General features: G+C 45.5%; 34 protein-coding genes and 1 riboswitch (1 of these 35 running past the window's edge). Of the genes, 24 read left to right on the top strand and 10 right to left on the bottom strand.

Annotated elements, in window-relative coordinates:
* A protein-coding gene (locus tag QVD32_RS01285) for an adenylate kinase (RefSeq protein WP_021890977.1) crosses the window boundary here: on the top strand, nt 1-15 show its 3' portion. It extends 558 nt beyond the left edge of the window; only the last 15 of its 573 coding nucleotides appear in the window; its start codon lies beyond the left edge, outside the window; the stop codon is at nt 13-15.
* Nucleotides 16-203: 188 nt separating this feature from the next.
* Nucleotides 204-839 (top strand): hypothetical protein, encoded by a 636-nt coding sequence (locus QVD32_RS01280; protein WP_021890976.1) that lies wholly within the window; start codon nt 204-206, stop codon nt 837-839.
* Between the two features lie 88 nt (nt 840-927).
* On the opposite strand, the gene QVD32_RS01275 is transcribed toward QVD32_RS01280, so the two are convergent.
* Nucleotides 928-2,964, bottom strand: a complete 2,037-nt coding sequence (locus QVD32_RS01275) for a leucine-rich repeat domain-containing protein (RefSeq protein ID WP_021890975.1) — start codon at nt 2,962-2,964, stop codon at nt 928-930.
* Nucleotides 2,965-3,276: 312 nt separating this feature from the next.
* On the opposite strand from QVD32_RS01275, the gene obgE reads away from it, so the two are divergent.
* On the top strand, nt 3,277-4,410 hold the full coding sequence (gene obgE / locus QVD32_RS01270; RefSeq protein ID WP_021890974.1) for a GTPase ObgE: 1,134 nt from the start codon (nt 3,277-3,279) through the stop codon (nt 4,408-4,410).
* Nucleotides 4,410-5,216, top strand: a complete 807-nt coding sequence (gene pgeF, locus QVD32_RS01265) for a peptidoglycan editing factor PgeF (protein ID WP_021890973.1) — start codon at nt 4,410-4,412, stop codon at nt 5,214-5,216. The genes obgE and pgeF overlap by 1 nt, the downstream gene beginning before the upstream one ends.
* Before the next feature lie 105 nt (nt 5,217-5,321).
* Here pgeF and QVD32_RS01260 read toward each other — a convergent pair whose 3' ends face one another.
* Both QVD32_RS01260 and QVD32_RS01255 read right to left on the bottom strand, forming a co-directional pair.
* Complete coding sequence (locus tag QVD32_RS01260; protein ID WP_021890972.1) at nt 5,322-7,046, bottom strand: DNA/RNA non-specific endonuclease; 1,725 nt, start codon at nt 7,044-7,046, stop codon at nt 5,322-5,324.
* Nucleotides 7,047-7,221: 175 nt separating this feature from the next.
* Nucleotides 7,222-8,109, bottom strand: coding sequence for an AraC family transcriptional regulator (locus QVD32_RS01255; protein WP_040295978.1), 888 nt, complete (start codon nt 8,107-8,109; stop codon nt 7,222-7,224).
* A gap of 133 nt (nt 8,110-8,242) precedes the next feature.
* Here QVD32_RS01255 and QVD32_RS01250 point away from each other — a divergent pair, with 133 nt between their 5' ends.
* Genes QVD32_RS01250 through rhaD form a run of 4 tightly spaced genes read left to right on the top strand, consistent with a single transcriptional unit; the run spans nt 8,243 to nt 12,859 of the window.
* Nucleotides 8,243-9,724, top strand: a complete 1,482-nt coding sequence (locus QVD32_RS01250; protein WP_021890971.1) for a rhamnulokinase — start codon at nt 8,243-8,245, stop codon at nt 9,722-9,724.
* A 17-nt stretch (nt 9,725-9,741) separates the two neighbouring features.
* Complete coding sequence (locus QVD32_RS01245; RefSeq protein ID WP_008861419.1) at nt 9,742-11,001, top strand: L-rhamnose isomerase; 1,260 nt, start codon at nt 9,742-9,744, stop codon at nt 10,999-11,001.
* A gap of 6 nt (nt 11,002-11,007) precedes the next feature.
* Nucleotides 11,008-12,045 carry an L-rhamnose/proton symporter RhaT gene (rhaT, locus tag QVD32_RS01240; RefSeq protein ID WP_021890970.1) on the top strand — a complete coding sequence of 346 codons (1,038 nt, stop codon included), beginning with the start codon at nt 11,008-11,010 and terminating at the stop codon, nt 12,043-12,045.
* Between the two features lie 13 nt (nt 12,046-12,058).
* Nucleotides 12,059-12,859: a rhamnulose-1-phosphate aldolase gene (gene rhaD, locus QVD32_RS01235; RefSeq protein WP_008861417.1), complete on the top strand. Its 801-nt coding sequence runs from the start codon at nt 12,059-12,061 to the stop codon at nt 12,857-12,859.
* A gap of 512 nt (nt 12,860-13,371) precedes the next feature.
* Here rhaD and QVD32_RS01230 read toward each other — a convergent pair.
* Nucleotides 13,372-13,848, bottom strand: a complete 477-nt coding sequence (locus tag QVD32_RS01230; protein WP_008861416.1) for a DUF3575 domain-containing protein — start codon at nt 13,846-13,848, stop codon at nt 13,372-13,374.
* Nucleotides 13,849-14,191: 343 nt separating this feature from the next.
* Here QVD32_RS01230 and QVD32_RS13250 point away from each other — a divergent pair, with 343 nt between their 5' ends.
* From QVD32_RS13250 to QVD32_RS01205, 6 genes are all read left to right on the top strand, one after another.
* The gene (locus QVD32_RS13250) at nt 14,192-14,308 is read left to right on the top strand and encodes a DUF3575 domain-containing protein (protein WP_083855842.1); all 117 of its coding nucleotides are present in this window, start codon (nt 14,192-14,194) and stop codon (nt 14,306-14,308) included.
* Nucleotides 14,309-14,313: 5 nt separating this feature from the next.
* Nucleotides 14,314-15,645 carry a hypothetical protein gene (locus QVD32_RS01225; RefSeq protein ID WP_287710027.1) on the top strand — a complete coding sequence of 444 codons (1,332 nt, stop codon included), beginning with the start codon at nt 14,314-14,316 and terminating at the stop codon, nt 15,643-15,645.
* 25 nt (nt 15,646-15,670) lie between these two features.
* Nucleotides 15,671-17,407, top strand: coding sequence for a hypothetical protein (locus QVD32_RS01220; RefSeq protein ID WP_118687400.1), 1,737 nt, complete (start codon nt 15,671-15,673; stop codon nt 17,405-17,407).
* A 98-nt stretch (nt 17,408-17,505) separates the two neighbouring features.
* Nucleotides 17,506-18,468: a FimB/Mfa2 family fimbrial subunit gene (locus tag QVD32_RS01215; RefSeq protein WP_147401603.1), complete on the top strand. Its 963-nt coding sequence runs from the start codon at nt 17,506-17,508 to the stop codon at nt 18,466-18,468.
* Nucleotides 18,455-19,501, top strand: a complete 1,047-nt coding sequence (locus tag QVD32_RS01210) for a hypothetical protein (RefSeq protein ID WP_118687398.1) — start codon at nt 18,455-18,457, stop codon at nt 19,499-19,501. The genes QVD32_RS01215 and QVD32_RS01210 overlap by 14 nt, the downstream gene beginning before the upstream one ends.
* Before the next feature lie 17 nt (nt 19,502-19,518).
* Nucleotides 19,519-33,204 (top strand): right-handed parallel beta-helix repeat-containing protein, encoded by a 13,686-nt coding sequence (locus QVD32_RS01205; RefSeq protein WP_118687397.1) that lies wholly within the window; start codon nt 19,519-19,521, stop codon nt 33,202-33,204.
* 154 nt (nt 33,205-33,358) lie between these two features.
* On the opposite strand, the gene QVD32_RS01200 is transcribed toward QVD32_RS01205, so the two are convergent.
* The gene (locus QVD32_RS01200; RefSeq protein WP_040295879.1) at nt 33,359-34,123 is read right to left on the bottom strand and encodes a DeoR/GlpR family DNA-binding transcription regulator; all 765 of its coding nucleotides are present in this window, start codon (nt 34,121-34,123) and stop codon (nt 33,359-33,361) included.
* Nucleotides 34,124-34,352: 229 nt separating this feature from the next.
* Between QVD32_RS01200 and QVD32_RS01195 the strand changes: the two genes are divergently transcribed.
* From QVD32_RS01195 to QVD32_RS01150, 10 genes are all read left to right on the top strand, one after another.
* The gene (locus QVD32_RS01195) at nt 34,353-35,921 is read left to right on the top strand and encodes a glycerol-3-phosphate dehydrogenase/oxidase (protein ID WP_021890964.1); all 1,569 of its coding nucleotides are present in this window, start codon (nt 34,353-34,355) and stop codon (nt 35,919-35,921) included.
* A gap of 22 nt (nt 35,922-35,943) precedes the next feature.
* Nucleotides 35,944-37,269, top strand: a complete 1,326-nt coding sequence (gene glpT / locus QVD32_RS01190; protein WP_008861408.1) for a glycerol-3-phosphate transporter — start codon at nt 35,944-35,946, stop codon at nt 37,267-37,269.
* Nucleotides 37,270-37,367: 98 nt separating this feature from the next.
* Nucleotides 37,368-40,625, top strand: coding sequence for a SusC/RagA family TonB-linked outer membrane protein (locus tag QVD32_RS01185; RefSeq protein WP_046410022.1), 3,258 nt, complete (start codon nt 37,368-37,370; stop codon nt 40,623-40,625).
* 20 nt (nt 40,626-40,645) lie between these two features.
* Nucleotides 40,646-42,397 (top strand): RagB/SusD family nutrient uptake outer membrane protein, encoded by a 1,752-nt coding sequence (locus QVD32_RS01180; RefSeq protein WP_195242094.1) that lies wholly within the window; start codon nt 40,646-40,648, stop codon nt 42,395-42,397.
* Between the two features lie 87 nt (nt 42,398-42,484).
* Nucleotides 42,485-44,272 (top strand): T9SS type A sorting domain-containing protein, encoded by a 1,788-nt coding sequence (locus QVD32_RS01175; RefSeq protein WP_021891875.1) that lies wholly within the window; start codon nt 42,485-42,487, stop codon nt 44,270-44,272.
* 110 nt (nt 44,273-44,382) lie between these two features.
* Nucleotides 44,383-46,860, top strand: a complete 2,478-nt coding sequence (locus QVD32_RS01170) for a phosphodiester glycosidase family protein (RefSeq protein ID WP_118687393.1) — start codon at nt 44,383-44,385, stop codon at nt 46,858-46,860.
* Complete coding sequence (locus QVD32_RS01165) at nt 46,845-49,436, top strand: endonuclease/exonuclease/phosphatase family protein (protein WP_021891872.1); 2,592 nt, start codon at nt 46,845-46,847, stop codon at nt 49,434-49,436. Before QVD32_RS01170 ends, QVD32_RS01165 begins: the two co-directional genes overlap by 16 nt.
* A gap of 12 nt (nt 49,437-49,448) precedes the next feature.
* Entirely contained in the window at nt 49,449-50,453 is a 1,005-nt protein-coding gene (locus QVD32_RS01160) for a phosphodiester glycosidase family protein (RefSeq protein WP_021891871.1), read from the top strand.
* A 143-nt stretch (nt 50,454-50,596) separates the two neighbouring features.
* Nucleotides 50,597-51,310, top strand: a complete 714-nt coding sequence (locus QVD32_RS01155; protein ID WP_021891870.1) for a YjjG family noncanonical pyrimidine nucleotidase — start codon at nt 50,597-50,599, stop codon at nt 51,308-51,310.
* 64 nt (nt 51,311-51,374) lie between these two features.
* Nucleotides 51,375-53,072 (top strand): hypothetical protein, encoded by a 1,698-nt coding sequence (locus QVD32_RS01150; protein WP_287710021.1) that lies wholly within the window; start codon nt 51,375-51,377, stop codon nt 53,070-53,072.
* Between the two features lie 7 nt (nt 53,073-53,079).
* Here QVD32_RS01150 and QVD32_RS01145 read toward each other — a convergent pair whose 3' ends face one another.
* Genes QVD32_RS01145 through QVD32_RS01125 form a run of 5 tightly spaced genes read right to left on the bottom strand, consistent with a single transcriptional unit; the run spans nt 53,080 to nt 57,345 of the window.
* A complete protein-coding gene (locus QVD32_RS01145) occupies nt 53,080-53,700 on the bottom strand; it encodes a sugar O-acetyltransferase (protein WP_021891868.1) in 621 nt (206 codons plus the stop codon).
* Between the two features lie 6 nt (nt 53,701-53,706).
* On the bottom strand, nt 53,707-54,309 hold the full coding sequence (locus tag QVD32_RS01140) for an IMPACT family protein (RefSeq protein ID WP_008861398.1): 603 nt from the start codon (nt 54,307-54,309) through the stop codon (nt 53,707-53,709).
* A gap of 57 nt (nt 54,310-54,366) precedes the next feature.
* The gene (gene cydB, locus QVD32_RS01135) at nt 54,367-55,518 is read right to left on the bottom strand and encodes a cytochrome d ubiquinol oxidase subunit II (RefSeq protein WP_021891867.1); all 1,152 of its coding nucleotides are present in this window, start codon (nt 55,516-55,518) and stop codon (nt 54,367-54,369) included.
* A gap of 6 nt (nt 55,519-55,524) precedes the next feature.
* On the bottom strand, nt 55,525-57,078 hold the full coding sequence (locus QVD32_RS01130; protein WP_021891866.1) for a cytochrome ubiquinol oxidase subunit I: 1,554 nt from the start codon (nt 57,076-57,078) through the stop codon (nt 55,525-55,527).
* A 6-nt stretch (nt 57,079-57,084) separates the two neighbouring features.
* On the bottom strand, nt 57,085-57,345 hold the full coding sequence (locus QVD32_RS01125) for a DUF4492 domain-containing protein (RefSeq protein ID WP_021891865.1): 261 nt from the start codon (nt 57,343-57,345) through the stop codon (nt 57,085-57,087).
* A 176-nt stretch (nt 57,346-57,521) separates the two neighbouring features.
* A riboswitch (cobalamin riboswitch) is annotated at nt 57,522-57,671 on the top strand. This riboswitch is flagged as partial in the annotation.

Raw genomic sequence — 57,671 nt, 5'->3', positions numbered from 1 at the left:
ATATCGGAATTATAATTTCTTTTTGGAAAGAGATATGTACGAGGGAGAGCGTAACTACGTTTACTCCCTCTCGTCATTTAAAAGATATGGAAAAAGAGAAAATAAAGCTGGTTTTAGAATCTTATTCGTTGGGTTATGATAGTGGAAACAATGAGCTTTGAAGAGATTATAAGGGTGTATGGTATGATAGAATCCATTCTTCTATGGAGGAACGTATAAAAGATAGAGTAGACTGTAATAAGATACGTCGTTATTTTATTAGAAATAAAAGAGCAGAGAATGTTTGGTTTACACAATTAATATATAAAATTGATGATTTTACAACATTTTGTGTTATTCCATACTCTCATGGGTGGAAGGAGTTTCAAAAAATGGGAAATCATCCTTATGTACAGGTTTATTTACTTTATAGGAATAGTAAAGGATATATGTTGTTGACACGGGGTGGAGTTTTGGATAATGAATATGCATTTTTTACATCGCATTTATTTGACCGTTATCGAGAGCGAGAATTGTATGATGTGTCGTTGGATAAAAAAGAAGTAATAAAAGAATTTTTTAAAAATAACGGGAATATATGTAGTATTCCTTTCCCTACGGAGAAGTTAACGAATAATCACTTAGGAATTACAGAAAAAGGTATACTCTTTGGAGAAAGAATTTCGGATACTATCATGCTCTATAAAACGTATATACGGAAAGATCAATTGCAAGAAATGCAGTTTGAAGCAGCGATGCAGGTCGAAGAAGGTTTGGGAATATTATTGAAATATAGAGATCAAATAGAGAAATTTATATATCAGAATCCTCATTTATTACAGCGTATAAATTATTATTGAGAATTTGTATAGAAACTAGTATAAAAGGAATGGTGTAATAAAATAAAGGAGCGATTTGAATATCGCTCCTTTATTTTATAATGCTGTTTTATTTTACGATTTTGAAAGTTTTTATCGTGTCGCCCGATACGATACGAATAATATAGAGTCCGTTAGATTCGACATGAAGAGTCGCTGTTCCTTGTGCATGACTAATGCTGTTGATAAGGTTTCCAGTAGCATTAAACAGTTCGACCGTACAATCGGTTAAGTTTCCTAATACGATATTGAGCGTACCGTTGTTATTTGTAACAAAGCAGTCGTTACTTTCTATCTGGTCTACGCCGCTTTCGATTTTACCGACGAAGTGAAGGACGATTTTCTGATTCAAAGAACCTTCGGCATTTTTTACTATTCCGGCCGGTATGGTGACGTAATAGTCTACACCGTCTTCCATAGGAATGGGTTGTGGACCTTCCTGATATTCGTCGGCAGGGAATACATTTACTTTTTTACCACTGGCGAATGCCATCCAACCGCCTGCGTTTTCTACCGGTTCTCCGTATAGCTCTTGTCCTTTAACTACTTTTACCGAAGGAAATTGTTCTACAAGAGAGGCATTCTCGGGGAAAGTGATTTCAATAGTCCCGATCGATTCCATTTCGGCGTCGTTGGCCGGGTTGGTACTTTCTTGTAGGAAAATACCTGTATTTGATTCGATGATATTGTCGAATTGGTATCCCCACTCAGAGGATTCGTAGGCCGATTTAAATCCTTTCGGAACATAGACTTTCACTTGTGAGGCATCGATACCATTGAAAGGGTGGTCATAACCTTCGTAATAGTTCAGTGTGGCCGGTTCCGCTCCTAAACAATGTATTTCGGTAAGCGCAGTGCACCCATTGAAGGCATACGACTCAATGGTGCGAATCCCAGAGGGAATCGTTAACGATTGAAGTTTTGTGGATTGAGCGAATGTACCCTCATATACGTTTGTCATGTTTTCTGGGAGAACAACTGTTGTCAGCTGGGTTTTTGCAAAAGCTTGATTACCGAATAATACCAAAGATTCGGGAAAATTGATTTCGGCAAGAGAAGATTCGGAGAATGCATTGTCATCAAAAGCTCGCATCCCTTCGGGTACGATTACTTTTTGAAGAGTGGTATGAGCGAATGCTCCTTCTCCTACACCCAAGCAACCGTCGGCAATCGTGTATTCTGTGGCTGTCGCATTCAGAGGATACGCCAAGAGGATATTTCCTTCTGCCGAATACAAAACTCCGTTTATGGCTTGACAAGCGGTATTGCCGGTTTCTACTTCAAAAGCTGTGACACCGACATTCGAGAAAGCGGCATTTCCTATTTCGGTTACCCCAACAGGAATTCTTACAGACGAGAGCATTACATCGTTGAGGAAGGCATATTGTCCGATTGTTTTAAGACTCGCCGGAAGATTGATTTCCGTGAGCTTTGCACATTCACGGAAAGCTCCTTCGTTCAGCGTTTCAACCCCTTCGCCCAATGTTACTTTGGATAAGTTCGGACAGAGTTGGAAGGCGTTGTTGCCGATTGTTTTACAACTTCCCGGAATCGTTATTTCGGCCATACCGGCTTTGTAAAAAGCACCGTTGCCAATAGATGTAAAATCGCTGGCGAAAGTAATGCTCGTCAATCCTTCGTCGCTGGCAAAACAGCTTTGAGGAATTTCGGTTACTCCGGCGGGAATGGCAAGGCTTTTCAGTTTACGGTTCGATGCCAAAGAGTATTCTCCTAATTTTGTAATGTTTTCCGACAAAACGATTTCTTCCAAATCATCGTTGTAATAGATGGCGTTGTTTTTTAGCTCGGTAACGGTATTGGGAAGTTCTATTTTCAGAATGCCCGATGTCCACCGAAAAGCGTACTCCTCGACCGAAGTGACGGTATAGTTTTTCCCGGCATTTTCGACCGTGGAAGGAATAATTACTTCGGTAAGTTTTACCTCTCCGGGTTCATAATTTTCGTTTAATCCCGAGACACCTACCGAATTTTCTCCGGTTACGGTGTACTTAATTCTGTTCACTTCGAAAGTAGTGGCTTCTTCTGCTTTTGAAGCGAACCCGCAAAATGCCGCTATTGCGACAAAAAGAGTAACAATTTTCTTCATAATAATTCAAATTATCTAATAAGTATGCCGCAAAGATAATAATATTAATACAATCTGAAACTATTTCCGAACCCGGATAGTGAAAAAGTCCAAAAATAGAAATATTTATTATTCTTATAGAGCCGCGTATTATCGATGTTAACTATTTTATAATCTGTAAAAATCGATTCTCGCTATATTTCATTCCGTTTGGCTTGGGATTTTATAATTTCACTTATTATAGCTATTTTTGCAATATGTGTCCACTTAGGGTTGTTTGCATAATAACTATTTTTGTATCGTTTAATCCAAAAGAAAAATAATAAATCAATTATGGCAGAGTCGAATTTTGTAGACTACGTGAAAATACTTTGTCGTTCGGGTAAGGGCGGAGCCGGTGCTATGCATTTGTACCGGGCCAAATATGTGCCTAAGGGCGGTCCTGACGGCGGTGACGGCGGTCGGGGAGGAAATGTTTATTTACGAGCTAACCGTAATTTGTGGACTTTGTTGCATCTGAAATACTCTCGTCACGTACTTGCCGGTAACGGTTCACCCGGCGGGGCGAACAGAAGTTTCGGTAAAGACGGTGAAGATAAGACCATAGAGGTTCCTTGTGGTACGGCGGTTTTCGATGCCAATACGGGTGAGTTTTTGTGTGAGGTTACACAAGACGGTGAGGAAGTAGTTCTTTTGAAAGGCGGCCGTGGCGGTTTGGGAAACTGGCATTTCAAATCGGCGACCAATCAGACCCCAAGATATGCCCAGCCCGGAGAACCGGCCGTGGAGCGCACTGTTATTTTGGAGTTGAAATTGCTTGCCGATATAGGATTGGTAGGATTTCCCAATGCGGGTAAATCGACATTGTTATCTACGATTTCGGCGGCTCGTCCTAAAATAGCCGATTATCCTTTTACTACTCTCGAACCGAATTTGGGTATCGTATCCTATCGAGATAATCGGTCGTTTGTCATGGCCGATATACCCGGAATTATAGAGGGAGCGAGCGAAGGAAAGGGGCTTGGATTGCGTTTCCTCAGGCATGTGGAACGCAATGCCGTATTGTTGTTTATGGTTCCAGCGGATACCGATAGTATTCGCAAAGAGTATGATATTTTGCTTCGCGAACTTACCGCTTTCAATCCCGATTTGCAGGATAAACAGCGGGTGCTTGCCGTGACCAAGTGCGATATGCTCGACGACGAGTTGATCGAGGCGATGAAGGACGATTTGCCCGATGTGCCTGTCGTATTTATCTCATCGGTGACGGGACAGGGTATTACCGAGTTGAAAGATGTGTTGTGGCGTGAGTTGAACGATGAGGAAAACCGGGTGATGACACTGACCCATCGTAATCTCGATGAGCGCCATCGGGTCGAGGAGGAAGATAACTTTGATACGGGTTTGGAACGTGACGAAAGTGGCGACGAGCCGGGCGACGATAATTTCGAGGAAGAAGACTGGTAATGGTTTTACACGAGAATAAGGATTGCAGGTGGTATTCGTTTCCTTCGTTCGATGCACTGCCGGGAGTCGTTACGTTCGTTACGACACGTAACGGAGTCGTTCACGGTGATGTGTATTCTACGGATAATATGGGTGAATACACCGGGGATAATCCCGATAGGGTTATCGCAAATCGACAGAGGCTCTGTCGCTCGTTAGGTATCGATACGTTGATTTCTCCGCGCCAAATTCACGGAACGAAAGTTCTGTCTATAACCGACGAGTTCATTCGGTTGTCTAAGCCAGAACAAACAGCTTGTTTAGACGGTGTCGATGCCGTGATGACCGATTGTCCGAGCGTAGCGATAGCTGTGTCGACGGCCGATTGTGTCCCCGTTTTGCTTTACGATGCCGTTCATAGGGCTTGTGCTGCTGTTCATGCCGGGTGGCGAGGCATGGCCGGACATATCGTTCAACGGTCGATCGATGAGATGGTTAATATGTATGGTACGGTTCCGTCTGATCTGTATGTTGCGGTGGGGCCGTCGATTGGCCCCGACAATTTCGAAGTGGGCGATGAGGTGGTACAAACGTTTGACTCGGAGGGTTTCGATGTAAATCGTATAGCGCATCATTATCCGTCGGGTCGTTTTCATATCGATTTGTGGGCGGCTGCTGTGGAGGAGTTGACGGTTTGTGGCGTCGATTTGTCCCGTATCGAAGTTGCGGGTATTTGTACACGAGCCCATGATTGGGAGTTTTTTTCGGCTCGCAGCTTGGGATTTCATTCCGGGCGTTTTTTGACGGGTATATATATTTGTCCATAAAAAAGGTTCTTGGAGAGAAAATCCAAGAACCTTGTCGACCGTGTTCATTTCGTTTAGACGGTCCGTTCCCCTTTTTTTGTGCTGTCAGTCTCAGCCGGGGTTATTTCAGAGAACCCAATCGGACGGCGTACATTGTTTTTTTACTTCTTTTGGTACGGAGGGGAAGAAGGTGAACCCGGTTTGTTGTTCTATATATTCTACCGATTTGCAATATTCTGTACTGAATGTTTGGGGGTAGTCGTTGCGATGTTCCAACCAGAAACCTATGGCTTTCAGCTCGTCGGAGCCACATTGACCGACGGCTTTTCCCGAGTTCCCGGAACGAGTGCGCAATACCACTTTAAAATAGTGGGTAGGTACGGGACAGATTTTAGAAGCGGGATCGGCGTTGTTTCCATAATATCCGTCGTAAGTAGTCGTATATCCATTCCCAAAGTAACAACCGGTCACTACGTATAAAGTGTCTTGGCACATATTTTCCCGAATTTTCCCTTCGAGAGAAGCCCAAATCCCGCCGTTGAAATCTCCGTTTTGGGGTGTCATATTCGAGGCATAGAATGTTTGGCTGTTCAGTTCGTCGGTTGCCGTACGGTCGGCCGAAGGTATTTGATGCCCGCGTGAATAGTCTTTATAATAGCAGAATGTTTCGCCATAAACTTTGGCCTGATATAACATTTCGATGAGAGGGTCTGCCGCCCAAGCCTCGGTTCTTCCGCTGTTTCCCCGATAACATGAATGGAGCGGGTATGCAACCCACAAAGCGGCGTGTTTCTCTTTATCGAACAGCATAGTATAGTTCCGCACCCTGTGACTGCCGAGCGTGCCGTAGTGAGTGACGACGTAGTCATCGTTTTCGTATGCAGGCAATTCTGCCAACGGATAAACGGTGTTATCGAAAACGATGATTTGCTCCGAGGGTTCTCCGTCGGTCAATCTTATGTCGTCTATGCGCATTTGTGTGGCGCCTGTGGCGGTGAACCTGATACTAAGTGTGCCGGAACTGTTTTGAAGGGAAAACATGCTTGTCGTCAAAGCCCAACTGTTCGTCAGATTTCTGGAATAGTCTATTTCTACCCATGAAGTCCCGTTTCCTATTTCGACCTTCAAGTCGTCGTAATCGAATGTCTTGTTTTCAGAACTACCGAATTGCAGGATAAAATTTTTTTCCTGAGCGATGTTAATGTTGTTTATGGAGACGAAGCTGCCGGCTTTGTTGAAGTAGATGTTGTTTTTCCCCGATGCGTAAGGGCGGTAGTCGGCAGGTGGGGCGTAATCCGATGTCCAGTCGCTTCTGACCGATACGCTCATTTGGTCGTATGTTTCGGCTCCGCTACCGGTTCCGTTCGCATTTTTCCAGCCGTCGAATTGGTCGAGGTAAGGCCAGTATGTGTTTTTGACTGCGATCTCTTTGTCGAAATCGTTGTTATATATAATGGTCCGGTCGGGAGTGACGACAGCCGCGGCTCTCGATATGGACACTTCTTTGGAAATCGTTTTTTCTCCATTTGCGGGAATCGTCGAAATCGTGAGTTTACAAGTCTTTCCTTCGGGAGCTTCGGTAATGGATATGGAGGTATCTTCGCTTGTTCCTTCGGTTCTGTTTATTTTCAGTCCCGAATTATCCACTGTTGCTTTCCAATTCGTATTTGTACTGACGGTTATGATATTCTTCGACGCGTCGGTTTCGTCGAAAGTGAGTGTATGGGGCGAAACGTTTAAATAGATTTCATCGGGAGTCGTTCCGGGAAGTACGGGTTCTTCCTGTTTTCCTTCTTCACAAGAATAGAGAGCCGTAAGGATCAACAAGGCATAGGCGAATGTCTTTTTCATAGATAAAAATATTATTTATGATTCGGAAACAAAAGTAACTTGGAAGAGGAGATGCAAAAGAGCAATGCGTCAAATTTTGAAGTCAAAGCGTCAAAATCATATAGGTAAAATGATAATGAACAATTTCTTATTATTTACCCGAATGTCTGTTGTTGAATGTGTAAAAATCTTATAATCAGAATCTTTGTCGTCGAAATTCCGATGGGGTCACACCTTCCTTTTTGCGGAAAAAGGTCGAGAATTGTCCCACGCATTCGAAATTCAGTTCAAATGCGATTTCTGCAATGGAGAGATTGGACGAGGACAGTAATTCTTTGGCACGAGCCAGTTTCAGTTGTTGCTGATATTGTCCGGGAGAAATTCCGCTATACCGTTTAAATTCCCGGCGAAATAGAGAATATCCTACACCTAATCGGGCTGCAATGGTTTCGGGAGACAAGTTCCCGGTTTGTTCTTCCTTCATCATGATTCTGGCTCTGTTGATGATGTCGATCATGTGATCGTCGTTAAACGAGCGATTCAAATCTTTGTAGTACACACTTCCTAACAAATGTAAGACGATACTCGATACGATTTGTTGAAATCCTGCTTTCTCGCGTTCGGCCTTGTCCATGATTTCGTGATAAAGGTCTATGATTTTATCGTCTGTTCCTATTTTGAACAGACAGTGCGACGGGGTGAAGAAGCCGCTTTTTACCCGGTTGTCGATGTGGAATCCTCTGAACCCTACCCAATGTTCGTCCCAGCCGGTTCGGGCGTCGGGGTAATATTTGTGCCATTCTCCCGGGAAGAGCAACAGCATGGTTCCGGCTTCTATGTGTGTCTTCGGACAGGACCGGCTGGAAAAATAGCCTTCTCCTCTCGTAATGTAAACCAATTGATATTCGTTGAGGGTGCGTTTGCCTTCGTTCTTGAAATTGTAGTTATCCGGGTGTTTCGACAACGGGTAGGCATGATTAGGCGAAACATATTGGTAACCTACCGTCGTAATGACGATACCCCATTCTTCGTCCCGAGCATTTACTCTCAGATATTTTAAAGCATCCGATTTTTTCTCTTCCATATTCATAGTAGCCCAAATATAGGATTTCTTTTCGGAATATCAAAATAGAAAGTTTTTGTATCAAAAACATCAGTCGAATCTATTTCTCCGATTCTATTTTTGCTTCGTAAATTATAAAATATCTTGTTTTTACATGAAAGACACTGCATGTATAGCCATAGATTTGGGAGCTACGAGCGGTCGTGTCATTTTGGCAAAAATGAAACACGGAGGGTTGGAGATGGAAATTCTCAACCGATTTCCCAATGTGATTAAAGAGATTGACGGACGTTGTTACTGGGATATTTATTCTCTGTTCAATTCTATCAAAGAAGGTCTGAACATGGCGGCTTCCCGACAGATTGCAATCGATTCTATCGGAGTCGACACATGGGGCGTCGATTTTGTCTGTGTTCGGCCCGACGGTTCGTTCGTTTCGTTGCCCCGTGCATATCGCGACCCTTATACCGAGGGCGTTCCCGAACAATATTTCCGACATATTCCCCGGGAAGAGGTCTATCGTTTGACCGGTATACAGTTTATGAATTTCAATTCGCTGTTCCAACTTTATGCGATGCGTCTCGAAGGTAGTATCGATATAGACGGAGTACGCAGCATTTTGTTTATGCCGGATGCCATCTCTTATCTGCTCACCGGAAAAGAGGTGTGTGAATATACTATATTGTCGACCTCCCAATTGATGAATCCCGAAACTTGCCGGATAGAAGAACGGTTGTTGGAACCTTTGCATATTCCGGTAGAAAAATTTCCTCCGGTCGTTATGCCGGGCCGGATAATCGGGAACTTGCGGGCCGATGTAGCGGCCGAAATCGGATTGTCGGCTATTCCCGTTGTAGCTGTCGCCGGTCACGATACGGCATCGGCGGTGGCAGCCGTGCCGGCATCGGGAAGGAATTTCGCTTATCTCAGCTCCGGCACTTGGTCGTTGATGGGCATAGAATCGGAAAAGCCGATTGTCACCGACGAGGCTTATCGAATGAATTTCACGAACGAGGGCGGTATCGACGGGACTACCCGTTTTCTGAAAAATATCACCGGATTGTGGCTTTTAGAACAGTGCCTAAAAGTGTGGAAAAACAAATCGGGTGTGACTTATTCCTATCCGCAAATCGTGGAAATGGCACAGTCCGTTGCCACGAACGAGAGTTATGTCGATCCCGATGATGCGACTTTTTCCAATCCCGTTTCCATGCCGGAGGCTATTGCGGATTATTGCAAGTCTCATCACATGGCCGTACCGCGAACGCATGCCGAGTATGTGCGGTGCATATTCGAGAGTCTTGCTTTGAAGTATCGCTTTGTTTTGACCCGCTTGCAGACGGTGGCATCTTTTCCCATCGAATGTCTGCATATTATCGGCGGCGGTTCGCAAAACGATTTGTTGAACCGTTTTACGGCAAATGCTATCGGACTTCCTGTGATTGCCGGGCCTTCCGAGGCGACGGCTTTGGGTAATGTGTTGGTACAGTTGCGGGCTTTGGGCGTGGTAGCTGATCGGGATTCCATGCGTCGATTGGCAGCCGGAGCGGTCTCGTTACAGCGTTATGAACCGTGCGATACCGAACTGTGGAACGAGAAATACGTGATTTTCAAGAAGAAATGTAATTTATTATAAATAGAAAGGAGAATATCATGAAGAATGAACAAGCCGTGAAGGCGGCTTTCGAGTATGCCGCCGAACGTTATGCCGCCATAGGCGTAGACGTGAACGAAGTGTTGAAAAAAATGCAGGGAATATCTTTGTCGCTGCATTGCTGGCAGACCGACGATGTTTCAGGATTTGAAAATCCCGACGGCGAATTGACCGGCGGAATACAGGCTACGGGAAATTATCCCGGTAAAGCTCGCAATATCGACGAAGTGCGTGCCGATTTGCTTAAAGTGAAATCTTTGTTGCCCGGTTCGCATCGCATCAATCTGCACGAGGTGTATGGCGATTTCGGCGGTAAGAAGGTCGATCGTGACGAGGTTACTCCCGATCACTTTACCAGTTGGATGCAATGGGCCAAAGAGAACGGATTGAAGCTCGATTTTAATTCCACTTCGTTTTCCCACCCCAAAAGCGGCATGCTCACACTTGCCAATCCCGACGATTCGATTCGTGAATTTTGGGTAGAACATACTCGTCGTTGCCGGTGGATTGCCGACGAGATGGGAAAATATCAGAACGATCCTTGTATCATGAATCTTTGGATTCACGACGGTTCCAAAGATACGACCGTCAACAGGCTCTATTATCGCCAGTTGTTGGAACAGTCTCTCGACCGTATTTTCGCTACCGAGTACCGGCACATGAAAGATTGTATCGAAGCCAAACTTTTCGGTATCGGAGCCGAGAGTTATACCGTGGGGTCGTATGATTTTTATTTGGGTTACGGCGTGAAGCACAATAAGATCGTGACTCTCGATACCGGTCACTTCCATTTGACCGAAAGTATCGCCGACAAGATTTCCTCGTTGCTGTTGTTTACGCCCGAAATCATGTTGCATGTGAGCCGTCCCATTCGTTGGGATTCCGACCACGTGACGATTATGAACGACGACACGCTCGACTTGGCTCATGAAGTGGTTCGTTGCGATGCCCTTTCGAGAGTACACATCGGTCTCGATTATTTCGATGCTTCTATCAATCGTATCGGGGCTTATGTCATCGGGTCGCGGGCTACACAGAAATGTTTCTTGCAAGCGTTGCTCGAACCGCTTGCCCTGTTGCGCAAATATGAGGCCGAAGGGCGTTTCTTCGAACGTCTCGCTTTGCTCGAAGAGTGCAAGAGCCTGCCGTGGAATGCTGTTTGGGATTACTTCTGCCTGACGAACGATGTGCCCGTGGGTGAAGATTATATCGCCGACATCGAGGCTTATGAGAAAAATGTGACTTCCAAACGCCAGTAACGAGCCATGGATATTCTCATAGGATTATTGATTATTGCCGTGGGGAGTTTCGGCCAGTCGAGCTCTTATGTGCCTATCAAGAAAGTGAAATCTTGGAGCTGGGAGAGTTTCTGGCTCGTGCAGGGGATTTTCGCATGGTTGGTGTTCCCCTTGTTGGGTGCGTTTCTGGCGGTTCCGACGGGTCATAGTCTCGGGGAACTCTACTCCGAGGGTATTCCGTTCATGTCTGTCTTGTACGGTGTGCTGTGGGGAGTGGGCGGATTGACTTTCGGGTTGAGTATGCGCTATCTCGGTGTCGCCCTCGGACAGTCTATTTCGCTGGGTACTTGTGCGGCTTTCGGTACATTGCTTCCGGCTTTGTTTGCGGGAACGAATCTGTTTCGCGGCGAAGGTCTCGTCTTGTTGGCCGGGGTGTGTATTACGTTGGCCGGTATTGCGGTGATCGGTTATGCGGGTAGTTTGAAGGCTCGGAATATGAGCGATGAGGAGAAGCAGAAAGCTATACGCGATTTCGCTTTTACCAAAGGGATTTCGGTCGCCTTGCTCGCCGGTATGATGAGTGCCTGTTTCAGTCTCGGACTCGAAGCCGGAGCCGAAGTGCAGCAGACGGCATTGGCGTTGGGTGCGTCCGACTTGTTCGCCCTTAACCCGGTGATCCTGTTGGTTACATTAGGCGGTTTTTGCACCAATGCGGCGTATTGCCTGTGGCAGAATATCAAGAATCGTACCGGCAGGGAGTATTTCTCGGTATCGGTATCGACAGGAGTCAATAACTTATTGTTTTGCGCTTTGGCGGGTTTGCTTTGGTATTCTCAATTCTTCGGGTTGGGCATGGGAAAAAGTTTCTTCACCGGTTCGCCGGTCATGCTGGCTTTCTCGTGGAGCATATTGATGTCGCTGAATGTTATTTTCAGCAACGTGTGGGGAATTTTGTTGAAAGAGTGGAATGGGGTAGGACGGCGGACCGTAACCGTATTGATCGCTGGGTTGCTGATTCTTATCTTCTCGACGGTTTTCCCCAATTTGGTAAACAGTAATTTATAATGAAATAAAAGAGATGAAACTGATTAAAAACGATAAACTCGAATGCCAGATCGCCGATGTTGCCGAAGTGGCCGGCTATTTGTGGCAACGAGGGTGGGCCGAACGAAACGGCGGAAATATTTCGGTGAACGTTACGGATTTATTGACCGATGAAGAGAAGGCATTGCCTGCCATTTCCGAGCGATACCCGTTACCCAAAGTGATGAATGCATTGAAAGGGAATTTCTTTTTGGTGACAGGTACGAACCGGCGTATGCGTTATGTCGCTTCGCACCCGATGGAAAATATGGCGGTGATCCGTATTTCCGATACGGGAGATTGGTATGAAATTATCGCCGATAATCCGGTACGGCCTACGTCGGAACTTCCTTCGCATCTCTCGATGCACGACTATTTGAAAGGCCGTGGCATCGACAATAAGGTCGTGTTGCATACTCACCCCACCGATTTGGTGGCGATGACCCATAACCGAGCGTTCTTACAGCCCGATGTACTGGGAAAACTGTTGTGGTCCATGATTCCCGAAACGCGGGTTATCGTACCCAAAGGTTTGGGTATCGTGCCTTATAAGTTGCCCGGTTCGCTCGAACTGGCCGATGCCACTATCCGGTTGCTCGATCGTTACGATGTGGTTATGTGGGAGAAGCATGGAGCATTGGCTGTCGGTGGCGATGTGATCGAGTGTTTCGATATGATCGATACGCTGTCTAAATCGGCGCAGATTTATTTGCAGGCTCGTGCGATGGGATTCGAGCCCGAAGGTCTGACCGACGAACAATCCGAGGAGCTTCGCAAAGCGTTCCGTTTAGTGTGAAAATTTGATTTTATATCATCGGGGAAAGGCTCCTTTGTGTGGGTGTTTCCAACTCCTCCCCTATGTTTTGTTTGACAACAAAACATAGGGGAGGAGTCACGTAGTGACGGAGGGGTTGAATGTCATCAAAAATCTACTCAGCAGTTTTTTACCCCCTCTCCTTAGCAACTATCGTTTCTTCGGTGTTTCCCCTATGTTGCTCTGCAATTCCCCGTAATGCTACGGGACACGGCAGGGGAGAAGGTTGATACCTTTGAATACAAGAACAGGGTGGCGCGTCCCCCTTTCCTCTTATCCCGCAAATTTTCTACTGAATCTAAAAATGAGGGATATATCGAGACCACTCGATATATCCCTTTTGGTTAAGATCCCTCTGTTTTTGTAGGCAAATTTTTTTTATTTTTAGAATATGTGAAGATCCCTATTTAACCCAATAAATGTAGATTGTATAATGATATTTGAATGGTTAAATAATATTTCTAAATGTAAATAAATAGATATATTTATTAGGTTTAAACCAACGTATTATACTTGTATCCTACACCGATACTTCCCTCGATACTCCACCGAGGTGTTAAAATCCATTGATAACCGTAAGATAACCCGGCTCCGTAAGTGTTGCCTTGATAACGATATTTTTTAACATCGGGAAAAATTCCGAAAGGAAGCGGAACTTGTCCGGCATTGAAATGGGTGTATAATACATGAAGCCCGAAGAAATGCCCGTTGAACTTTTGACAGAGCCAATAACGCACTTCGGGTTGTACGCGGATATGCTTCCATTTTCGGTTATCCCTGAAAGTGAATGGATTATAGTAGATATGAGTATTCAACGTCCAACGATCGTCCAATCCTATTTCCGCTCCCAACGTCGGTGTGGCGGTAGCCCAACCGAGGAGATTACTCTTTACCGCTATCTTTTGCGCCGTACCGGTCAAACAAATAGCCGATAATAATATTATTATAATTATATTTAGGATTCTCTTCATCTATTTGTCTAATTATGTGAGGATTAGTACAAAATATATTTTTTATAACTCAAATCGTTTTATTCGCCCCATATATTTTTTATCAATTATAATAACCTTCTAATTTTTAGGCAATAACAGATTTTGCATCATTTGTTATTGCCCCGCTTCCCCATTACTACCATTTGAAATACGGTGACAAAGTTACAATATTTTAGAATTATTACAATACAAATACGATGACTATATTTTATTTTAACAGATTGATTTTTATATTATTAATAAAAACTTTGAAATTTATTTGTATTGTAAGCCTTTACAAACAATAAAATTCATCGGGGAAAACACGCTAAAAATATAGCCGATTTATACGTTCGATTATTACCAGTGTCGTACTTGCGGGCGTAAAATAGGCGACGGCCATAAAGGCTATCTTGCTCCTACCGAAGCCGCGATTTCTATAATCTATATACTGAAATGAAAGCGATGAAAAGATATATAGTGTTTCTACCGGTTTTTGTCTGGGCTATATTTTTTGCCGGGGCCGAAGTGAAGGTCGAGAATGCTTCGATACACCGTTCGGGAGATAGTATTCGGGTAAGTTTCAAAATTTTGGTTCCGTCGGGTACGATTGCTTCCGATTATGTACAAAGGCTTATTCCCGTTATCGAGAACGGCGTGGATTCTTTGGCTCTCGACGAAATAGAAATTATAGGCAAGCGTAAACAAAAGTTACGCCGCCGGGAAGCCGTGCTTTCGGGGAAAACGTATGAAGTTCCTTTTTATCAGACCGTCGATGGCGGCGAGTTGCAATACGATTGCGTGCTGCCTTATGAAAAATGGATGGGTAGAGCCCCTGTCGATCTCAGCCTGTTATGTGAGCGCGAGGGGTGTTGCAAGGTCGAACCTTTGCCGGGCATCTTCCTTTGTTCCGATGTGAAACTGCGTCCTCCTTATGTTCCTTCGGTACAGCCGGTGGCATTGATACCGAGTGTGGCGGAACGGTTGGCCGAGGTCGAAAAGGTTTTGTTCCCGATGGCAGAGTACGAACCCTATTCCGATTCGATGACCGTATGGAGGGATCGGGGAGCATTGAAAGTCTATTTCCCTCTCGATAAGTCCGACTTACGTCGCGATTACCGAAACAACGATGTGACGCTCGGTAGAATCGTCGATATATTGAGGCAGATCTATGCCGACGACCGTTCCGATGTCGGGAAGATATTGATTGTCGGGTTTGCTTCGCCCGAGGGTCCTCTCGGCCGGAATACCCGTTTGGCAGGCGCTCGCGCCGAGGTCTTGAAAGAGTATGTAAACAGTTATCTCGAATTGCCGGATAGCCTCTACGAGGTAGCCAACGGGGGCGAGGCATGGGGCGAATTGCGCGATCGGGTGGAAGAAAGCACATTCGATTGCCGGGACGAGATGCTCGATATTATCGACCATACGGCCGATCTCGGCCGTCGGGAGTGGTTGTTGCGCCGGCTGGACGGTGGAGAGCCTTTCAAGGACCTGTTGCGCTCGGTATTCTCCGACCAACGTAATTCGGGATACATGAGGGTTTATTATACTTCGGAACCGGATTATAACGCTATAAAGATCAACCGGGCACAAGGTATGATTGCCGAGGGCGATTTCGACGAGGCTGTCTCTTTGCTTCGACCCATACGGGAAGACAAACGCTGTTTGAACACTCTCGCGACAGCCTATTATCGTTTAGGCGATAAAGCGACGGCATTGGACTTGTTCAAGCAGGCAGCCGCTATGGGAGACAAAGTAGCTATTCAAAACTTGGAAAATATAGAAAACGATTATTAATCTTTTAACAAAAACAATTACGAAGATGAAAACAATGAAAACAAAATGGGCAAAAGCCGGGACTATGTTCCTTGCCGCTGCCGCAGTTCTGTCGTCTTGTTCCAACGAAGAGGTTATTCCGGGAGGAGAGACTCCTGTGGGGGAAAGAGATGCTGTCAAGACGAGTTTCTCGTTCGCTATTCCTTCGCCGGTGTCCCGTGCTACCAGCGACGATGTTCAAGGCAACAACAATTTCTTGGGTATAGAAAGTTTGAGGTTAATGCCTTTTTCAAATTTGAGCGACGATTATGTAGGAGCTAATTCGGTGTTGGCCGGTGCTACCCAGTTGACAGGTTCTGAGATCACGAATGGCGAGGCCGAGAATTTTGTAAAAACGTTTACCGACGTAACTATTCCTTCCGGCGACATCGCTTTCCTTTTTTACGGTAAAGCCAAGCATGACGCGGCTTACAAAGGTGTCTTGGAGATGACACCCGATGCTTCGGTTACCTCTTTGACGCCTGCCGACATAGCGTTTACTTTGAAGAATATTACCGAAGGTACTTATACCGGTGGTTCCTATTCTACCGCAGCCGCTTTGATAGAGGCGTGGAAAACGAATGTTACGGATGCATTAGCTACTTATGTCGGTAGTTTGACAGAGGGTGAGGAGAAGAATAAGGCAACAGAGTTGCAGAATGGTTACTTTTCGTTCAATAGCGCTTCTTTGGAAAATCTGAAATTGGCTTTACAGTATCTTTCGAACGGGTTGGGCGAATTATATACGAATTACTCTACGTCAGCAGCCAATACGGCAAAGACATCGGTCGATAATATGGCGACAGAGTTGGCAAAAGATGCTTACAAAGATTTCCCCGCCAATCTTCCGAAAGGAGCATATAAATTGAATAACGGTATCATCTTGTTCGATGAGAACGGCCCCGGCGGTTCGGGTATTGTTACGAGCGGTTCTTCGAAGGCATACAGCTATCCTTCTTCTTTGTATTATTGGACCAATGCCTATCCGGTAGCTTATTCGACTCTTCCGACATTTACTAATTGGAATAATGGTGTTTATAGCGGAGCTCGTACGCCGATTACGGTAGCGACGACGAAGATTGCTTTGAACAAAACGATCAATTACGGTGTGGCACGTCTCGATGTGAAAGCTGCATTCAAATCGGCCGATGGTACAGTTCCGGCCGGTAAAAATACTAAGGTGACTTTGACCAACCATAATTTTGTTGTAAAGGGTATATTGATTGGCGGTCTGCCCGATAAACTGGATTGGGAAATGCATCCTTCTGCTTCCGATACTTATTCCAAGATTGTATATGACAACAGAATGAATACCAATGATTACGAATTGACGAATGCCGCTACTCCCGATTTTGCTGGTATGACTCCATTTATATACAGCTTATTGCCTGAGACGGCCGATTGTTCTACCGGTAATGCAGAAGATTTGGGACATACACCCAATATTGCTTTGGAGGTCTTGAATGACGGTCCTCAATTCTACGGTTTAGACGGCAATTTGGTTCCCGAAGGCGGAACGTTCTACTTGGTAGGAAAGCTGACTTATAAGAAGGACAACAGTAAGAGTGAAGTCGTTCGCGTATTCCAGCAGGATTACAATACGACGGCGAACTTGTCTATCAATTCGTTGGCAAAAGCCTACAATACGGTTCCCGACCTGATTAACCCGCGTTTGGAATTGGCATTGGCTGTCGATATAGACTGGAAAGCCGGTTTGGTTATCGATGTACCTATCGGCGATTGATTTCGAAAAAAATAGTTAAACTGTAAAATTTGTCTCCGGTGAATCGGGAGCGTTTCGATTCGCCGGAGATATTTCCTCAAAAAATAAATATCGAGAAAATGAAAACAGGTGATTGGCAAAGATGGGTTGTCGGAGGAATCTTTTTCGCATTGCTGCCGTTATCGAGCGGTTGCATCGACGACAACATGTCCGATTGCAACAATTTCACCGTCAGATATAGAATAGAACTGTCTACCCATACACAGGCATTTTCGGGTAGAATGGAGAATCTCAATATGCATTTTTATGACGGTAACAAATCGCTCGCTTATCATGAGTATGTAGAGCGGGAACGAATGCCGTCGAACAATATCTACGCTATTACCCTGCCTGCAAACGATTATCACCATTTTGCCATTGCCAATATTTCGCAGGCGAGTTGTGTGAAATGTTCCGACCTCGGTGTCGCGTCCGATCGTTATAAATTGTCTTATGAGTCGGCGGCCGATACGGTATCTTCGCATGTTTCGGAACTGTATGTCGGGAGGGAACGATTTACGATAGCGGACAGAAATCAGTTTATCGAGGTCGTTTTGACGCCTTGTATTTCCAAGACGAGGTTACACCTCAGTTATGGAACCGATCCCGTCGTCCCGGTAAAACGGGTAGAGGGATATGTCAATGAAACCGCAACCGGTTTTTTGTGTAACGACAGTCTTTATGAGTACGACCGCCCTGTTGTCGTACAGATGAATGAAGCGGGGAAAGATGAAAACGGACTGGCGCTTTTCGAAGCTGTTTCGTTTCCGTCGAGGAATGAGGCGAGTGCAGGAGCGAAGTCTTTGAACCGTAACCTATCGGAGGGAAATGCTATCTGGAATACCGATGTTTACGTTACCATAGGAGATAAAATAACACGAAATACGATCAATCTGACCGAGCCGCTTCCCGCCGGAGAGTGTATAGAAATATACGGTGTGGTGAGGGACGACGGCAGTATAGATATCGGTCACAATGTGCAGGCGACCGTGGCGGTGACTATCGACTGGAAACCGGGAGGAGATATCGATGTGGATATATAATATTCCCGAATGCGGGCAGATTGTCGAATATAGGTTTAATCGAATAGGAGCTTTGATGTTGAAACAGAGATATGCGATAATGGCACTTTTGTTCGCTACATGGTTGCTCGGCGGCTGTGCAGGCGAGAACTCGTTGCAGCCCGGCAGTCCGTCGGAACCGCAGGAGACGGCGAGCGTGACGTTGAGTATATACACCGGCCGGGAAATTTCGAGAGCGGTGGGGCTTCCGGGAGACCCCGGGACATCGCCGGAGATGCCGGATGCCATCGAAAATATCAACCTGTTCATGTATGTAGAGCCTAAAAACGGCGCTGCCGCTTACATGGAACATTATTATATAGAGCTGCCCGAAAGCACGGCCTATTATGAGTTTCAAGCCATAGACGTGCCGAAGTGCACCGCCTCGTTTTATGCTATCGTCAATGCCGGCAGTCACTACGAATGGGATGCCCTGTCGACGGAAGACGAGGTGATGGCGTTGACGACGATCGCCACGCCTTCGCGCGATTTATATGCCGGTACTTTGCTCGACCTCGAATTGGTTCAAATGAAGCATTCGGGAGTTATCGATGCCGGGCTGGTGGCTTCTAAGGTCGATATTATGTACAATATAGGGACGGCTATATCCAATTACAACGCCAAGCCTGCCGGGCAGAAAGAACATGGGGACTGCACGTCGGCGAAAGTCGTTTCATTGAAGTTGAAAAATGTACCCAAAGAGGGAAAATTCTTTGCCGTGAGGTCGAATGACCCCGTTGTCGATCACGTGGTCAGCCTTACCGGTAATTCGGGACCGGGTCAATCGGCATGGATTAACGGGCGATACGACTGTTATCTCTACGATAGCGGTACGCTCGATATAGAGCTGGTCGTGCAGAGCGTATATGCAGACGCTTATGTAAAGACGACTACTTATAACATACACGTCGATACCCCCGAGGATTTGGCGGTTGCGCCGTATTATTTGCTGCGGTTCGATGTGGTGGGATTTACGCAAACGGAATATAATTATCGATGGACAGCTTCGATATAGAAAAGGAATTATAGGTTATGTTGAACGGAAGAAATAGAGAAATTATTGATTTTGCAGGCCGTGTTTCCGATGTGTCGAAACGCATGGGATATTCGGCGGGATTGCTGCTATTGTTTCTGTTGTCGCTGACGAGCTTACCGGTAGAGGCTCAGTCGAATATCCAGCCGGCTCAACCGGCCTTCAATTTGCGACGCATATATGTTTCCCCCGAAGGAGCCGGTACGTTCGACGGTTCTTCGTGGGCGAATGCCGCTAAGGGTTCCGATTTGCAAATGATTCTTCGTTCTACCGATACATGGAATACTATTAACTCTACATTGCAGATATGGGTTGCGGCGGGTACTTATGTCCCGACCGAACCGCTCCTTCCCGGCGATGAACAGAGTGCCTCGTTCGTCTTGAAAGGAAATCAGGTCGTTGTTTACGGCGGTTTTCGCGGACAAGTGTTCGACGATTTAGGAGCTTTGGTCTATGAGGGGGAGAACAGTCTCGAAGAGAGAGAATACGGCAATGTCTATTCGGGCGACCGGCAGGAGCCGTGGGCGTTGAAGAACCAGACTATTTTATCGGGCGACCGGTTGAGAAACGATGTAGTCGGTACGGATAACATGTTCTCTTCGCTCGACCCGACCCAGAATACTACCCGGACAGACAATCTCCATACGGTAGTTACTTTCGATCCGTCGAGTGTGGGCGTGATGCTCGACGGAATAACCATTGCCGGAGGGGCTGCCGATGGAGGCGGCAATTCGGGGCGCGGCGGAGGTGTATCGCTCGACGGTATCGGTTGCGGCATACAGCGATGCCTGTTCTATTTTAATTTTGCCTCGAAAGGAGGAGCCGTTTATATGCATAAGAATAGCGGTTCGGACTCCCAGCCGTGTTTTGTCTATAACTCGGTGTTGGTATCCAATTCGGCATTCCGTCGCGACGGGTTCGGATATGGAGGCGGCATCTACTCCGAGGCAGGAGTCGTTTTCGACAATGTCGTTTATAATAATAACGGGGGCGGTATTTGTGTATACGATGAGACTTCGATTGTCAATAATACGATTGTCAACAACCAGTTGTATGGTATAGGCCGTCCGGCCGATACCGATGTGGCGGGTTCTTCGATCAGCGTATCCAACTCGGTTATATGGAGTATCGATCCGTTGAACCATGCTGGATTGAAGGGATTCGAGGCTCTTGTCGACCATGTCTCGAATTGTGCGATCGTCGATTGGGACGAAACGAAAGGCAGCAATAATATTTCGTTGTTGCCCTATAACGACCATACGGGCTCTGTGCCCAATTTTATCAATCCTACGACTCAGGTAGGAGCTATATTGGAACCGGTGTATGCCGATTTGGGTGTCTCGTTTTTGTTACGTCAAAATTCTGTGCTGCTGTCGAAAGCCGAGAGCTCTTGGATGACGACGTTGAACACGTATTACGGGACCGATGTTTCTTACGACATTGCCGGGAAGCCGAGGATCGTCAGTAAGACGCTGGATATAGGCGCTTATCAATATCAGCCGGTTTCGGGCAGAAATATATTGTATGTTCGTCAGCTTTCGCCCGACGAACCGCCTCTTGCCGACGGAGAAGTCCGGGACGGAAGTACATGGCGTTTGGCTGTACAGGACGTGCAGATGGCGATCGATCAACTATATGCCCGGAATGTAGTGGGAGAGGTGTGGGTTGCCGGTGGAACGTATTACCCTACGGCGGCATTTACCGATGAGTCGGGTATAAGGGGCCGTACGGAAAGGCATCGTTCTTTCATCATGCGTAGCGGTATCTCGGTTTACGGAGGATTCCGGGGACAAACCGGCGACGAAGGGATAAACAACAGCACAACTCGTCCCCGCGACCCGGACCATCTCGATGTTCAGTGGGCGTTTGTCAATCGTACGATATTCAGCGGAGATGTCGATCGGAATGACGATTCACAGAAAGGTTGGCGTTGGAATGCCGGAGAGAAGAAATGGGAGCAATATTACGGGCGCAACTCCTACCATGTGGTATGGTTCGCTTCCGAGGGATTTAACGAAAGAACCACGAAGTACGAAGCCGTTACGGCAAAGCCGCTTCCTGTGGAGACGACTCTCGACGGTGTCGTGGTTACGGGCGGTTGCGCCGACTATGGCGAGCGCGGGGAATCGACCCGTATGGGAGGTGGAATCTATTTGACCGAGAACGGAGTCGTGTCGAATTGTATCGTTTATCAAAACTTTGCCTTGACTCGCGGTGGCGGGGTGATGATGAATAACGGCGGAATGTTGGTGAACAGCATGGTCTTTCGCAATGCTTCGCCCGGAGTGCAGGTGCGCAACGGATTGGGCGGCGGCGTGTACATATTGGGGAACGGAACCGTTTTCAGAACGGTAATAACCAACAATACGGCTCGCGTGGGCGGCGGTGTGTATGTTGATGAGGCGGAGTATAACAATCCTGCATACGAAGAGTCGTTAGACGATATGTACCGGGGCGTCTTGGTGAACACGCTCGTTTCCAACAATACCTCTTCGGCCGATGCGGGAGCGGTCTATTTCGATAAGTTGGGAGGGCTTTCTTCCTCTACGGTGGTTAAGAACTATTGTTCGGCGGTGGCTTCCGACCAAGAAGGAAATTCGGGCGGTATGATCGTCGATGGATATGGCATAGTCTATAATTCGGTTCTTTGGGGAAATGCGACCCTCGAACATACTCGGCAATTTTACGGGAAAAACGGAAAGACGGCCGAATCGAATGTGCCGGCTTCGATACAGGTTTATAATACGGCGTTGCAAAATCTTTCCAATACGATTTGGGGCGTGAATACCGTGACTCAAAAAACGTATGCCTTGTCCGATCAAAATTCAAAAGGACGTTCTTCTATCGCTTATGATTCCAGTTTCCCCGATTTTACCAATGTGAGAGTCGGCAATGTCGACGTTATCAACGATGAGGCCGGCGTGTACCAGACGACAGCCGCCGATGTCGAGGGCACTCAAACGCTCGACAATGCGTTGCGAACTATTTATGATGTACAACGTTGGGTTCCGTCCGAAATTTCTGCCCTACAAAGAAAAGGAGGCAGCCAATCCGAGGCTCCGTATGTCAGGTATGCTCCGGTGAAAACACAGTTTTATGTCGCGATGACCGATATTCTCAGCAAAGCGTTCGTCGAGCCTCGTGTCTTAGGAGCTTTCGCTTCCGATCGTCCGTCTTTGCAATATAGCGTCATAGAAGATAACGGTGTAAAGAAACTGGTTATTTTTGTCGACCCGTCGGTCGATACGGACCTTTCGGGCGAGTCTTGGGAATCTCCGATTATATCGGGGAACTCGGCCATCGAATATTTGGCGGAACTCCCGGATACCGAATATCCCGGTTGTCCTCGTGAGATATGGGTGAAGGAGGGGACGATAAATCCGGTATGGAAAGCTATCGGCAGTGATCGTCGCACTTCGTCGGTCGTTTTGCGGGGAGGTGTTTCCTTGTATGGAGGCTTCAATTCCAAATTGGTAGGTACGAAAGGCTCTACGGTTCCCGGACAGACGTTTGTCCCGGCGGGGAGCGATGTCGCCGAACCGATGCGTAATCCGGTAGATTTTCGTACGGTGTTTGACGGTACGTTGGCCGGTGGGAACCTTTATCATGTGGTAACTATGTCTGACGACGGAGAAGCCATTCTCGACGGATTTCATATCGTCAACGGAGATGCATCGACCGGTTCTTCGGCTATCAAGACCGGGGGTGGTGTGCTGCACGAATATGGCACATTGTATATCCGAAATTGCATGATCGAGAATAATGTTGCAACGAACGGAGCCGGAATCGTTATGTTGGGTACGACGGAGAAATTGGTAATGGCCAATACGGTGGTGAATAATAATACCAATACGGGATTGGCGAGCGAATCCTTTTATTCGGCGATAACCCTTGAAAATGATGCTCGTCTCAATCACTGCACGATTATACATAACAATGCCCCGGGCATTTGTGCGGTGAACGGATCGTTGAGACTTTATAACTCGGTTTTGTGGGGAAATACTTCGACCGGGACTATCGCTCCCGAAGACGTACAAATTACAGGGGCGGCCACTATGCTCGATATTCGTAACAATGCTATCCAGAATGCTCCGGAAGAATGGAATCTGTGGAGTGAGAACATGCAGTTAAGCGTCGTTCAGGGCGATCCGTTGTATCCGGCTTTTGTCAATCCGACCCGAAATGTCGGCGCAGTTTCGTCTGGATACGATACGCCGTTGGGCGGTCCCGCACGATTCGAGCCGACTTGCGAATCACCGTTGGTGATTGCCGGAGACGAAAGTATAGTTGATGATCCTGATTTGGTTCTTGATGCCGATATTACGGGGCATAATTTCGCTGTGGGTGGAGCCCCCGATATAGGAGCTTATGAGGCTACATGTCTGAATCCTGTCGGTTCGGTTCTTTACGTGCGTAGCGGGCCTACCGGTACGGCCTCTTCTCCTCAAACCTCTTATTTCGGTACGGGAGACGGTTCTTCGTGGGCGAACGCTATCAATGGAAATGCGTGGTATGGATTCGACGACGGTCTGCCTTATGATCAAATCGAATACGACAGCCGCGATGCTACCGACTATATTACCGGTTTGCAGTATGCTGTCAACGAGGCATACAAGGCATCGTTGAAAAAGGACGGAAGCGGTCGGATCGCTTATGAGACATTGAATTATACAGATTATACATACAATCAAACGAACGGTCGTAGCGCATCGGTACAAATACCTGTTGGTGTCGATACGACGGCTTTGGTCGAAGTGTGGGTAGCCGAGGGCGAATATACCAGCCGTCGGGGATTCTTTATGCGGGATGCTGTGCAAGTGTACGGCGGATTTCCCAAGACCGGTACACCCGGGAAATACGAGCGCAATCCCCGCGTCTACAATACGATTATACAGACGATGACAACCGCCGAGGCGAATGCTGTTACTTCGCTCGATGGGTATGCTCCTTATTTCGATATGGATGCCGGTGGATCGACGAGTCAGTTCTATGAATTGAACAGTCGATACGATAATGCGAATAAAGTTCGTAGGGTACTTACCCAGCCTTTCCCGTATTATGAGGACGGAGGTCGTTTGGAAGCGGGTTCGCAGGGACAGGCTTCGACCGAGACTAATAATGTGGCGTTGAATCCATTTGTTATCGAGACGATATGGGACGGATTTATAATACAAAACGGTCGAACTCGAATACGTCACGGAAAAGATGGCGGTGCAGGGGTAGCCTTGCGGAAAAACGGACGGCTCGAAAACTGTATTATCCGAAACAATTATAATGTAGCATCCCGTAGTCGCGGCGGAGGTGCATTTTGTAACAACGGAACATTTTCCAATTGTTCGTTTTTCAATAACGATATGCCGGCATTGGGGAGCGATTACGGAGAACAATACGGCGGTGGTGTTTACATGCGTTACGGTACGTTGTACAATTGCGTGTTTGCCGGTAATTCCGTATCTGGCGGTAATTCCAACGGTCAGGCCGTTTATATTGAAGTAGCCGATTTTTATAACAATACGATTGCCGACAACTCCGGTAGCGGTGCAGCCATTTATTGTGGTTATTGGTTTGCCGATGGTGCGGCCAATATTTACAATACCATTATTTATAATAATTCGGGCTCGTCTCAGGTACAGGCTCATAGCAATGTAGTGTTGAGAACTTCGCATTGTTGTTATCCCTCGGGTTCTATATCGGGAGTCTCTGGCGCTAACTTGACGCAAGACAACATTATCAATCAAGTTCCGCAATTCGTGGATCGTTCGTCGGGAAATAAAGAAAATAACGACTATCGTTTACAGGGCACTTCACCCTGTATCAATGCCGGGAATAATAGTCCCGAAGGGATTACATTACCCGAAACCGATATGGACTATACCGACCGTTTCAAAGACTGTTCTATCGATATAGGGGCATACGAAATAGACCAAAGCGAGCCGATTATGCCCGCTATCAAGACTATCGACGGAGAACAGGTGGGAGTCATTTATGTGACGAAGGCGGCTAACGGTACGGTAGACGGTTCGTCGTGGGCGAATGCCGCTTGCGAAGCGAAATTACAAAAAGCTCTCAACTGGGCAGGTTATATTATTCACAATAAGGAGACGTACGCATCGGGTCGATATAGAAATATTACTCGCATTCAAGTGAGGGTTGCGAAAGGCACTTATTATCCTACCGATGTCGTTCTTCCCGATCAGCCTCGTACCGCTTCGTTTATTATTCCGGCAGGGATAGAGGTGTATGGAGGGTTTGCGGGAATCTCTGACGATGAGACCGTGGAAGGACGTAATATGCGTTTGAACAGAACTTTTTTCAACGGTATGATCGGCAGTTCGACAGAAGAAAGCGCCTATCGTGTCGTAACGTTCGGCATGAAGCAGCATAAAGACAACGCCACGATGCCTGCCGAGGGCGCAGCTTATTACGATGATCCCAACCCCGAAATAGCTTTGCTCAACGGTGTTTATATCGTTTATGGAAATGCCAATCACCCGTCTGACGAAGAGTGGCAGTCGGGTGGCGGTGTTAAGGTTACGTCGAACGGATTGTTGCAGAATTGTGCCGTTTTCAACTGTGCTGCTTCCGATAAGGGCGGAGGAGTTTACTTAGCTCCGGGCGGCCGGATTACCGGTTCGATAGTTTATAATAACGTGGGAGCCAATGGCGGAGGTATTTATGCCGACGACTCTTCGATGGTCGTAAATTGTACGGTGGTCGATAACACGACTGTGAACAATGGCTCCGGTGGTGGTATATCGATAGGCGTGAAGCCGATTATCATCAATTCTGTATTCTGGATGAACGATTCCGGTAACGGAAAAAATATATACGGAAACATGTCCCAGCAGGTCGATACGACCTTTACGGGCGTGCGGTATCAAAACTATATCTTTAATCATTGTGCGGTCGAAGGTATCAAAGTCGTGGGTTTCGGAAACATGGCGTTGACGAGTACGAATGAGAATACATCGACCATAGTGGGCTTGAATGCTCCCGGTTTTACCGACCCCGATAACCTCGATTTTACTTTGAAACGTGTATCGGCGTTGATTCGTGCCGGTATCGGAGCCGAGCAGCCGGGCTCTCCGCTCATGGAGGCATTGCATGTTTCTCGACTCGATTTGCTCGGAACGAATCGTTTTTATAAAGAGGATTCTTCTTTGAGGGATTATTTCGAGATAGGAGCTTTTGCTTATGACGGGATATTTGTTATCGACCCTGCGGGAGATACCGAAGCCGAAAAGGGGGCAGACGGAATCTACCGGTTGTATGTGTCGCAAACGGCACAGGGGTTGGCGAACGGCCGCAGTTGGCGAAACGCTTTGGGCGATATACAGCAAGCTCTCGATTATTTCGGGAATGAGGCCAATTTCGAACACGATCCGAATAAGGATACTCGCCGGTGCGAGATATGGGTCTCGAAGGGAACGTATAACCCGAAAACTTCGGTGAAAGAGGATAATTGGGGAACTTCTTTTATTCTTAACAGATATTCATCGATATACGGAGGATTCCGGGGCAGTAACTTGCCTTATTACGAGAGTTGGATAGAATCGTTTAAAGTGGAACCCTCGAAGCGTGTCGATGCCACCGGTGTATGGAACAAAGGAGACTATTCCTATACATTGGGCGGTGATGGAGAGATTACCTTTTATCCAGAGGTAAAGGCATTGGAGGACGAACCCTCTTCGTGGTTCTTGCATTTCACGACCGATGAGAAGTCACCGTCATCTCCTGTTGTGACGGTCAATGGCTTCCAACTCCCTCATGAGCTGGAATTGCCGGTCATCGCTACCGACAGCACTACCGAGTATATTTACGATTTGCGATATCTGGCTATCGGAAATACCGATTGGGCGACAGCTCCGGTCATCGAGGCTGTTCGCGTCTCGGGATTACCGGCCGGTGTAAAGTTGTATAGCGCTACGATCGATAATCGCAAGAATTCCACGACGGTATCGACGGAAATTCTCGATACCGATATTCTTCATCAGACTTCTACGGGTGTTCCTTATGATGCCTCGGTGAGCTTGAATAATCTTTCGCAAGCGGAAAAATTGAATACATATTCTTCCAATGTCTCCGATTATTATGCTGCCGGAAATTCGGCAGGAGCATACGGTATGCATTATTGTCCAAGTCCTAATAGGGCATCTATTACAGTTTCGGGGAACGATGGTGTCGTATTAACAAACGAGAGGTACAGGAGGTATTTTTGGCAAGAGTATACTTATTATAATGACCAATTGGGAGCCTACTTCCGTTTTCCACAGGCGGTGAAATACGAAAGAACAAACCCGAGTAATCGGTATTTGCATGCAACGATACGTTTTACCGATTTGAGTAAAGGGAACGAGGACGGCAGGTTGCGTATACAGTTATATTCGACAGCCGGTGTAAGAAAGTCTTTGCTTATAAATGGAAGAGTTAGTAATGGAGAGTACAAACTGACGGTGGATTTAAAGACCGGATTGGTATATGACGGCACTTCCTCCGTAGAGATTACTGATGAGGAAAATACATTGTCCAATGGCGATATGCTTTCGCTCGTCTCTGTTCATCCTTATTCCGGTGGAAAAGCTGCATATACCGTGGAAATTAGCGATATAACGATAGACAATAAGAATCAGTCGGAGAATACGGTTTCGGAGTTGGATATTAATATCGTTACGGAAGAAGAAACTCAGGCTATGCCTTCATCGGACCAGTATTACGAAGGGGAGGCATTTTTGAGCGAGCGACCTCGTCAAGATTGGAACGGGAACGGCTTGCTCGAAGATTTCGAGTACGCTAATGAAACGATTCTTTCGGGCGATATAGGCGGCGGTTCCGGTAATTCGCATGTGGCTTATTATGAAGACTCGGAGGCTACTCGCAGGGTTGTACTCGATGGAATAAAGATGGTAAAAGGTAACTCGTCGTGTACCGATCATGGAGGCGGGGCTTTATGTGCTTTGGCTCCGATTGCTTTGCGCAATTGCCAATTGTTGCTCAATACGGCCGATTTCGGGGGAGGAGCCGTGTATGCCAGCGATATAGAGATTTATGGTTCTATATTGGGCGGGAACGAGGCTCCCGGTAAATCGGGAGGTGCGGTCTATCTGCGGGAAGGCGGGAAGTCGCTCATCGTCAATACGGTGATTTACAACAATACGGCATCGACGGGCTCGGCCTATTATGCCGAATCCGGTTCGACATCGCAGTTAATCAACAATACGATCGTGCGTAATGCCCATGCCGAGAATGTGTCGGGCGATGTAACATCGGGTAGTACCGTTTATTCGGCTTCGACAGCCGGGAATAATCTTACCAATACGGTTATCTGGGGGAATGACGATGCCGAACGTATCAATGCAGACCATTGGGAAATTATTACTTCGGCAGCCGATGTCGATGAAGATGCAGGAAATTTCGAGGTCTTTCTGGATCGGGCAAATGAAGCGGTTATGGGGCCTCGGTTCGGATTTCCCAGCGATTATGCCGGAGCGGGAAATTATTTCGCTTCTGCCGATTTCTCTCTGCCTTCGCTCTCGACGCTGGTTAACCGGGGTACGAATGGTGGTACACGTCGACTGAATACGGTTATCGAAATGAATCCCGACGGCTCGGTGAAGAGTACGACAATTACGACGGAACCTGTCGTACTCGATGGTTCCGGCAAAGGATATTATGCCGTGCAGGAAGTGTCGGGCCGCGAGAATGTGCCGGATACGCTGAACAGTAAATGGCGTATTACCAAAGAACCCGATACATATCACATTATTAAGAAAGACGGTGTAGATATGATCGATGTGAAAGAGTGGAAGGAGGGGACGATCGATATAGGGGCTTATGAATATGAAACGGTATCGTTGACTCCTTTCGGCGGTAATATACTGTATGTGAAGAGTTCCGAAGCAGTTTCGGATAAAGAAAACAACGGAGAAACGTGGGAAAGGGCTACGTCTAACATTCATCAGGCTATTCAGGTACTGTTGCTCAGCCCCAATAAAAAAGATAAATATATCAAGATTGCTTCGGGCGACTATGTGCCGTTCCTGCAAGACGGGACAAGCGGTTATTCGTTCGTTTTGGAGAAACCCGATGTGGGAAATCTGGAATACTCGACCAAGAGTTTGACATTGAGGGGCGGATATCCCAACAACATCACGGGGACCGATGTCGCTATGGATAATTTGCGTGATCCTATATTGTACCCGACTTATATCAGAGGAAATCGAAGCGATTCGAAACACCTCGTTTATATAGACGAGTCGATGGATACGGCCGGAGAAAACGGGGCGTTGGCTCCTGTAAACATAGAGGGCTTTACTTTTGTCGGTGGAAATGCAGCCGATGCGACAGGCGAGGGTTCGACCGGTGCGGCCGTGTATGCAGCCAATGGCAGTACGACGATTCGGAACAGCGTGTTTGTCGATAATACGGCTGCCGGAGAAAAAGGTGCGGCTGTGTATCTGAATAAAGGCAATATATATAATACCGTGCTTCATTCCAACAAGGCTTGGGGGCTTGCTTTGAACGGGACGGGCAACATTGTCAGCAACACGATAGCCAATAACTCCAAAGGCGGATTGTACGCACGTGGAGCGCTTGTCGCCGAACCTTTGCAGATCTATAACAATATATTTTGGAGGAATTATACTTCGGCTGTTCCTACTGTCGGAGATTTGAACAACCAGATAGATGTGCAGAATGCGACCCTGTACAGCAATGCCGTTCAGGTGGACGATGCGACGGCAGAGCAGCCGAATGCCGAGTATGTTTATTGGAATAGTTCCGCAGGTGTCGTATTGGGCGATAAGGCTGCCAATATCAATAAAACATTAAGTTCCGACAATGAGGATATGTCGTACGGTCCCCGTTTCGAAGCTCCCGATGAAGCGACTCCGTTGGACAAAAAGTATAACATACGTCCGGGGCGTAAACTGATCAATACGGGGTATCGATACATGACAGGCGACTCATATAATAAAGCGGAAAACGATAAATGGTACACCGATTTATTTGCGTATTATTCGTTTGGTTCGGTAGAAGAGCCTGTGGCTCCCGGCGATTCGCTGGCGAGAGTCATGTTCGTGGATGCCGGAGGCAATCGTCGTATAGCCGGTAACAGCATAGATATAGGTGCTTATGAGTACCAACGGTTGTTCTATCCTAATTTATATGTGAAGCCTAACGGATTCGGATTGGGTTCCAGTTGGGACGATGCTATGGGCGATTTACAGGAAGCCATTTATTCGGCGTACTATTCGGGAGACCCGGAAGAGAGCGGAACTTATGGTACGGTGTGGGTAGCCGGCGGAGACTACGTTTTGCCTACGACTTTACAGTGGATGGCAAATGTGAAAGTTTATGGCGGATTCCGGGGAACCAACGAAACGAAGCTGACTCAACGTCCCGGTTTGTTGGAAAAGAATGCACCGGAAAGTATCCTTTCGGTAGAGGCGGAAGGGGTTCCTGTCGTGCGTTCGGACAATGACCGTGCCGCCGGGACGATTGTGGAGAATTGGGCGGAACTGAATGGCTTTCATATTACGGGAAGCAAAAACAGCCCGGCGGTGATCGTCGCCGACTCGTTCGCCATCGTCAATAGTGTTATATATAATAATGTGAACCCCGACGGTGCTGTGGTGGAAACGGACGGGTTGCTCTACAATGTTTTGGTACATGACAATACGGTGAAAGAAGGCAGCGCCGCTGTCGCATTGGACGAGCATGCGGCAGCCATTCATGTGACAGCCCCCGGCGAGGGAGCACAAATCGGCGGTACGGGAAAGATAATCAATACGATAAACGGAGAGGTGACCTCGGTGTCGGGGAATGCTTATAGTCCGCTTTATGTCGGGGATTATATTACCGATGATACACATTTGCGTTATCAGCTATCCGACCAGAAAGATGCAGTCTTGTTTGGAATAGGAGCTTTACAGGAAACAGGTGTAGACCATGAAGGAAATCCGGTGACGACTATCGGTGGATATACAGTGCCTAAGATCAGGAATGGTAAGGAATATACCGATATTATCGATCTGTCTACCGATTGCGATGTGCTGGGTAATGTGCGGCTGTTTACCGATAAGTTTCATGGGGAAGGTGAAGTAATTCGCCCGGATTACGGTTGTTTCGAAACTTGGAATACGACTCCGCAGAAGGTTGTCAACGTGAGCGATAATTATTATCCTCATGCGGGAAGCGTCGTCTATGTCGGCAAGGAAAGTGAAGTGCGGCTGACCGATGCCCTTACGAAAGATTTCGCACCGTCCTATTTGTTGCTTCACCATGCTGCGGGTTTGCGGACAGGAGAGCATGCTGTATCGCTTTATAATCTGGCCATAGAGCGTGATTTGAAACCGCTTATTAATGATACGACAGCTTCTTGGGATATGGTGAGTCTGCCATTCTCTCTTGAAGTCGGGAACGGTACGATGTTGAACGGCGTTACGATAGACGGTTTACCGGTAGAGGCTATACAGGCCGGAGATGAATCGGGGGACGACAAGAACCGTTTATATTTATACGAGTATGACGGGGCTAAGCGAGCCGAAGATTTGTATAGCGTAGTTGCTCCTCAGAATAGTAAATATTGGGCGTTTGAAAATAACCAGATGGGCGCGAATGTCGGTTATCTCATGGCGACTCCTTCTGCTTCGGATGCGGTGACTGTGCGTTTCTCGAAATCTTCATCGGCATTGCCTGTTTATGAAGAATCGGCAGAAGAAGGGAAAAGTATTTTGTTGAAACAGCATAATTTGAAGACTTTGGTCGGTGGCCGTCCTCATTTTACGTATAAAGAGAATATGGGTTGGAATCTTTTCGGTGTGCCTTATTTGTGCTCTTATACTACCGAAAGAATGAGTATCGACCATATACTCTATACTTATGACCCGGAGGCCAGCCGTTTTGTTTCGATAAATTCGTGGGAAGGAAACACGATTGCTCCTTTCTCGGCGGTATTCACGCAGACTGCTACGGTGAAGGAATCGGAGGAACTTCTGTTTGCCAAGCCTGTTATCCCGTTGAATACGTTGCCGGCTCCTCACGGTGTACAGTTGAAAATTTCGGGGAGTAATTTATCGGCGGGTTGCGACTATGTATCGGTTGTTGCCGATAATGTGTACGGAGAACCCATGAATTTCGACATGGGAAACGATGCGTTGAAAATGATGAGTTTCGACCCGAGGATTCCGCAGATTTATGTCTACAATGAAAAGGGAGTCCGATTTGCTCATACTCAAACTGCCGATATCGAAGGGGAAACTCCGGTGGGTATCTATACCGGCGAATCGGGAATTTATGAAATATCGTTGACCGAAGATTCGGAATATGATCGTTATGATGCTGTGGTTCTTACCGATAGATCGACGGGGCGGAAAGTGGACTTGAAACATGCGCCGTATAGTTTTACGGTAGATGATCGAGCGATGGAAACGGGACGTTTCTCTCTATCCTTTAAAACTTTTTCCGATGAAATGCAGCAGCCTACATTCTATTCTCCGGGAAAACGACAATTGCGAATCGTTAATTTACAAGGTGGCGAAAGTATAGGTATTTACGATACGCTCGGGCGTCAGAGAGCGAGCCGCAAAGCCTATGGGGAAAGTGAGGAATTTGAACTCGAATCGGGAGTTTATATGATACGTATCGAAGGAAGCAGTTTAATTAAGGGGAAAGTGGTAGTGAAATAGCTTTTGAGTTGGCGACACTTATCGTTGGTGAAAGACCTGCTTGCGTCGTGTGAAGCAGGTCTTTTCTTTGTTAATATGGAATTTAAGATTCGGAGATAAACAAAAGGGGCGGGAATAACATTCCCGCCCCTTTTGTTCCCTTTCGATTTGAGGTTTATGCAATGATTAGTTCTATTCCTGCTTCCTCTATGCTTTTCGCTACCGATGGCGAAATACCCGAGTCGGTGATGATGACATCGACTTGGTCGAGTGTGCAGATTTTCCCGAATCCTCTTTTCCCGAATTTGGAAGAGTCGGCAAGGACGATCGTTCGTAGCGAGGCTGCGATCATACGTTGGTTGAGCCGGGCTTCGTCTATGTTCGAGGTCGTCAGCCCGAAATCGAGGTCTATACCGTCTACTCCCATAAATAGTTTGGAACAAGTAAGATTGTCGAATGCCTGTGCAGCTAAATCGCCGATGACCGAGAAAGAACTTTTTCGCAATGTTCCGCCGAGCTGGATCACATGAATGTGCTCGAAACGGTTGAGCAAAGTAGAGACATTGAGCGAAGCCGTGACGACTGTCAGGTTTAGATCGTCTGTAATTTCTTCGGCGAATGCATACACTGTGCTTCCCGAGGCGACGATAATCGAGTCGTTCGGATCGAGTAGACGAATGGCTGTATGGGCGATACGCCGTTTGGCATCGCTGTTTATTCGCTCTTTAATATGTATATTGATATCTGCCGTGTGAGGGTTTACCGGACTGGCGCTTCCATGTGTACGAAATAGCAATTTCTTTTCTTCCAGTAATTTCAAGTCTTTTCGTATCGTTACAGGTGTCACGTCCAATTCGCGGGCGATATCTAAAACTTTCACGAATCCTTGCGCATTGAGCTTGTCAAGAATGTGTTTGTGTCTTTCGGCTATACTAAGCATAATAATATTATAATATTTGTTCCATACAAATGTAAAATTTATTTGAATAATGCACAAATAATATTGAGAATTTATTTTGAAAACGAAATGAAATATTATTGAAAAGAAAACGAAACGAAAAATTTTTACATTTTTTCTTGGTTTATACTTGCTTTTTTATTTTCTTTGTCACATAAAAAGAAAGTAATCGCAAGATTTAATAAGAAATCAAAAATCGAAAGATAAGAAAATGAAACGTGAAGGCTTGATAAAACAGATGGCCGAAGAAAAGAGACCATGGGATTTATTGATAATAGGTGGCGGTGCTACGGGCTTGGGCGTGGCGGTGGATGCTTCGAGCCGGGGATACCGTGTCCTATTGGTAGAACAACACGATTTTGCAAAAGCGACTTCGAGTCGAAGCACGAAGCTGGTACATGGAGGGGTTCGTTATTTGCAACAAGGCGATGTATCTATGGTTGTGGAAGCGTTGCATGAGCGTGGTCGCTTATGGCGCAATGCCCCCCATTTGGTAAAGGATATGCGTTTCATTATCGGCAACTATCGTTGGTGGGAACGTCCTTTTTATACCATCGGGTTGTGTTGTTACGATTTGTTGGCCGGGCGATTGGGCTTGGGGAGGTCTTTGCCTTTGTCCAAGAAACAGACCTTGAAGGAGCTGCCGGGACTGCTGCACGATCATTTGCGTGGAGGCGTGGTTTACCACGACGGGCAATTCGACGATTCGAGAATGGCGATTACATTGATGCAGAGTGCTCATGACCACGGTGCGATATGCATCAATTATATGAAAGTAACGTCTTTGATTAAGAATGATTCCGGGAAGATTTGCGGGGCGGCTTTGGAAGATACTCTCGAAGGCGGAACGTATGAAGTAAATGTAAAAGGGGTAGTGAACGCTACCGGTGTTTATGTGGACGATATCATGCAAATGGATAAGCCGGAGAGTCGCAAGAAAGTACGTCCCAGTCAGGGAGTGCATATTGTAGTCGATGCCGCTTTCTTGGGAGGAAATTCGGCTTTGATGATACCGAAGACAAGGGATGGACGAGTATTGTTCGGTGTACCGTGGCATGGAAAGGCCGTATTGGGAACTACCGATACGCCATTGAATGAAAATTCATTAGAACCGAAGCCTCTGGACGAGGAGATAGATTTTATTCTCGATCAGGCGGGGCAGTACCTGACTCGTAAACCGAAACGCAGCGATGTATTGTCTGTGTTCGCCGGATTGCGGCCGTTGGCAGCTCCTACGCATAGCGATTCCAAAAAGACCAAAGAAATTTCACGGAATCATAAAATATATGTTTCCGATTCGGGAATGCTTACGATAACCGGAGGGAAATGGACCACTTATCGTCAAATGGCCGAAGAAGCGGTGAATAAAGTAGCTGCTTTGATCGGTTTGGAACCGAGGGCTTGTGTGACTCGTAAAATGCAATTACATGGTTACCGGGAAGAAGTGGACCGTTCGGTTTGGGATTACGTGTACGGTAGCGATGCCGACCAAATCGCAGCATTGATAGAAAACGATGCCTCGTTGGGAGAGTTGCTTCATATCGGATATACTTTCCGGGTAGCTCATGTTATTTGGGCTGTGCGGGAGGAGATGGCTCAAACGGTGGAAGATGTATTGGCACGACGTGTTCGAGCGCTCTTTATGGATGCTCGGGCTGCTATGGAAATGGCTCCTCGTGTAGCGGCTATTATGGCTCGTGAAATGGGAAAAGATAAAAATTGGGAAACGGAACAAGTTAAAAATTTTACCAATCTGGCAAAAAATTATATTTTAGCCTGATTTTTTAGAGAGAGGATATTGTATGTTGAAGTTATTCCAACCGGCTCCGGTTATCGATCCGCTTCCCAAAGAACGGGTGGACAAGGAGTATAAGAAGTTAAGATTACAGGTCTTTCTCGGTATATTTATCGGGTATGCAGGTTATTATCTGGTACGTAAAAATTTTTCGATTGCCATGCCTGCACTCGAACAGATGGGTTTCGATAAGGCCGATTTAGGTTGGGCTTTGTCTGCCGTTTCGATAGCTTATGGTATCAGTAAGTTCGTGATGGGTACAGTTTCCGACCATAGCAATGCTCGTGTGTTCATACCTTTGGGATTGATAGCTTCGGCAGTGATTATGACTGTTATGGGTCTTATCCCGTGGACGGTCAGTTCGCTTTCTATCATGCTTATGTTCTGCATCTTATTTGTAAATGGTTGGGTGCAAGGTATGGGTTGGCCTCCGTGTGGCCGGGTGATGGTTCACTGGTTTTCTGTCCGGGAACGAGGCGTAAAGATGTCTATATGGAATATCGCTCATAATGTCGGTGGAGCTCTTATGGCTCCTTTGGCGGTTTTCGGTATTACCATTTTCGGAGTCTGGGGCGGAGCTTTCTATTTCCCGGCTATGGTTGCCGTAATCATTGCGGTAATTGCCTATTTACTGGTGCGTGATACGCCTCAATCCTGTGGATTACCGCCTATCGAACTGTATAAGCCGGAAGAGTGTACTCAGGCATATTCCGCCGAACAGGAAAAGGAACTCTCTACCAAAGAAATTCTGTTCGGACATGTTTTCAATAATAAGCTTTTGTGGATTATCGCTTTTGCCAATGCGTTTATCTATTTTGTACGTTATGGTGTGTTAGATTGGGCGCCGATGTATCTCGAACAGGTGAAGCACATGGATTTGGCGAATAGCAGTTGGTCGTATTTTGCGTTCGAAATAGCCGGTATTTTCGGAACTATACTTTGTGGTTGGCTTTCCGATAAAGTTTTTAAAGGCCGTCGTGGTCCGGTGACTATTATTTATATGTTGCTGGTTATGCTGGCGGTTTATATTTATTGGAATAGTGCTTCGGCGATGGTAACCAACGTAGCTATGGCTGCGATAGGATTTCTCATTTACGGTCCGGTAATGTTGATAGGAGTCTCGGCTTTGGATTTGGTTCCTAAAAAAGCGGCTGGTACGGCTGCCGGTTTCACGGGGTTGTTCGGCTATTTGCTGGGATCGGCCGTGTTTGCCAATATCGGTATGGGATATATTTTCGAGCATTTCGGTTGGGACGGAGGCTTTATTCTGTTGCTATCCGCTTGTGCCGTAACTGTTGTGTTAATGTTGTTTTGTAAGGAGAATCGTTTGTAAATAGTTAAAAGATAGCTTGTTAAAGGAATGAATTTTTCATTCCTTATAATAATATATAGAAACTTCTAATTTAATAAGAACCATAAATCAAAAAAATTATGAATTTACTAACGAACACACTGCACAGGAGATGGTCTTGTTTACTCTTGATTATCGCCTTTATGTCTGGTTTCCAGATGTTCGCACAGTCCGTGGGAGCCAGCAATCAGTTGACTGGTAGGGTCTTAGATGAATATGACCAACCGATTATCGGGGCTGTTGTTAAAGTTTCGGGTACCTCTATCGGTCGTTCGACCGATGCCGACGGTGCTTTTACTATGAAAGACATACCTGCTAATGCAACGTTGGAGGTTTCGTATGTCGGTTATGAAAAACAAAGTATTCCTGTAAATGGAAAAAACTTTGTTCTGGTTAAATTAAAAGAAGCCAATCAATTACTGAATGAAGTGGTTGTAGTGGGGTATGGTACGCAGAAAAAAGTCAATTTGACCGGAGCTGTGGGAACCATCAGTGCCAAAGAAATCAATGCTCGTCCGGTAAGTAACGTTGCCATGGCGTTGCAGGGAGCCGATCCTTCGATGAATTTGAAGATGTCTTCCGGTCGTTCCAGCGGTGGATATGATTTGAATATTCGTGGTGAATCGTCTATATCGACATCAAACACACCACTGATTATGGTCGATGGAGTAGTGACCGAGTTGAATATGGTCAATCCCAACGATATCGAGTCGGTATCTATTTTGAAAGATGCTTCGGCTGCTTCTATTTACGGTGCGACGGCTTCGAAGGGTGTGATTTTGATTACCACTAAGACCGGCTCCGATTCTGCTGGAAAGGCTAGTGTGAATTTTAACGGACGTTTCGGTTGGTCGCAAAATACGACTTCGACCGATTATATGACTACGGGCTACGATCAGGTAAGTTTGGTCGATAAGGCTTATTATTCGCAATATGCGACCAATTTTACCAACTATACCGAAGAGGAAATGCAAATGCTGTATGAGCGTCGCAATGACAAGACTGAGCATCCCGATCGTCCGTGGATCGTTTTGCAGGACGACGGATCATATCGCTATTATGCCAATTTCGACTGGTACAACTATCTGTTCCGTAAAACTCGTCCCCAACAGGAATATAATCTTTCGGTAACCGGTGGAAACGATAAAGTGAAGTATTATGTGAGCGGTCGTTACAACCGTGAAGAGGGTATTTTAAATATCAATCCCGATACTTATGACACTTATTCTACAAGAGCGAAACTCGATGTGAAGATTAAACCGTGGTTGCGCTATTCGACCAATGTGAATTTCTTTTCATCTTCTTATAAGTACAGCGGATTGCCGGCCATAGACAATACGTTGATGGAGGTGGATAAAACCTTGATGTCATCATGGCCTGCCAAGACTCCCGAAGGTAAGGCTATTTATGCCGAGACGCATGCCAATACTACCATTAATGGAACCCCTCCCTATTTGGTTGACAATCGCGCGCGCCATGCTAACAATCAAAAGTATATAATTATAGGAAACCGTTTTGATATTGATATTTTTAAGGATTTGGTGTTGACGGTAGATTATAGTTATAAGTATCGTGGGCGATTGAATAAAGTTCGGAACCATAATTTGCACTATTCCAATAAGCAGGGTGAGGAAAAAACAATTGTTACCGGTAACTTCAAGGATTATTACAGGGAGAACCATTACGAGGATAACGAGCACAATTTGAATGTGTATGGAACCTATACCCACACGTGGAACAAGGCGCATAATTTTACGGCTTTGGCCGGTTATCAATATCGTGGAGCCCGCAATACCTATTTAAGTTTGCAACAGTTGGCACTATTGAGCGAGAATTTGTCGAGCTTTGCCAATGCGACGGGTGATATAACCCGTAGTCAGACAATTTCGGAATGGCGTAACAGCGGCTTTTTCGGTCGGGTGAACTACGATTATAAGAGTCGTTATCTGTTGGAAGTGAGTGCCCGTTACGATGGCACTTCCCGTTTCCGTAGCGATCACCGTTGGGTGTTCGTACCTTCTGCTTCCGCCGGTTGGCGTATCAGTGAAGAGAATTTTTGGGAACCTATCAGAGACGTAGTGGATAATACGAAAATACGTCTTTCTTACGGTAAATTGGGTAATCAGAATACCGGCGATACTTATGCCTATTTGGAGGAAATAGTGACGGGACAAACCCTTAATTATACGCTTGATGGAACTTCTAAATTACAATATTCCAAACCTTCCGATCCAAAGACCAGTTATCTTACATGGGAGACGATCGCTACGTGGAATATAGGTTTGGATATGTCGTTCCTCAATAACCGATTGACTTTCACAGGCGACTATTTTATTCGTAATACCGAAGGTATGTTGGCCGATTCGTATGAGTTGCCCGGAGTATTCGGAGCTAAGACACCGGACGAAAATTGTGCGGATTTACGTACTAACGGTTGGGAACTTTATTTAGGCTGGAACGATTCGTTCGCTTTGATGGGCAAACGCTTTAATTATACGGTATCGGCTACTTTGGGCGATAACAAGACGGTATTTACCAAATTCAATAATCCTGAGAAAAATTTGTCTAACCATTATGAAGGTAAAGTATTGGGTGAAATTTGGGGATATCGGGTAGACGGTTTGTTTGCTTCGGACGAGGAGGCCGCCGAATATACATCGAAAATCAATCAAGATGCTGTAAATGAACGTATTTTGACCGATAAGGTAGATCCTTATTATCGCGCAGGAGATTTGAAATTCCGTGATTTGGACGGGGACAATGTTATTTCTAAGGGTGATGATACGGCGTATGATGCAGGCGATAGAGAGATTATCGGTAACGAGACACCTCGTTATATGTATAGCTTCCGTTTGGGAGCCGACTGGAACGGTTTCGATTTAGGTATCTTCTTTCAGGGGGTAGGTAAGAGAGATTGGTATCCCAATTATCTTTCTACCGGTTTCTGGGGACCTTATTCCCGGGCATTCACGAGTTTTATTCCCGAGAACTTTATGGATCAATGCTGGTCCGAAGAGAATCGTGACGGATATTTTCCCCGTTTCCGTGGTTACCAGACTTTTGCTGGCAGTCAATTAGGAGTGAATAATGACCGCTATTTGCAAGATGCATCGTATATCCGGTTAAAGAATCTCACAGTGGGTTATACATTGCCGGTTTTGAAAAAGGTCTTTACCAAATTGCGTGTCTATTTTACCGGTGAAAATCTTTGGTACTGGTCGCCGATGTTGAAACATACCAAATACATCGATCCCGAAGCTGCCGGAGGAAACGGCAATACCGGTATGGCTTACAACTATTCGAGAAATTTCTCGGTGGGTGTGGATATTACATTTTAACGATTAAAAACAGAACGACAATGAAAAAGTATTTATATATATTCTGTACGTTGACCGGAGCTGCTTTGATGGGTTGTACCGATTTGGACTTGATTCCAGAGGATACGATGGCTCCCGAAAATTATTTTTCCAGCGAAGAGGAGCTACGTCAATACACCAATGCCTATTATGGCATGCTTCCCGGCGCCGATGATTTGAATGACATCTGTGCTGACGATGTCATCAAAAATATCTTGGATAACGAGATTTTGGGTAACCGTTATCCATCTACCGAGAAAGCTTGGGATTGGGACGATTTGCGTGTGATCAATTATTATTTTGAGAATAGCGGGGCTTGTAAAGACCAAAATGCACGTAGACATTATGACGGTTTTTCATACTTTATGCGTGCTTACTTCTATTTCACGAAATTACAACGTTACGGCGATGTGCCTTATTACGACGAAGTAATCGGATCGAAAGATGAAGAACTGTTGTATAAACCCCGTGATTCTCGTAAATATGTGATGCAGAAGGTTGTGGAAGATTTGGATAGTGCTATATACATGTTGCCCGAGACGAAGACTCCGTATGAAGTGAACAAATGGACGGCTTTGGCATTGAAATCCCGCGCTACATTGTTCGAAGGAACGTTCCGTAAATATCACAATTTGGGCGATTGGGAAGAAATGCTGCAACAATCGGCAGCCGCTTCGTTGGAATTGATTCAAAAAGGAGGATTCTCGCTTTATAAGACAGGTTCTACTCCATATCGCGATTTGTTCGCTCGTCTCGATGCTCCTGCCGAGGAAATCATCTTGGGTCGTCGTTACAGTACAGAGCTTTCTATCTTGCATAATTCTCAGTGCAATTCGATGGCAGGTAATCAACGGGTGTCATTCACCAAACGTTTCGTAGATCATTATTTGATGGCCGACGGTTCTCGTTATACCGATAAGCCCGGGCATGAAAAGAATGAGTTCGTAGCCGAAGTGACCGGTCGCGATCCCCGTTTGTCTCAGACGATTCTGACTCCCGGTTACGTACAGAAAGGCACGACGAAGGAGATGATCAATACCTTGTCTAAATATACGTTGACCGGTTATCAATATATCAAATATGTGATGGAACCAAAATACGACCAATCCAACAAATCGCCGATGTATTTCCCGTTGTTCCGTTTGGCGGAAGTTTATCTGAACTACGCCGAAGCTAAGGCTGAATTGGGAACGTTGACGCAGGACGATTTAGATATTTCGGTCAATCTGTTACGTGATCGGGCAGGAATGGAAGATGCTCATATCGATATGGACGAGGCGAATGCCAATCCTGATCTTTATTTGATGGCCGATGTGACCGGTTATCCCAATGTGACGAAAAGTGCGATGACCGGTGTGATATTGGAAATACGTCGCGAACGCACGGTAGAGCTTTGTCTCGAAGGTTTCCGTTTGTTCGATATAATTCGTTGGAAAGAGGGTAAACAGCTTACCAACGAGTATCATGGGGTCTATTTCCCCGGAGAAGGTAAGTACGACTTGAACGGAGACGGAAAGATGGAAACAGCTATTTACAAGGATCAGGCTCCGTCGGGTTTGGGATTGACCAAATACAAATTGGGTGTGGATTTCTTCCTGACCAATGATACCGAAGGATATATGTGGCCTCACAAAGATGTGAAACGGACTTGGAATGAGGAACGTGATTATCTGTGGCCGATACCGACCGAAGAACGTGTATTGAACCATAACTTGACTCAAAACCCGGGTTGGGAAGACGGCTTGTCTTATTAAACTATTTTGGGGAGAATGGAGGTGACTATCTCTATTCTCCTCGCTAAAATTAAATATTTACCAATAATCTAATCTAAAAAAGTAGTTATGAAAAGAAAATTGACTTCTTGCCTGCTTGTTGCAGGGTTTATGTTGGCGACAGCACCCAGTGCGTTTGCCACGACGTATTTTATAAAAGTTGACGGTTCTGACGACACGGACGGTTCGTCGTGGGAACAAGCGATTAGTTATGACTATTTTGCCGAGAATATGGAACAAGGGAATTTCGCCGATGGCGATGTCTTTTGTTTTGCCGGTGGAGTGTATAAATTGTCCTCTCCCGATTTCGACAAATATTTAGCTATTAATCGAAGTGTGACTCTTTTGGGCGGTTTTGACCCTGTCAGTACGGGTACGAATACAGATATTACGTATCCTTCTCCTTATGAAACTGTCATTTCAGGGGCTATCGAGAGCGATGTAGCAGCTGTTCCCGGTAACCGTACTCACTTGTGGTATATGCAGAGACGTGAGGAAATAGACGGGGTGGATACGAAAACGAGATTGAATATTACCGTAAAAGGATTCACATTCAAACACGCTTTCCGCAACTACGATAGCGCCAGTAATTATAAAGGGGCGGTGATGGTATTCAATACCGATTTGGATATGCAATGGTGTAACTTTATTCAAAATGGAGCCGCCTTTATCGGAACATCTGGTTTGACACTTATTGCTTCTGATGCAAATGTCTCTGATTGTGTCTTTTCAGAAAACTTTTCTAGTGAGAAGGGTACTGCCTTAGGATTGTTTACAAGCTCGACTTATGCAGGAGATGAATATTTGACGCAAGCCGTGGTTCAACGCTGTCAGTTTACCGATAATTATTTTACGACCGACTATTATCCTGAATCTGAATGTGGTGAAGACGGTAAACCGGCTTATACCAATAAACTTCGCGGATCGGCGATCTTTTTGGGTAGCAGTGACGAGCGTGTCCGCCTCTATTTGGTGAACAGTTTGGTTGCCGATAACTATACCGAAGGATTCGGTGTTGTAATGGGCTATCCCGGAACGACGATGTATATGATTTCCAATACAATTGCTAATAAAGATTATACCGCTGAACAAGAAGCTCGTACGGTTGCTGGTAATAACAATACTACAAAGGATGTAGGTCGCGGTTTGGGGGTAATGAGCTATGGCGGATACAATTATATGGCGAATAATTATATTGTGAATGCTGTTTTAGGCGAATCCGCACCTTCTAATCCTGCTATATTATTGAGCCGTAATAGTGCTACTCGTCCGGGCACATGGAACAGTGGCGGTTATAATATTTCGGGTACGGCATGGTATTGTACCACTTGGGCTACTCCGAGGGATCGTACGCAAACTCCCGAAATTCAAGCGACATCACTTTTGTATCTGAGTGGCAACGACAAGGAAACATATACCTATGCCGATGTATTCGGAGAGACTACTTTCGGTGATAATGGGGGAAATACACAAACGCTGGTTCCGGCTACCCGTATGTCGAGTTTGACTCTCGATGAACTGAACGCTTTAAAAACCGAATGGAGTTTGCCGGAGAATATCGATTTGACCGTCGATCAACGCGGTTACAAACGCGCTGCTACTACTTGTGTGGGAGCTTATGACGGTGATGCTACATCGGGTATTACAGGCTTGACGAATGTTAGCAAGGTTTCGGTAAGCACGTTGGGTAACGGTATATTCCAAGTGAATGGGGCAGATACCGACGTGACGGTTTACAATTTGAGCGGTAATGTCGTGAAAGTTGTACCGGCTAATGAAGTAATCGATTTGTCCTCTGCTGCTAAGGGAGTTTATATTATGACTGTGGGTGGACAGGCATTCAAAGTGATTAAATAACATCTCAATTAAGTAGTTTTTTCATCTGGTATGCTGCCGGAGTTCTTTCCGGCAGCATATTTTCACATTCTCATTACCTTTTTTCTTAATAATAAGTTTGATGTCGTACTATGAAATTGAAAATTTATTTATGGCTGGTTTTATGGTTAACGGTATGCAATTCATACGCTTCCGTTACGTGGAAAGTTTGGAATACGGACTATCGGGTAGATACTACATTTCATGCTAAAATAGGTCCCGGGACTACGCAGACTTCGTTGTTATTGACGGGGCCCGATACGACATTGACGGTTTTTTATTTGACGGTAGATCTTACCGATCCTTATGTGGATATAAGAACAGTGTGCGCTACGGATCATTTAGCCGGTGCTCAAACTGTTACACAGATGGCGGAAAGTCATAGTGTGGAGGGCGAAAGTCTTTATTTTGCGGGAATCAACGGTGGTTTTTTTGCGATGTCGGGGACTGCGAACGACGGAAAAACCAGTATTGTCGGTAGGCCGCATCATGCGTCGGTCGCCGAAGGTGAAATTTATAGGACATCTACATCGGCGATATGCCGTCATTTTGGAATTACGTCCGATAAAGTACCGTACCTTAGCAATGTTTCGGTCGATTTTGCCGGGACGATTACTACGGCTACCGATTCATATGCAATATCGGGAGTAAATGTTAATGCCGGAAACAATAAAATTATTCTCTATACCGATAAAATGCCGGGGCAAGTGACGCAGGTGACAGGCAGTTCTTTCCCGATGTATTATGAGGTCGCATTGATGCCGAAAGCAGGAGAACGCTTAGTTCCCGGGAAGCCTTGTAAGATGACCGTGAAAGGTGCATGGGCGAGAGGAACCAATATGGTGATTCCCGACGGTGGGTACGTAATTAGCGGAAAAGGCTTGGCAGGGCCTTTTATTCAAAGTTTGAATGATGGGGACGAAGTAGAGGTGAATTTACCGATGTCGTTTGATGGCGAGACCGTTATGGTGGAGCATCTGACTACCGGTAATCCCAAGATATTGGGAAACGGGGAGGTATTGAATACGGAAGGGGAGCGAGCTGATGCCATAGAGTGGCATCCCCGTACTTCAATTGGGTACAGTAAGGATAAGAAGAAATTGATTATGTTGGTCTGCGATGGTCGTACCGAAATTTCGCGAGGCGTTCGTACCCGGGAATTAGCCGACTTGATGCGATATGCCGGAGCCGATGAAGCACTGAATTTAGATGGAGGAGGTTCGAGCACATTGTATACCAGTATGTTGGGGGTAAGGAACTATCCCAGTTCGAAAGGTGTGCAGCGTAAGGTCGGCGATGGTGTATTCGTGGTTTCCACAGCACCTGCATCTTCGTTTGTCGGGGGAATAGATTTTGCGACACCTCCGCATGTCATATCCAAAGGAGAGGAATATAGTCCGACTGTTTACGGGTATAATGCCTATGGACTGTTGATAAATACGGAAGTGTCTAATTATACGATTACTTGTGACGAACGGATAGGATATGTAAAAGCCGATGGTAAGACTTTTGTTGCCGACGGTATAGGTTTGGGTAAAATTTATGCTCGTACACCGGCCGGATATACTTGTGAAATGGAGGTCGTGGTGAAAGAGGATATAGATAATATCGTTTTCAGATTGGATTCGGTTGTGAGCGATTGTCATTATGAGTATCCGGTGGAAGTGTCGATGACGAAAAGTACCGGCGAGGTAGTGCCTCTTAATCCGAGTGCGCTTTCGTGGAGCAGTTCGGACGAGCATGTAGCTTTTGTGGAGAATGGTGTTTTGAAAGGCTTGCAAAACGGAATGGCCGAGATATGTGGCTCTATATCAGGAGTGTCGGATACTCTGAAAGTGAAAGTGCAGGAGCCCTCGAAACATGTATTGAATATAAATGACGGAACTCCCGATTGGCTGAAAGTTTCTTTCACAACCTCGGCCGGGTTTAAAAATACGTCGGTAACTAATTCCGAGAAAGAGGGGTTACAAATATCGTTTTTATATAACAGTACTTCGGCGAAAACGATTTCTTTGGCAGGGGATATTCCTCTGTATAGTCTGCCCGATACATTACGGATTCATATAAATCCGGGAGAAGTGAAGGTTAAGACGTTTTCTTGTACATTGAAACTTCCGTCGAAAAAGACAGTCGCAGTCGATTTACCGATTCCCGAAGCGAATAAAGAGAATATATGCGATATAGCTTTCCCCGATGTTTTGGGCGATGTTTTCGATATAGCGAATTATCCATTGGTGCTCTCGCATTTTACATTGGGTATGGATATAAATACGTTGGGGCAAAATTATCGGATAGATATTCCGGCCGTGGAATTGGTTTATAATTATTATAATGAAAATGCTTTGGACGTTCAGACGATAGAAGGTAAGTCTTTGGATTTGTCTGTATTGGGGCGGACGATATTGCTGGGTAAGGCGGTTGATCGGGTCGAGTTGTATAATGTTTCGGGGTGTTTGATCTCTTTGACCGAAAACAGCAATCATATATCGGCTCCGGGAATAGGTATGTATATAGTGAGGATAGTGACCGAAGGCAAAGTGTTCTCGCAAAAAATATGGATAAACAGATAGTTATTTTGAATATGAAAAGCAGATTTTTATTATCGGTGGTATTCTTTGGCATGATAGCCGGGCTTTCGGCTTCGCCTGTGTATAGAATGGGGTCGTATAATATCCGAGGGGAGAATGCGGCCGATACGGGAGATAAAGATTGGAATGTGCGGAAAGAATATGTGGTTAGAAATATTGTGGAGCATGATTTCGATGTGGTGGGCTTGCAAGAGAATAGCATCAAGATGTTGCCTCAATTGGAGGAATTGTTGGGCGACGATTATGCGACTCATTCTTGGGGAGCGATTTCCGAGACGAGCGGTACGCATACGACTATCGTATACAAGGCCGGGAAGTTTACTTTGCTGGATAAGGGTCAATATTTCTTGACATCGAACCCTGCGGCTCCGGATTTGTCGTGGGATACGGCGGTACGCCGGAATACCGTGTGGGTGAAATTACAGGACAAGACGACCGGCGATGTATTTTTCTATTTCTCCACGCACCTCGACCATAAGGGCGTACTTGCACGTGCCGAAGGGGCGCGGATCAATGTGCAGAAAATGCAGGAAATAGCAGACGGTTATCCCGCTATTATCGTGGGTGACTTCAATGCCTATTATGCGGAGAAAGCGATGTATAACACATTCAACGCTTATTTAGACGATAGTCGCAAGGTGACGCAGACGGCTCCGGTTGGACCGGGTACTACGTTTGCACAGTGGAATCCTGCCGTTACGGGTGGAGAGCCCATAGACTATGTGTTTTGCGATCGGGTGAATGTGCTTTCTTACGAGACGATTACAGAAGACTTCGGGAGAGGAATTACGCCTTCCGATCATTTACCCATTTTGATTACTTGCACATTTAAAGATAATTTGGAGCGGGGCAAGTGGTATGTGAGCACGACTCCGTCGGCTGTTCCCGATGGTTCGAAAAACGCCCCGTTCAATAATTTGCAGGAGGCTATCGATGTCGCTTCGAAACACGATACTATTTTTATGACAGGAGGTGTTTTCTATCCGGTGGAAACATCGTCGCATGCAGGTCGGCAAGCGACGGTAAACGTGTATAAGAGCGTTCGTATTCATGGCGGATATGACGAGAGTTTCTCTTCGGTAGTCGGGAAAACGGAATTATCGGGAGATTTGAACCGGAACGATGTGACCGATGAGTCGGGTCGTATTGCATCGGGCGCGGAGGATAATGTCTATCATATAATGACCGTTGCCGATTCTTGTTTTGTGGAACTCGACGGTTTGAAGTTGACCGGGGGATATGCCGATGTGACAGGCTTCAATAGCGGAGCCGCTATTTATTCGAAAGGAATAGACCTCATTTTGAAAGATGTGGAGTTGTGTGATAATTATGCTTTGGCGTATGGAGGTGCTATATATTCCGGGGGAAATTTGAATATAAATCGGACGATGTTTGCTCGAAATCAATCCGGTTCTCAGGGTGGAGCATTTTATTTGGCTTCTCCGGGTTGGCGGTCGCATATATCTGATTCCTATTTCGTGCAGAATCGAGCGACACAGGGTAGTTCGGGATATTCGGACGGTGTGATTTTTTCCTTGTTGTCGGGGAATACGATAGCCGATAATGTCAGTAGTCGGAACGGGGTTTATACGCAGATGGGCGAGTCGGAGTATATGGTAAGTACATTTGTCAATAATACATTCGTCAATAATCGGTTGACTGCGAAAAGCAGTTCGCTTTCCGATAAAACCAATGGAGGTAGCGCTATTTATTTTAAGTCGGGGTCGGGAAGTTTGAATTTGGTGAATAATACGATTGTCGGCAATACCGATTCGTGTTATACGACGAGCGGCGTTCCTTCGGTCAATTTCAACGGTTCTGCCGTACATGTGATTTCGGGAAAGGTGAGATTGGTAAATAACATAATCGCCGGTAATTTTTCTTCGGCTGCCACTGCGGGGGAAGTCTATTTGGGCGAGTCGGCCTCCTTGCAAAACTCTACATATAATTTGTATGGTGGAGCAGATAGAATGAATATTACGGCAAAATCTACCGATATGGTATGTCGCAATTATGACCGTTGTGTACAGGATTTGCAGAAAGTGTTGGATAGTGAAATCGTCGATGGAAAATTATCCTTGCTGTTATCCGATAATGGGGGATTTGCACCTACTGTAAAAGTGAAGTCCGTTGCATGCGGAAATAATAACCTGAATGTATTGAGTGTTGCTGCTCTGAGGGAATCTACTTTCTATATCGACATAAACGATAATGGAGTTTATACGGATAATCTGGCTGTCGATGGGAGAGGCGTAATACGCAATACGACCGGCTCTATGATAGGTGCTTATGAATATACCGGAGAGTCGGGCATGGAACCTAATGTACAACAGAATTCGATAAGAGTTTTTGTTTCGGAAGATAACCTTTATGTTATTTCTGATAGTTTTACAGTTGGATATACAATATATAATCTGTCGGGGAGTTTGCAAATGAAAGGAGAGGCGGTTTCGGGTCGCCCTGTCGATGTGTCGATTTTGCCAGCCGGTGTTTATATGGTGGAAACCAACGATAGGTCGGGTGGTATAGAATTTACCAAAGTGTTGAAAAATAATTAATTGAAGTATATTATGATAAAGTTAGGCAGAGATTATTGGAGCAAACTTTTATTGATAGGTTTGATATTCGGTTTTGTAGCTTGCGGATCGAAAGACGAACCTTCGAAAGAGGGTGATAATACCCCTTCGTTCCCGGTTACGACCGATACGACTTCGGTCTTGGTGAAGAAAATATTGAGTCGTACCGATTTGGTGGTGAAAGTAAACCGGGTGACGACAGAGGAGCGGTATCCGGGATTGGTATTTTCCGAGATTGATTTTCATACGGCTAAGGCTCGCCAGCATGCTTATGTGGCGGAAGTCGACGTGAATAAATTGACTATTGCGACGACTACACCGTTCGGTGAAGTGAATACCATGCCGACAAAAGTCAATACGATTCCCGAACAGACGAAGTATCTCGAAAATTCGGGACGCCGGGTGCATGTTGCCGTGAACGGTGGTTTTTGGGTGTATGAAAAAGACTCGAAAGGTGAAACGACTTTAATTAAACCGAAACATCTTTTTTGGAAAGACGGATATCCGTTGAGCGATTGGTGGCAAGATCCCAATCATGAATTTACGGTCTATATGACAAAAGACGGAAAGGTGGATATCGATATTGCCAGCAATGTTATCAAACATAAAGCCGATATTTATCAAGCATTGGGCGGTTTGGGCTGTTTGATTAAACGAGGTGTATTTAATGACGGGATCAGCAGTATAGGTACATATTTGTGCGATACACACCCCCGTACGGCAATAGGACTGTCGGAAGACAAACAAACGTTGTACGTCGTGGTGGTAGATGGCCGGCGAACGAATTATGCCGAGGGTTTGGATATTTACGAATTGGCCGATTTTATGTGGGGAATAGGTAGCTATGATGCCGTGAATTATGACGGGGGAGGTTCCTCGACAATGGTTTTGCGGGACGAAGATGAAAAGGCGAAGGCTTCGTTTATTGTTCGTAATCGTCCTTCCGATGGTTCTCCCAGAGCTGTCGGGAATGGATTGGCTATTGTAGAGAAAGACTGAATGTGATACCGTATGAAAATATCGATTCATGTGAAGAGTTTGAATATCTGTGTATAGAGGTGTGAAAATAAATTTTGTGAGCCGAAACAAATTTTTTTGTTTCGGCTTTTGTTTGCGTTATCTTTGTGCCAAATAATAAACGTATGTCTGAATTGCTATGTAAGGTTCTATTTATCGATTTGGACGATACAATATGGGATTTCAAGGCAAATTCCGTGTTGTCTTTGCGGCAAGTTTACGATGAGTTTGCATTGAAAAAAGAGATTCCCGATTATGACCGATTCAAGTCGTTGTATATGGCGACGAATCACGAATTGTGGGAGTTGTATCATCACAATCGGATAACGAAAGATTATTTGATAGTCGAGCGGTTTTCTCGTCCGCTTCGGCATGCAGGTAGTAAAATGTCCGAGGATAAGGAGTTTATCATGGCCTTGAACGATCGCTACCTCGATGTATTGTCCCAGCAGAATACATTGGTTCCGGGAGCGGTCGAATTGTTGGATTATCTTACGGAAAGAGGCTATCCCTTGTATATATTGAGCAACGGTTTTGCCGAGGTTCAATCCCGTAAATTGGAGTCGGGTGGTATTTCTCATTATTTCAAACGATTGATTCTTTCCGATGAAATAGGTATTACCAAACCCGACCGGCGTTTGTTCGACTATGCTTTGCAGATTGTGGGGGCAGAGGCTTCGGAAACATTGATTGTCGGCGATAATTACGATGCCGATATATTGGGAGCCATGAATGCCGGCTGGAAGACTATTTATTTTAACAGGGATAATCTCGTTATTCCCGGAGCCCGACCCGATTATACCGCTACTTCCCTTTCTGAAATAAAACAAATTTTATGACCGATTGCCAGAATCCATAAAGATGAAATTCTTTCACTGTTTTTCAACGGATAAAACCGCTTCGATGGAGTCTTTCGCCCGGCTCTTGATTGCGATACCTTTGGTCAGTTATGTGCTGGCCGTGCTATCTTTATGGGTAGGTTTGCAAATAAATAGTTTTATTTTTCCGATTGCTGTATGTATATCGGTTTTATGGGAGTGTTCCGATAGGAGAATCCGGGGATGCGTGAGGTGGACCACGACTGTTGCCGTGCTTGTCGTACTGTCGGTTACTCTTGGGTTATCCGCTTGTATTTACGATCGGTCGTTCGACGGTCAATGGTATCATGCTTGTACGATTCGGGAGTTGGTGAACGGGTGGAATCCGATCTATTCTTTTGCGTGCAGCCTTACTCCTATCGATGGATATACTGTTTTATGGGTAGAGCATTATCCAAGAGGAATAGAAACAATCGCAGCTACGATTGTTTCCTGTATGGGGAATCTGGATGCCGGTAAAGCATTGAATTTATGGTTCGTATTTTCTTCCATAGTATATATCTATTTATTCTTATGTTATTGTTTGCCGACGATGAATAAATATTTACGCATATGGATTGCTTTGGTGGTTGCTCTCAATCCGGTCGTGATTAATCAGATGTGTACCTATTATATAGATTGGACCCTTTATACGCTTTTGGTTATTTTCCTTATTAACATGTATCTCTTTTTTGTGAAAGGGATACAAAGGACTTTGCATATCGATTTATTGTTATTGTTCTTTATTCCGGCGATAAAATTCAATATTTTCTTTTGGGTCGTGTTGTGGGGAGGAATCTGTTTCTTTGCATTGTTGAGAAAGAGCCGTTATAAACATTCCTTTCGATTGACTGCGGTATGTGCGGTCGTTGTTTTGTTAGGGATTGGTGTTGGTGCATACAATCCCTATCTGACTAATTGGAAAGAGCACGGTTCTCCTGTTTATCCTCTTTCGGGGAATGGTAAAGTCGATATTATGGATTGTCAAGTATTGCCGGCGATACGAGGGAAATCTAATGCCGAGGCGGCTTTAATATCGGTGGCTTCTAATCCTTCCGACGATATGCTGTCCGAAGACATGCATGTGTTCGGGATTTCTAAAATCGACATATTATCATCGGTCGCATCTGATGTTCGAATCGGAGGATTCGGTATATTCTTTTTCGAAGCGATTTTGTTGTCTATCGTTTTGTTCGTTTGTACGGGGCATATTCGTCGTATGCGTTGGTATCTGTCGGTTCTTGTCGGGTTGCTCGTCTCATTGGTTATTCTTCCGTCGGGGTGGTGGGCTCGATATGTCGCCTTTTTCTATCTATTCCCGTTCGTTATGCTGTTTTATGCCGAACGGTTCGGGTTGAAAACCCGTTTCTCCCGTGGATTGCATATACTGATTCTTTCATTGCTTTCTGCCGACATTTTTATCTGTTTGTCTGGCTTAGCGGTCAAGAATATCGTGTATAAGGAAACGATAGATTATGTGTTGGAAAAGATGGAGTCTTCGCCGGGAGAGGCGAAGCTGTATACCCGGAACTACTCGTTTCTCGATAAATTGGAACGGCGTTCGATTCCATATAAATTATTCCCCGATACGGAAATGAAAGACAAGCTCGATATTCCTTGTCCTATTTATATGAATAGGACGGATTTCGATTTTGAAACTGACCAGCCGTGGATATTATCGCTCCGTCCTTCGTTTCAATTAAAGTGGAGCGATAATAATCGGTACGAGGGGCAAGACGAATGAGTTTCCGTCATGCGGGTTTAACTTGTTTTTTGGCTTTTTTTTCTTCCCAACTGAATGACCGGAGCTTGTCTTTCTCGGTTATGGTGCGTATAACCCGACAAGGATTTCCTCCGGCGATGACGTTGGACGGAATATCGTTTGTGACGACACTCCCGGCAGCAATGATACTATTGTCTCCTATGGTTACACCCGGAGTGATGGTAACTCCTCCGCAGATCCATACGTTATTCCCGACCGTAATAGGCCATGCGTATTCGAGCCATTCGTTTCGTCGCTCGACATCGGAGGGGTGACCTGCCGTATAGAAGCTCACGTTGGGGGCGATGAACACGTTGTCGCCTATGGTGATGGGAGCCTCGTCGAGCATAACGCAATTGTAGTTGGCAAAGAAATTTTTGCCCAAGTGAATGTTATGCCCATAGTCGCAAAAGAAAGGCGATATGATTATGAATTTTTCGGGTGTAGTACCAATGATTTCCCGAATGAGTTTTTCTCTTTCTTCTAATTGAGAGGGCCTCAGATGATTGAGTTCAAAAATTTTATCTCGGGTAGATAGCAATTGTTCGATTAGTTCGGGGATTGCGGCATCATACAATTCCCCCTTTTCCATTTTCTCTTTTTCTGTCATATTTGTTTATTCTTCATTTATAAAATGAACTCCGTCTACTTTGGATAAACGTTTTTTTAAATTGTCCATCAGCGAACGGCGTATGCGTAGGGTCATCTCGCAATCCATATCGAATATTTGAGATACGATGGTGGGTCCTTCTTCCTTGACGATACGCATAACTTCGTTCATCAGAGGGTATTCGAATCCGAAATGTACCTCGTCTTCGACTTGCCGTTCGATTATTTCGTTTGCGGCAATGGCTTCGGAGGCGGCTTCGCGATAGGCGACGATTAGTCCGCTCGTGCCTAATTTTATTCCACCGAAGTATCGGACGACGACAATGAGAATATCGGTTAGTCCCGCCGAATTGATTTGTCCGAGGATAGGTTTTCCGGCCGTTCCCGAAGGTTCTCCGTTATCGTTCGAGCGAAAATCGGTTCGTTGGGGCCCTAGCATATATGCCCAGCAGACATGACGAGCATCGTAATACTCCTTTTGATATTTTTCGAGTTGCTTTTTGACGTCTTCCACCGATGAAACCGGTATGGCGAATGCAAGGAATTTACTCATCTTTTCTTTATAAATTCCTTCCGATGTGCGCGATATGGTGAGGTAGGTATCGTCCATAAAAAAAGAGCTTACTTTAAGAACAAAAGTAAGCTCTTTTCTGCGAATACGCAAGTGTCAATATTTGTGTTCGTTGCTTTCCATTTCTTGGGCAGTGATAGGCTTGGCATCCATAGCTCGCCAGACGTAAACGATATAGGCGAGAACAAATGGGATAAGTAACGATACTATACTCATGGTTTTCAAGGTGAACAGGCTGGAAGAACTATTGTAAATCGTCAGTGAACTTTGCATGTCTACGGACGAGGGATAATAAGCCGTATGGTTATATCCGGCAATGAAAAACAGACTGAGAACTACTAAGATCGTTCCTATACCCGAAAACCAGATTCCTTTTGTGAAGTGTTGACCGAATACGGAACGGATAAGGGCGTATAACACCAAAACGACTCCTGCCAAAAACAGAATGGCAACCCACGGCATTTCCACGAAATTGAAGAAATATTTGTAGGGACGAACGGCGATAATACCCGAATCGGTAGCTACTTCATAGCCGTCGGCCAACAGAGTCGCTGTAACGAACGACAGGAAGAGAATAACGAATAAAACGCCGTTGAATAATACTTGTTTCCGGGATTTCTCGAAAATGCTGTCGTTCTTGATATTGTTCATGAAATATAAGGCTCCTTGCGTACGGGCAAGAAATAGAACAGTAAATCCGAGCAAGAGATTACGGACATCGAGAATAGCTTCCAGCCCGTGCCAATCGTTTGTCCAACTGCTGATAACCGGAGAGCCTATGGTTGTCAAGTTCCCTTTGTCGACGATAAAGTCCGATCCTGTGAAAAACGAGCCTACGGCTATACCTAATAATACGGGACCGACGATACCATTGATTAAAAGAAAGGTGTCGTAGGTCTTTTTCCCGAGGAAATTCCCGCTCTTTGAACGGTATTCGTATGATACGGCTTGTATGATAAAGCTGAACAGTATGGCCATCCATAACCAATAGGCTCCGCCGAAACTAGTCGAATAAAATAGAGGAAACGAGGCGAAGAACGCTCCTCCGAATACGACGAGGGTGGTGAATGTAAATTCCCATTTGCGGCCTAAGGAGTTCACCATCATGCTTTTCTCGGTTTCGGTTTTACCCATGACTGCCAATAGGGATTGACCGCCTTGTACGAACAACAGGAATACCAATAACGCACCTAACAGCGATATAAGAAACCACCAGTAGTTCTGGTAAAATAATTCATTCAGTTCCATAGTTTTTTATTTTTGTTCGGTTCCTTTTTTTATTTGTTTCAACATGATGCCTACTTCGGCGATCAACAGTACGGTGAACAGTACGGCAAACATCCAGAATGTCGTTTGCACCGAGGCCACTTCGATGTTAGAGATCGCTGCGAAGGTAGGCATGATATCTTGTATCACCCACGGTTGGCGTCCCATTTCCGCTACGATCCAGCCTGACTCCAAGCAGACATATCCGAGAGGAATCGTTAGAACGGCAATCCATAGCACCCATTTCAACTTTTGCAATTTCTCTTTATAGGATAACACCAAAATGAAAATAAAGAACAAGAGGAAATAGCCTCCTAAAATAATCATGATGTGGAACGAATAGAATACGAACGGCACATGTGGAATGAGCTGTTCTACCGAGTCGATATATCCGTAACCGAAATATTCATAGTTTGCCTCTAACCTTGCTTTGGCTTCGTTCATGGCCTCTGTGTCGTTGTCCTTTCTGGCGGTGTTGAAGTCGGCGAGAGCTGCGATGGCTAAACGGCCTCGCTCCATCTTTTCTTGGGCGGAAAGAGCGATGATTTCCTCTCCTTTCAGATTTTTGTCGACGTAACCTCCGTTAATAATATCGTTGATTCCGGGAACGAATCCGTCGATTTCCCGGGTTGCCAAGATGGATAACAGTTTGGGTATGGGTATGTCGAAAAGAAATTCTTTCTCGTCGTTGTCGTATTTCTTGTCGGGATTGAGTATCCCGAAAGCGATGAGTTCTTGTCCGTTTTTACCGTTGTAAACTCCTTCCATAGCCGCCAGTTTCATAGGCTGCTTGTCTGCGACCTGATAAGCGGACCCGTCGCCCGTGTAGGCTACGACGAGCGTGCCTATCAATCCTACCCATGCTCCCACACGAATGCTGTTACGGGCTAAGAAATTCTCCCGGTTTTTAATCAGATACCAAGCGCTTACCCCCACTACGAATATACCGCCCAATACCCAGCCGGACGAGACGGCATGGAAAAATTTGTTGACAGCGACGGGTGAGAGTACCAGTGCCCAGAAATCGTCCATGACATTTCGTGCAGTTTCCGGGTCGAATTTCATACCCACAGGGTATTGCATCCATGAATTGGCCACCAATATCCAAAGAGCCGATATGGTAGCGCCTATTGCCGTGAGCCATGTAGAGGCCAAATGGAATCTTTTGCTGACTTTGTTCCAGCCGAAAAACATGACTGCGATGAAAGTCGCTTCCATAAAAAAGGCCATAATTCCTTCTATGGCAAGGGGAGCTCCGAAAATATCGCCTACGAACCAGCTATAATTCGACCAGTTCGTACCGAACTGAAATTCGAGGATAATACCCGTTGCTACTCCGATTGCAAAATTGACTCCGAAAAGGGTCATCCAATACTTGGTAATCGTTTTCCACCGTTCGTCGCCGGTACGGTAATAAATGGTTTCCATTATACCCACGATTACTCCCAGTCCCAATGTAAGGGGAACAAATAGCCAGTGGTAAATGGCGGTGAGTGCGAATTGTGCTCTCGACCAATCTACAAGGGAAAAAAGATCGTTCATGGTTACTTATGATTGTTGATTTTTAGGATTATTCGGAGTAATGAGATTCTCGATGACTTGGTTGGCTCTCTCCTCGTCGGTATCGTATTTCTGTTGCAAGATATTGGGGAAAAAGAATAACCGCAAGATAAAAAACATGATGAACAACTTGATGAGGATAATTGCCCAAAGAGTTTTACCTAAGGTCATGTTTCGAAATCCTTCCATATAAAATCGCCAGATTTTCAGAGGGATACTATTGTTTTTCAAAATCTTGTTTTCCTCCATGCGTATTATCTTCAACGAATATGTTCACAATATTCGGTAAAATTTATGATTAATACAAATTTGTACACATTATTTTTCGGATAAAATAAATTTCTATTTTTTTGAAGTAACGATTGGATTGTATGTTTGGTTTGGAATATTTTTAATAAAAAATAGAAAGGAGTCGATAATTTATGTTACCTTTGCAACGCATTGGTTTCAAAGCCCCGGTCAGGGTGTAGAATGAAAAGGGAATCGGGTGTGAATCCCGAACAGTCCCGCTGCTGTGAACTCCAAAAAAGGTTCCGAGAATACTGAAAGCCACTGATTATGACGATTGGGAAGGC

The organism is Barnesiella sp., assembly GCF_022723415.1.
GTDB lineage: Bacteria > Bacteroidota > Bacteroidia > Bacteroidales > Barnesiellaceae > Barnesiella > Barnesiella intestinihominis.
This window is presented reverse-complemented; position numbering and strand designations above follow the sequence as displayed.

Excerpts from the sequence above, each read along its gene's own strand:
- QVD32_RS01260 (WP_021890972.1), bottom strand. The coding sequence starts at position 7,046 with ATGAAAAAGACATTCGCCTATGCCTTGTTGATCCTTACGGCTCTCTAT.
- QVD32_RS01185 (WP_046410022.1), top strand. The coding sequence starts at position 37,368 with ATGAATTTACTAACGAACACACTGCACAGGAGATGGTCTTGTTTACTC.
- QVD32_RS01230 (WP_008861416.1), bottom strand. The coding sequence starts at position 13,848 with ATGAAGAGAATCCTAAATATAATTATAATAATATTATTATCGGCTATT.
- QVD32_RS01165 (WP_021891872.1), top strand. The coding sequence starts at position 46,845 with ATGGATAAACAGATAGTTATTTTGAATATGAAAAGCAGATTTTTATTA.
- pgeF (WP_021890973.1), top strand. The coding sequence starts at position 4,410 with ATGGTTTTACACGAGAATAAGGATTGCAGGTGGTATTCGTTTCCTTCG.
- QVD32_RS01155 (WP_021891870.1), top strand. The coding sequence starts at position 50,597 with ATGTCTGAATTGCTATGTAAGGTTCTATTTATCGATTTGGACGATACA.
- QVD32_RS01220 (WP_118687400.1), top strand. The coding sequence starts at position 15,671 with ATGAAAACAATGAAAACAAAATGGGCAAAAGCCGGGACTATGTTCCTT.
- cydB (WP_021891867.1), bottom strand. The coding sequence starts at position 55,518 with ATGGAACTGAATGAATTATTTTACCAGAACTACTGGTGGTTTCTTATA.
- QVD32_RS01125 (WP_021891865.1), bottom strand. The coding sequence starts at position 57,345 with ATGGAGGAAAACAAGATTTTGAAAAACAATAGTATCCCTCTGAAAATC.
- QVD32_RS01275 (WP_021890975.1), bottom strand. The coding sequence starts at position 2,964 with ATGAAGAAAATTGTTACTCTTTTTGTCGCAATAGCGGCATTTTGCGGG.
- QVD32_RS01255 (WP_040295978.1), bottom strand. The coding sequence starts at position 8,109 with ATGGAAGAGAAAAAATCGGATGCTTTAAAATATCTGAGAGTAAATGCT.
- QVD32_RS01150 (WP_287710021.1), top strand. The coding sequence starts at position 51,375 with ATGGAGTCTTTCGCCCGGCTCTTGATTGCGATACCTTTGGTCAGTTAT.
- rhaT (WP_021890970.1), top strand. The coding sequence starts at position 11,008 with ATGGATATTCTCATAGGATTATTGATTATTGCCGTGGGGAGTTTCGGC.
- QVD32_RS01250 (WP_021890971.1), top strand. The coding sequence starts at position 8,243 with ATGAAAGACACTGCATGTATAGCCATAGATTTGGGAGCTACGAGCGGT.
- QVD32_RS01215 (WP_147401603.1), top strand. The coding sequence starts at position 17,506 with ATGAAAACAGGTGATTGGCAAAGATGGGTTGTCGGAGGAATCTTTTTC.
- QVD32_RS01170 (WP_118687393.1), top strand. The coding sequence starts at position 44,383 with ATGAAATTGAAAATTTATTTATGGCTGGTTTTATGGTTAACGGTATGC.
- rhaD (WP_008861417.1), top strand. The coding sequence starts at position 12,059 with ATGAAACTGATTAAAAACGATAAACTCGAATGCCAGATCGCCGATGTT.
- QVD32_RS01245 (WP_008861419.1), top strand. The coding sequence starts at position 9,742 with ATGAAGAATGAACAAGCCGTGAAGGCGGCTTTCGAGTATGCCGCCGAA.
- QVD32_RS01175 (WP_021891875.1), top strand. The coding sequence starts at position 42,485 with ATGAAAAGAAAATTGACTTCTTGCCTGCTTGTTGCAGGGTTTATGTTG.
- QVD32_RS01160 (WP_021891871.1), top strand. The coding sequence starts at position 49,449 with ATGATAAAGTTAGGCAGAGATTATTGGAGCAAACTTTTATTGATAGGT.
- QVD32_RS01130 (WP_021891866.1), bottom strand. The coding sequence starts at position 57,078 with ATGAACGATCTTTTTTCCCTTGTAGATTGGTCGAGAGCACAATTCGCA.
- QVD32_RS01180 (WP_195242094.1), top strand. The coding sequence starts at position 40,646 with ATGAAAAAGTATTTATATATATTCTGTACGTTGACCGGAGCTGCTTTG.
- QVD32_RS01280 (WP_021890976.1), top strand. The coding sequence starts at position 204 with ATGGAGGAACGTATAAAAGATAGAGTAGACTGTAATAAGATACGTCGT.
- QVD32_RS01210 (WP_118687398.1), top strand. The coding sequence starts at position 18,455 with ATGTGGATATATAATATTCCCGAATGCGGGCAGATTGTCGAATATAGG.
- QVD32_RS01140 (WP_008861398.1), bottom strand. The coding sequence starts at position 54,309 with ATGGACGATACCTACCTCACCATATCGCGCACATCGGAAGGAATTTAT.
- QVD32_RS01205 (WP_118687397.1), top strand. The coding sequence starts at position 19,519 with ATGTTGAACGGAAGAAATAGAGAAATTATTGATTTTGCAGGCCGTGTT.
- QVD32_RS01145 (WP_021891868.1), bottom strand. The coding sequence starts at position 53,700 with ATGACAGAAAAAGAGAAAATGGAAAAGGGGGAATTGTATGATGCCGCA.
- QVD32_RS01225 (WP_287710027.1), top strand. The coding sequence starts at position 14,314 with ATGAAAAGATATATAGTGTTTCTACCGGTTTTTGTCTGGGCTATATTT.
- QVD32_RS01200 (WP_040295879.1), bottom strand. The coding sequence starts at position 34,123 with ATGCTTAGTATAGCCGAAAGACACAAACACATTCTTGACAAGCTCAAT.
- glpT (WP_008861408.1), top strand. The coding sequence starts at position 35,944 with ATGTTGAAGTTATTCCAACCGGCTCCGGTTATCGATCCGCTTCCCAAA.
- QVD32_RS01195 (WP_021890964.1), top strand. The coding sequence starts at position 34,353 with ATGAAACGTGAAGGCTTGATAAAACAGATGGCCGAAGAAAAGAGACCA.
- obgE (WP_021890974.1), top strand. The coding sequence starts at position 3,277 with ATGGCAGAGTCGAATTTTGTAGACTACGTGAAAATACTTTGTCGTTCG.